Below are 57671 nucleotides of genomic sequence, written 5' to 3' on the forward strand. Positions count from 1 at the left end.
TTTCATGAAAATCGATTTTTGGCGGTTTTCTGCCGTTTTTGGGGCGAATTTTTATGGAAATGGAGAAATCAGCCCCTGCTCGCGTTCCCGGCCCGGACGGAAATCCGCCGATCCTCACCCGGCAGGGCAAGGCCGGCAACGAACGCCCCCTGTTCACCGGGGAGCCGCCGGGCAGATTCAGCAATGAATGTCCGGTTCGCGATGCCGCCGGCACGAGCGCGGTCATCAACCACGGCGAGCGGGACGATCGTGAATGCCGGCCTTCAGACCATTCTTTCGGAGTGGTGGTCCGGCTTGTCCCAGGTCCGGGCTTGCGCGAGAAGTGCGATAACCTCTTCATCCCCGGTCTGCCGGAAATCACTGTAGTGCAGACCGACGGCATGGAACGGGGCGGGCGTCGCGAGGCACACGACCTGGTCGCATAAGGTCTGCAGCACCGTCAGCACGTCCGCCGGTGCCAGGGGAACCGCGAGCACGACCCGTGCCGCCCCGGTCTTCGCAATTCCCTGCAGCGCCGCGCGAACAGTGCCGCCGGTCGCGATCCCGTCATCAACGACGATCACGGTGCGTCCTGTGAGCGTGACAGGCGCCCCGGTCCGGTAGAGCGCACGGCGGCGCTCGATTTCGGCCAGCTCGCGGGCAATCTGCATATCGATATAATCGCGGGATGCGCCGACCGCCCGGGCCATGGCTTCGTCGATCACCACTTGCGGCGAGGCGCCGTCGACCAGGGCGCCGATCCCGTATTCCTCATGACCCGGCGCACCGATCTTGCGGACCATCAGAATATCCAGCGGTGCCCCCAGCGCCTTCGCGACCTCGAAACCCACCGGTACGCCGCCGCGCGGCAAGGCCAGCACGACCGGATCACGGAAATCGAGCCCGCTCACGGCCTTGGCCAGCTTCCGCCCGGCATCGCGGCGGTCGGCAAACAGAACCTCGCCGGTCATCATGTCTCTCCCAGATGGTGGCGGAACCACGCGCTGGCGAGCGCAACGACCTGATCCAGCGTGCCCGGTTCCTCGAACAAGTGGCCCGCCCCCGGCACGATCGCCATCTCACGCGCGCAATGCATGGCATGGTAGGCGGCGGTGTTGAGTTCGATGACAGGACCATCCCGTTCACCGACGATCAGCAATGTCGGCGCGGTTACACGGCCCAGCGCATCGGCGCCGGCCAGATCGGGACGCCCGCCGCGCGAAACCACGGCGGCAATACGGGGATCGTCCGCCGCAGCTCGCAGCGCTGCGCCGCCGCCGGTGCTGGCACCGAAATAGCAGGGGCGCAGATCGCGGGTTTCCGGTTGCTCCGCCGCCCAGTCGGCCGCAAGGCGCAAGCGCGTGGCCAGCAGGGCGATATCGAAGACATTGCGGCGGTCCTGCTCCTCGCCGGGTGTCAGCAGATCGAGCAGCAGCGTCGCCATCCCGTCCTCGCGCAGGCACGCCGCGACATGGTTGTTGCGCGGGCTCAGCCGTCCGCTGCCGCTGCCATGGGCGAAGATCACCAGCCCCTTCGCCCCCTGCGGTATTCCCAGCAGCGCCGCCAGGCCAAGGCCGCCACCGATCCGCACCTCCCGCGGTGCGCCGGAGAGCGGGCCCGCGCTCATAGCCCGAACGGCCAGGTTTCGGGCGCACCGTGGGGCCGCTCGTGCCCCAGCGGAGTCACTGCCCGGGTTTCCTCGAACCACACGAAGGCGTCGAACTGGTCGGCCAGGACGGCCTCGAAGTAGTGGCTCGCCCGCTCGGTCTCGGGCCGGTAAACCACGCCGATCGCGCGTTCGAGCAGCGTCTGCGAAAGCATTTCGCCAAGCACTTTGCGCCGGGGTCCACGCCAGTCGGTCAGGCTGCGAGCCAGGCCCGTGCGGCGGAAGGCGGCTTCCCAACTGTCCTCACGCGCCGGGCGGACCTGCATCACCCGCATGTCCGCGCCCCAGTCCGATGCGGCGGCCACAGTGCCCCGGTCCGTGCCGAAACCGATCAGCACGGCTTCCTCGCCAAAGGCCGCGCGGGCCAGTTCGCCGATGTTGAATTCGCCATGCCAGCCCATCGCCGTGGCCGAGGCATTGCCGACATGCGAATTGTGCGCCCAGATCACGGCGCGCGCATCCTCGCGGTGAGCCATGAGGCGCAGCAGGGTATCGAACATGTGCCGGTCGCGCAGGTTCCAGCTCGCCACCGAGCCCCGGTACATCGCGCGGTAGTATTGCTCCGCCCCGCGCACGATCCGCGCATTCTGTTCGGCATCGAAGAAGGCCTCGCCGTCTTCCCCGATATATTCCATGCGCCGTGCCAGCAGCCCTTCGAGCTGGGCCACGACCGAATCCTCGCAGCCGTGAAGCGTGCCGCGTTCCACGGCCCGGCCATAATGCTGCGGCTCGTCCTGCCAGGGCATGAGGCAGGCATAGCGTTGCCGGGCCTCGGCGGCGGCGCCCGGATCGTGGGCATCGAGGTAGGCAATCACGGCATGGATCGATTCGCCCAGCGAATAGACGTCGAGCCCGTGCATACTGGCGCGCCGGTCTTCGGGGAGCGTTGCATTGTGCCCGCGCAGCCAGTCAGCCAGAGCCAGCACTTCCTCGTTGCGCCACATCCAGGTGGGAAAGCGCAGGAACGGTTCGCCCCGGCGCGGCCGGGTGGCGCGGTGCCGGACATAGGCGTCGATGCGCGCAATATCCGGCCAGTCCCCCTCGACCGCGACGATGTTGAAGCCGTGCCGCTCGACCAGCCGCCGCGTGATCGCCGCGCGCGCCGCGTAGAACTCATGCGTGCCGTGTGTCGCTTCGCCCAGCAGCACCACGCGGGCGTCGCCGAAGCGTTCAAAGGCATCGGCGAAATCGGGCGCATCGGGACTGGGCAGGCGCTCCGCCGCGGCACGCATGCCGTGGAGAAGGTCCGTCTCGTTTACGGCCATCCGGCTCTGCATCGTCATGGGATGCTCCGCTCGGTTAAGGTACGCCTTATGTACTCCAGACCTTTGCCTCCCGCAATGGCCGCCATGGCGCGAAGGGCCATCCCCACTGACGGTGCGAAGGGTCTTTGCTACATCCCGCGCTGGTCCCGACAGGCAGAAGGGCCCCGGCAGGCAGAAGGAAGCCCCGATTGAAGCATACCCCCGTTCGTGCCAGACTGGCGCCACTGCTCGCGGCCCTGCTCTTGCTGCAAAGTCCCGCGCCGGTCCTTGCCCGGGACGGCGGATGGCCCGCCCGCGCGCGGACCGCCGCGAAATACCTCGACCGGCATTGGGGCGCGCCCGGCGGATGGCACGGGATCGAGCCCTGGCAGCGCTTCGTCGCGGTCGATGCGCTGATCGACTATCGCAGGCGCAGCGGCGACCGGCGATGGGACCGCAAGATTGCCGATGCCGTGCGCAACCGTGCCGGCCTTTCCGCCAACGACGACGATCTGTGGGCCGTCATCGCCAGCGTTCATGCCTGGCAGGTCTCCCGTGATCCCGAACTGCTGGCCTATGCCGCCACCACATACCGCCGGATCGTGACGACGTACTGGGACGATCATTGCGGCGGCGGGCTGTGGTGGGACCGCCGCCGCACCTACAAGAACGCGATCACCAACGAACTGCTGATCTACGCCTCGACGCAGATGTTCCTCGCGACCGGACAGGAGAGCTACCGGGACTGGGCCTTGCGCGGCTGGTCATGGTTCGCGCAGTCGTCGATGATCGGGCCGGACGGGCTGGTCAACGACGGCCTCGACGCGGATTGCCGCAACAACGGGCAGCCGCGCTTCACGTACAACCAGGGCGTGCTGATCGGCGGCCTGACCGATCTGGCCGCGATCACCGGCGATGCCCAATACCGCGATCTTGCGGTAAAAACGGCGATCGCAGCCACGCGCGGCCTGTCGACGCCGGAAGGCATCCTGCACGAGCCGGTCGCCGCGATCGGTTCGGACGGCCTCATGTTCAAGGGCATTTTCGCCTATCATCTCGGGCATCTGCTGGACGTCATGCCGGAAGGAGCGGACCGCAGCGAAATCATGGCATGGGTCCGCCGCAACGCCAGCGCGGTCTGGACCCTGAGCGCTTCGGGCAAGCAGCCGGTCGGCAGCGACTGGGCAAACAGCACCGTGCAAGTGGGCGCGGCGGCTCAGGTGTCGGGGCTCGCCATGCTGCTTATTGCCGCGGATTGACCGGCCATTCGCCAGCCCGGTGCGTCCTGTGAATGCGAACGCCTCCCTGGCGCGGCAGGGAGGCGTTCTCGCGAACAGTCATTATCACGAGAGGAATGAGGAATGACTATCCGCGCAGCCGGGCCAGAGCGTCCAGGACTGCCTCGGGCGCATGATCCACAGGGATTCGGGCAAACAGGAACTGGCCGGTTCCGGCACCGGGTATCGGGGCATCCGCGAACAGGGCATCGCTCACGTCGCGCCCGGCCGCGTCCGCCCGTGTGCCGATCACGGCGTCGAACAGGCCATCCGCGGCCTGTCCGCCATCGAGACTGACGACGGCCCAGCGATAATGGCGAGCCGCGTTGACGAGCGGCATGTAGCGATCCGCTGGCCCCGGCACTTCGTGTTCGCGCAGCAACAGGCCGCCGACCGGGCGCGCGGCGACACAGCGCACGAAGTCAGCCATATACATGGCGGCATCCTCGACATTGTCAGGATCGGCCGCGTCCGGTTCGCGACCGGCAAGCCGCTGTGCCTCGTCCAGCCAGGCGGCCGGCGAAGGCATGGCCAGCACCATCGGGATCTGCCCCTGCAGATTCGCCGCGACCGCCTCGGCCACTTCGTCGAGCAGCTTGCGCGGTCCCTCCTCCTCCAGCATGCGGCGGAGCGGATAAGTCGCACGCTTCTTGGCCGCCATATCCGTGGCCAGATCAGGGTGTCGACTTATCCAGGAGCGGAACATGTCGCCGACATCGACGATCGCGACATCGGACCGCAGCAGGCCCCGGGCCTGCGAGAAAAAGGACAGATAGCCGGGGGCCCCTTTTTCCCACGGGTCGCCTTCCTGCCCCAGCAGGAGCCGCCGGGCATAGCCCGACGACTCCAGCCAGACCCTGAGCGATCCGGCGCTTCCCGTGGCGGGAAGGTCGTCGATCAGGGAAGCGCTCACTGCCTTTCGTCCAGCGCCGCGCCGGCCGCGACCAGCCGCGCTTCCAGTTCGGCGATGCGCACGTCCTTGGGGTTCAGCATGTAGTTGGGCCGCGGTTCGTCCCCGCGGCGCGTGATGTCCGGCGCCCCCATGTAGAGCGTGCCGACATCGTCGCCCCAGCAGCCGAAATACTGGATATGCTCGGGCGGCGTGGTGCGGTTCCACTTCTTGACGAAATCGGCATAGGGCGTGGACCGCGCAATGCGGGCCTTGCGCTCTGCCGCCCGAGCCGCCTCGGTCGCATCGAAATCGATCGCCAGGGTCGTGTGGTCGAACACGACCTTGTAGAGCCGCGCCGCGACGTCCGGCGAGATCAGCCCTTCCTCGATATCCCGGACCACGCCCTCGGGGTCGCGCTCCAGCAGATCGCCATAGCCCGCGCCTGCGCCCTGCGAGATCATGAACAGATCACCGCGCTTCGAAATCTCGAAACCCATGCCCATGTGATGGGTGGTGTAGCGCGCGCCCTCGAAAGGCTGCTCGTTCATGATCTCCTCGATCGAGTGGCGAAACTTCTCCGGCTCGTCCATCAGCACATCGTAGACGTCGACGCCCTGCACCTTCGAGAGCGGATAGGTACCGCAGGCATAGCCGCCGAACAGCCCCTGCAGCGGCGGGATCTTCGCGCCCTGCGCCGTGGTCATGAAGCCCCACTGCTCGCTGTCCTTGGTGGCGACCATCATCGTATAGCCCTGGCCGCCGCGATATTTGCCCGGCGCGATGGCGTCGCGCGTCATCTTCTTCGAAACGAGCTGGAGGAAAGGCACCTCCTCCTCGTTGAGTTCCTGTTCGCCGATGTCCGCCATGGTGGCGAAGATCGGCGCCAGGGCATGTTCGCCATCCCGGTTGGCCGTCGCGCCCGCACCCATGCCGTTGAGGTCGGCGCACAGATTGCCCAGCGTTTCGCCATGCTGGCTGACGCCGCCCCAGATGAAGGTGTTGATCATGTTGAAGGTCGGCGCGTGGACCTTGGTGAACTTCTCCGGGCAGGAATAGAGGAACTTCGCCACCGCATGCTGGCCCGCGGTGAAGCCGGTGAAGATCGACATCAGCGACTGCGAGTTGGGCGCGTCGTAGGAGCAGTTGACGATCGAATGCGGGTCGGTGATCACCTCGATCGGCGCGAACGCCGCCTGCCCGCGCGGCAGGTCCGGCCAGACGTAACAGAGGAACACCTGCGCCAGCATGCCCTTCAGGCCCGCGACGATGGTGTTGGTCGCGCGGTTGGTGAATTCCGGGCTGGAACCGCGGAAGTCGAAAATCAGCCGGTCGCCGGTCTTGGTCAGCTTGCAGTTGATCTTCACCACGCAATTCTCGCGCAGCGTCGAATCCTGGATGATGTAGGTGCGCACGGTCATGTCCGGCCATTGCGATACGCGGCGCTTCACCTCGGCGCGCACATTCTCCATCGTCAGCCGCAGGGTGGAGACCAGCGCGTCCGGCCCGTCGGACTTCAGCGTTTCTTCCAGCCGCTGCTTGATGCGCAGGCAGGCGAACAGCTTCACCTTCATGTCCTCATATTGCAGCTTCGGCTCGCGCACCGAATTCTGCAGGAAGGTCAGCAGGTCGCGCTTGATCTGATAATTCTCGACCACCTTGAAGGGTGACATCTTCAGCCCCTCGTCGCTGGGGCTTTCGGCCATGGACGGCATGCCGCCCGGTTCGATCGCGCCATTTTCGCCCTCGTGCACGGTCGAGGCGACCCAGCAGATCAGTTCTCCCTCGTGGAAGATCGGCAGGATCATCGACTGGTCGGTATTGTGGACGTTGCCGTAGCGGCTGTCGTTGTGGATGAAGCCGTCGCCTTCCTTCACGCCGACCGTCGGGTCGTTCAGCCAGTTCTTGATGATGAACTTGATCGGATGGTGGACCAGCGCCGAGAAGATGAGCACGCCGCCGGCCGACGCGATGGCGAGGTCGCCCGAAGCGGAATAGACGCCGGTGATGACGTCGCCCCATTTGGCACCCGGCGCGGCGCCCATCTGTTCGACCATTTCATAGCCTTCGTCGCAGCCCGCCTGGATGCGGTCGCGGATCTTGGCGACGACATGGGAGTCGCTCACCTTGGCGATGGCAGCGTCTTCTTGCGCGCTGCGCGGCATCAGGTCGTGGTTCTGCATGATCTCGGGATCGGGGCCGAGGAACAGAGTGGTGTCGTCGAGGAACTTGCGGATCAGTTCCATTTCCTCGGCACTGGGCGTCTTGCCCTTGGTGGTCAGCATATCCATGGCAATCTTCTCCTGATAAGTGGCTGTCTTTCCCGGCGCGGGGTGGCCCCGCGCCGGGACGCTGCTGTTCAGTGGCGGGTGACCGGCGGTTCGTTGCGCAGGAACCAGGACGCTCCCTGCCTGGCGGTCACGAACGTCCAGCCCGGGTTGACCAGGAAGGTCGTGACTTCCGACGCGACGATGGCCGGGCCTTCGATTTCCACGCCGGGTTCCAGGTCGCGTCGCGCCCAGACCGGTGTTTCGAACGGCGCGTCATAGCCGACGAAGTGGCAGACGCGGTGCGATGCGGCTGCGGGAGGTGCCTTGCGCTCGGGCTTGGGCACGGGCTTGATGTCCTCGAACTGCACGGTTTCGTGCCGGGCATAGGAGGCGACGCGGATGGTATTGATGCGGATGCCCGCTTCCGGCGCCTGCGAGCCCTCGCCAAAGCGCTTGCCATAGTCGCTGGAGAACTGGGAGATGATCGCCAGCACGTCGCCCGGCCCCTGCACTTCATGCGCGGGAATGACCGCCGTAGTCTGGACCAGCTGGTTGCCGTAGCGCATGTCCAGTTCCAGATCGTGACAGATGTCCTCGGCCGGAACGCCCTGGCGCAACAGGTCCTGCCGGCCTTTTTCCTTCAGATCCGCGACGATGCCGTTGAATCGCTCATAGTCGTCGAAGATGTGGCGGGTGTTGCTGTCGTAGAGCACCATGTAGAGCGACCGCTCGTGGATGTGCAGCTGATGCATGTTGCCCGCGCCCACCGCCGAGAAGACGGAGGAGAGCGGCGGCGCCAGGATCCGGTCGATGCTGAGATTCTGGGCAATGCCGCAGCAATGCAGCGGACCGTTGCCGCCATAGGCCAGCATGGTGAAGTCCTTGGGATCGTATCCGCGCGCGCGCAGCTCCGTGAACAGGCCATTGGCCATGTTGTCGTCCACCTTCTCGCGGATCAGCTTCGCGGCCTCGACCACCGAGACGTCCAGATCGTCGCACAGGGAATCCTCGATCGCGGCCTTGGCCCGGCGTGGATTGAGCGGAATGGAGCCGCCCGCATAGTTCGCCGGGTCGAGATAGCCGAGCAGCAGGTCGGCATCGGTCACGGTCGGGCGCATGCCGCCGCGGTCGTAACAGGCCGGCCCCGGATCGGAGCCCGCGCTTTCCGGCCCGCACTTCACGGTCTTGTACATGCGGTCATAGGATGCGACGGAACCGCCGCCGGCGCCCAGCGTGACTAGGTGGACCATCGGCACCGACACCAGCCAGCGGTCGATGACCGGGTTGAAGTCGTAATGCTTGATGCCGCCCTCGACCACGATGCCGATGTCGTAGCTGGTGCCGCCCATGTCGGTGGCGACGACATTGCCCAGCCCCGCCTGCAGGGCGAGATGCTCCGACGCGCCGATGCCGGACACCGGACCTGAGTGAATGGTCTGGAGCGCATCGGTCGAGTTCAGCTGCGCCATGCCACCGGAATTGTGGATGACCAGCATCGGCTTGTCATAGCGATGCGCACGCAGATTCTGCTCCAGCGCCGACAGGGCGTGGTACATCGTCGAATGCAGATAGCCGTCGACGATGGCGGAGGTCGCACGGACATATTCGCCCTTACGCCCGGCCACCTGATGCGACAGGATCACCGGGATCGCGCCGAGCAGATGGGACGGATATTCCTCCAGCACGATTTCCTCGATCCGCTGCTCATGCGTGGGATTGACCACCGCATTGACCAGCGCGACGACGATGATCTGCGCGCCGCGGTCGACCAGTTCACGCAGCTGATGGCGCACGTCGTCCTCGTCGAGTGGCATCACCATCCCGCCCTGGAAGTCGAGCCGCTCGCGCACGCCGCGGATCATATGGGCTTCGACCAGCGGATCGGGCCGCTGGGCATTGGGCATGTCCTGCTGGCCCAGATTGTCCAGCCCCTCGCCATAGCCGCGCGCGCGGCTCAGCGGCACGGTCGCCTCGTAACCGGCCGTGACCAGCATGCCGATCTTCGGCCCCTTGTGCTCGATCAGCGCGTTGGTGCCCAGCGTGGTCGCATAGCGCACGCTGTCGACCGCGGTCAGAATGTCTTCCAGCTCCAGCTGGAGGACGTTGCAGGCCTTGCCCAGCGCTTCGTTGAAGCCCATCGCCAGATTGTGGTGCGTGGTCAGCGCCTTGGTCTCGATATACTGGTCGCCCCACACGACGAAGCAGTCCGTGAAGGTGCCGCCGATGTCTACGGATACACGTTTCATGCTCTCTCCTGATGCTTGATCGGGGAACGCGTCGCTCTCATCGGCGCGCGTCCCGGTTGTTCTGTTTCCCTGCGGAGCCGGGCGGCTCCGGGCAGGCTGCGGTCAATGTGCGTGGGAGCGGCCCGGCACCACTGCGGGGCCGGCATCAGGCATCTGATCGGCGCCGCGCGCCGCCCATTGTGCCTTCAGCGCGGGCAGATCGACCTGCATGTCCCACAGGGGCGGATGGCCCGGAATCGCATATTCGGTTTCCACCTGGGTGCCGCAGCCCGGGCAGCAGAATTCCAGGATGCGAACCCATTCGGGGTCCGGGCTGAACGTGTAGCGATAGCGCTCCGGATCGATGATCGGCGGATGGATCTCGCGCGGGTCGCGGTCATGGACCAGCAGCCCTTCCTTGTAATTGCCGTCCGCCGGCGCGATCACATGATCGCAGACGCGGCATTCCCATTTGCCGCTGTCGAGATCGATCCGCAGATATTCGGTCATCGGTACTTTCATGGCTTACTCTCCCTGATCCAGAATGATGTCGCCCGCGTCGGACACGACGAAGGTCCAGCCCGCCGGCACACGGCTGGTGAAATAGTCCTCCTCAAGGATTGCCGGTCCCGTTGCCCAGTCGCCCGGTGCCATCGCCGCGAGGTGATAGACCGGCAGATCGATCCGGCCCTTGCCGGGCACCAGCACGTTGCGGGTTGCGGCCGGCTTGGCTTCCGTCTTGCGCGTAAAGGCGACATGGCGCGCGTCACCCTGGCGCAGGCTCTTGACGGCGATCAGTTCGAGTTCAACGGTGGTGGCCGAAGCGAGTGATGCGGGAAATTCCGCCATGTCGCCGATCGGTTCCACCATTTCACCCGTCGGGGTTTCCGCGACCAGCCGCGCCGAAACCGCATAGCTGCCCTCGCCAAAGCCTTCCGCGAACATGTCACGGGCCGCCTTCTGCTTCAGCGCCGCGAGGACCGCCTGCATCGCGTCGGTATCATGCTCGTCAAGCTCGACGACATAACGCTGGGAAATGTCGCACGAACCGATGCCATAGGCGGAGAACACCGCTGCCATCGCCGGAATGGCGACGCGCCCGATGCCCGCCTTTTCGGCAATGCCGCAGGCGCTGAGCGGACCGGCACCGCCGAATGCCAGCATGACGGTATCCGGCGCGATGCTTGTGAAATGATGCAATTCGGCCGCGACCTTGGCCTCGAAGGCATCGATCATCGCGATGACGGCAGTGTCCACATCCACCCCGAGCGGATCGGCGATATTGGTGCGCACCGCTGCCTCGGCACGGGCAACGTCCAGTCCCATGCCGCCACCGAAATAGGACGAGGGATCGAACAGGCCGGCCAGCAGGCTCGCGTCTGTTATCGTCGCTTCCTTGCCGCCCCGGCCGAAGCAGGCCGGGCCAGGAAGCGCGCCGACACTGTCGGGCCCGATGGTGATCGCGCCGTCCTTGACACGGAAGATGGAACTGCCGCCGGCGCCCGCGCTCTCGATCTCGCACAGCGGGAAGGAAACGCTGATTCCCTCGACATGGCCGCGCCGCATTTCCGCGACCTGCCCCTCGGTGCACTGACCGATATCCGTGGTGGTACCGCCGACATCGATCGAAACCGCATCCCGAAAACCGTAGAGCCCGGCAAAGGCCTTCACGCCCTCCATGCCGCCGCGGGGCCCCGAACTGTACGTCTTGATCGCGACGGTCTTGGCGACGCGCGAGGCATCGCCGTCATTGCGGAAGATCAGCAGCGGATTCTTGGTGCGATAGGCACGCAGGCGGTTTTCGGCATTGTAGAGGAACGCTTCCATGGACGGGTGCAGGAAGGAATTGATGAGCGCGGACCAGGCACGGCGGTCGGGATTGGCATCGACGGTCAGGTCGGATGCATAGAGAACCGGCACCGCGCCCAGCAGGTGGCGCGGATACTTGCGCAGAACGATCGCCTTGATCTTCTCCTCGGCCTTGTGAAAATCAGCGTCGGCGAAGCAGACGACCAGACGGTTCGCACCGATGGTCGCCAGCTTGTTGATCACCTTGACGATTTCGACTTCGGCATCGGCGGTGTCGAGCACCGCCGGTTCGATGAAGCCGACGCGGTCGCCGACAAGCGCATCAAAGACTTCGGGGTCGTGCGCGCGCAGCGCGGCCGGCAAGGCTGCCGCGCCGCTGTTGAGGATCAGACCCAGCTTGGGGCCCTTGCGCTCGCAAATGGCATTGGTGCCTTGCGTCGTGGAATAGCGGATGAGGTCGACTTCCTCCAGCAGCCGCTTCACGTCGGCGGCGCCGTAGACAACCTCGGATGCCTTTTGCAGACCTTCGAAAAAGCATTTCGACAGGTCATAGGGTGTGGTGAGAACCTTTGTCTTGGACACCCCCTCGTCCGACATGATGCACACGTCGGTCAGCGTCCCGCCATTATCGATGTTGATTTGGAATGCCATTATGCATTTCTCCTCTCGTCCTTGTTGCGCAGTCAGTTCTGCCTTGGCGGCACTGTGCCGCGCCGGGCCTCCGGTTTCCGCGCCGGACGAAGTGAGCGTCCGCGACCGGTCCGGTGATCCTGCGAAGAGGAGAAGCAGCTTTGATGCCAAAAGCGCTTGCTCGTCCAAGAAATCAAACATCCATCTGAAATAAAAAGGTAATTATTTCAGAGGTGCGCAAAATGTCCCTGACCGGCATCGTCCACCGTTCGGATTCCGCACGGCGTTCGGACGCTTCCGTCCTGCCCGGCGGATTGAACACTTGAGCAGTCGGGATTTCGGGCAGCAGCAGCCATTCCCACCGCCATGGGCGTCGCGACGATGCGGCCAGCTCTCTCGCCAATCCGGTGGATGCGCATCGCGTCCCGCGAATGGAGGAACGAGCTGGGCGCGTGCAGACGAAGAGCCGAGCCAAGCCGGTCACGCCTACTGCTCCACAACCCGGCATATGGGCTGTTCTACGCCGGCAATGCTCGATCACAGCAAGGGGGAATGACGGCTTTCATCGGCGCCTGCCGGGAGGTCCCCGGATCAGGCCGATCCGTCACCGACAGAAAATCACTCCGCCTTCCGACGTAACGACAAGGCGAAGCAGGTCTCCGGCTATCCGCGCACCCGCGCGATCTCATTCTTGAGGTCGAGCCGCTCAAGCCTCGCATAGAGCGTGCTCTTGGCAATCCCCAGATCCCGCGCGGCCGTGGTCAGGTTGCCGCCATGACGGCGGACCGCAGTCAGGATCGTGTCGCGCTCGGCATGCTCCAGCGGACTGAAGGCAACGCTACCGGACCCGTCCGAAACCAGTGATGCCAGCGGCGCGAGGCAGGTCAGGTCTGGCGGCAGGTCGGCCAGATTCAGCCGCACGCCATCGCTTTCGAGCAGTGCAGCTTCCAGCACGTTGCGCAATTCGCGAATGTTGCCCGGCCAGTTGTGGCTGCGCAATATCGCCAGCACGTCCGCACCGATTTCCGGCACCGGACATTCATAACGCACGGCGATCCGATCGAGGAGGCTGCGCGCCAGCGCCGGAATGTCCAGCGCCCGGTCGCGCAGCGACGGCAGTTCCAGCGTCGTCACCGCGATCCGGTAGAAGAGATCCGCCCGAAACCGGCCCTCCTGCACTTCCGCTTTCAGGTTGCGGTTGGTCGCCGCGATGAGCCGCAGCGCGACCTTGCGTGGCTGGTTCTCGCCGATCCGGTACACTTCGCCTGTTTCCAGCACGCGCAGCAGATGCGGCTGCAGGTCCAGCGGCATCTCGCCGATCTCATCCAGAAACAGCGTGCCGCCGTTTGCGGCCTCGATCTTGCCGACCATCCCGCCGCGCCGGGCACCGGTGAACGCGCCTTCGGCATAGCCGAACAATTCGCTGGTCAGCAGCTCGCGCGAGAAGCCGCCGCAGTTGATCGCAACGAACGGGCGCGCACCACGCGGCCCCGCCTCGTGCAGCGCCTGCGCGAAGACATCCTTGCCGACCCCGGTTTCGCCCAGCAGCAGCACGGGAGCCGGGCTTCGCGCCAGCAGGCGGGCGCGGCGAACCGCTTCGCGATAAGCAGGCGCTTCTCCAACGAAACGATCGAAGGGATCGGCCGCATCCGGCGTAACGGCGCGCGGCACGCTGTGCAGCGCGGCGCGGCGCACGGCGGCATTGCGATCCGGCAGGACCAGCACCGCGCCAAGCGCCTCGCCATCGATCTTGACGGGTTCGATCCAATCGCGATCGATCCAGTCCGGCACGTTCTCGGGGACGATCCGTCCCTTCTTCCATGGCAGGATCAGGTCACGGATCCGGGCGCCGTCATGAGCGCGCTCCTTGGCCATTTCGGTCATCACTGTCGCGGCCCGGTCATTGGCGCGAATGGCACGCCCCGAACGGTCGAAGATAATGACGCCGTCGCGATCGGCCGTATTCAGCCTTTCCAGGCAATGGTCGAGCAATTGGTAGCGCAGCTTCGTCTCGCGCTGGGCGAGCCGGTTCTCGATGCGCCCGGCAGCGGTGATGGCCAGCGCCAGGCTGTGGCGGCTGTAGCTGTCATTCAAACCGGATATGTCGATGGCGCCCAGAATCGCACCGCAGGCCGGGTCACGGATTACCGTTGCCGAACAGGACCAGCGCTTGATTTCCGAACAATAATGTTCGGCAGAATGAATCTGGATGGGCTGGCCGATTTCAAGCGCCGTGCCGATCGCATTGGTTCCGCAGGCCAGTTCGCTCCAGTTTGCCCCTGCCCGCAGGTGAATCTGCTCTGCGGGATCCTGCAGCATATGGTCACCCTCGACCCGCAGCACGACGCCGGACGCATCGGTCAGGACCATCACGGTCCGCGTCTCGAACAGAAAATCGCGGGCCGACGCCATGATCTTGGCACTGGCCGTCATCAGTTCTTCATTGCCGGCAAGCAGGTCGTGCAGGGCATCGCCATCGGCATGCTGCGGAGCGCAACCGCGGCGCGGATCGACTTCGCCATGGCAGCGTTTCCAGGAATCATCGATCAGCCGGCGCAGCGCGTCCGTACCGGGATCCTGACCGGCCATGAACCGTTCCCAGGACGACATGATCTGGCAGTCGTTCTCGGGATAGGAGAATCTCTGCCGCAGAGTGCTATAAGGCATAGCTGTACTTCCTCTCCGTCAGGGGAGCGCAGCGAGGTCTACACCATAAGCAGCCGGTCGATCCGTTCAGGCAGTCTTGTACCGGCTACGCGCCACCCATCTTCCGGATAAAGTATCAGCGCGCCAAAAAATCGCGAGTCCCTATCGCCCCGGAAGTCGCGCAAAATTGCCAAAATCGACGTTCCAGCCGGACAGGAGCGGCCTTGCGTACGATTTTCGAACGCCCAGCGGCCCGTTCTCGAACGCCTGACGCCCCGGACCAGGCGGGCCGGCCTCGCAACGGGCATGGCCACAGTCAGATCGATGCCCCCGCATGCCGCAGAAAAGCGTCACTTCCCGGGCCGGATGCCCCAGGAACCGGACGCGATCCCGTTTGGCAAGAAACCTGCTTCTCCTGTTTCATAATCAGGAGAGGAAGAAATCGATGGAAACACCGAACAGACCACCGAACAGACTGCGGCCAAGCCAGAATTGTTCCGAAGCGGGAACGAACCGGATCCCCGTCAGCATCCTGACCGGCTTTCTCGGTGCCGGCAAAACAACGCTGCTCAACGCCCTCGTCTCCCTCCCCGATTCGGACGGAACCGCCGTGTTCATCAACGAGCTTGGCGCTGTCGGCATCGACCACCATCTGGTCGAGAAGATCGACGACGCCCTTGTCATTCTCGATTCCGGCTGCCTGTGCTGCACGGTCCAGGGGGACCTGATGCAGGCCCTGATGCGTCTGCACGATCGGATCGCACGCCGGGAGATCAAACCTGTCCGCCGCGTCCTGATCGAGACCACCGGCATGGCCGATCCGGCCCCGGTAGTGCGCGCATTGACCGAAGACCGCCTGGTATCCGCCCGCTTTCGCTGCGACGGCCTGCTGACCGTCGTCGATACCGAGCGCGCACGAACGCAGCTGGCACATCATCGCGAGGCGATGGTCCAGGTGGCCATGGCGGACCGGCTGATCCTGTCCAAATGCGATCTTGCCGGACGGGCCGAACGCGCCGCGCTGGAACGCGATCTGGCGGCGATCAATCCCTCCGCGCCGCGCATCGAGGCGCGCCGGGGCAATGTGTCCTGGGACGCGCTGTTCGGAGCAGGCGTCTATGCTGCGGAAACAGGCACGCCGAACTGGACACGCTGGTTGCAGGCGGCACCACCGGCCAGCACACGTACCGGTGACGAGCCCCATGGCCATGAGCATCATCACGCGCACCCGTCGCCGCATGGCAGCCGCATCCGCAGCTTCGTCGTCACGCTTGACCCCGCGCCGGGCTGGCGCGGCCTGACGGTCGTGCTGGGCGACATATTGACCGACTGGTCCGGCCGGCTGCTGCGGGTCAAGGGACTGGTCGATGTGGCGGGGCTGCCCGGTCCGGTGGTCGTGCAATGCGTCGATGCGACAGCCTACAGCCCGGTCAACCTGCCGGAATGGCCGCGGGACGGCGCGCTCGCCGATCAGCACGGCCGCCTGGTCTTCATCGGCGAGGGTCTGACGGATGCCGACGAGACGGCGATCCGCGACCGGCTCGCCGCCTGCCCGGGGGATCGCGAAGCGTTGCGCCGGGCCGCCGCCCGTCTTGGCATGCCAACGCGCAACTGGCTTTCGGAACGCATGCCACTGGCTCCGGCACCCGGCCTTCAATCGCCGGCTTTCCTGATCCAGCCGCGCTACTTGCGCGACGCACGGGCACAGGCGGGCTGAGTCCATGCCCGCTTTCGCTGACGTCGGCGCCTGACCGCCATGGTCAGCCAACGCCTCCATCAGGCGCCAGTCCAGCGCGTCACGCAGCTGATGACTCGCGCCATCGCCATGCTGCCCATGGACAATGCCGCGCTGGCAGGATTGCTGGTCGAGGAAGCCGCAGACAATCCCTGTCTGAAAGTCGAGCTGCCGTTGCCCCGGCCGGACCCACCGGCCTTTCGACGCTTTTCGCACCGCCCGAACACGGCCGCCGCCACCCCGATCGAGGACCTTCCGGACCAGGCGGACGGGCTCTATGCCCATGTCATGGGCCAGATCGGCCTGATGATCCGCGATCCGGCCGAAATGCCGGTCGCCATGGTACTGATAGAGGCGCTGGAGCCAAGTGGCTGGCTCGGCATCGACCTCTCCGAGGCGGCCGGACAGGCGGGCTGTTCGCTGGCCATCGCCCAGCGCACGCTTGCACATCTGCAACAGATGGAGCCGACAGGCCTGTTTGCGCGCTCACTCGCCGAATGCCTTGCACTGCAGCTGGCGGACGCGGGCGCGCTGAGCGTCCCCATGCAACGGCTGCTGGAACATCTGCCAGCTCTGGCACGCGGCGAATTGCCGTTTCTCATGACCCATTGCGATGTCGACGCGGCCCAGTTGGGAGCGATGGTGGCTCGATTGCGCCGGCTGGATCCCAAGCCGGGCGCGCATTTCGACAGCGCTCCGGACCTGCGCCGCGCCCCCGACCTGATCGCGGCGCGCGATACAGACGGACGCTGGCATGTCGAACTCAACGACGCGACCGCGCCCGGGATTTCCGTGGATGCCCTGGCAAGGCCAGATCACCCGGCCGCGCTGGCCACTGCGCGCTGGCTGCGGCGAACCGTGTCCCGGCGCAATCGCCTGATGCTGGAAGTGACATCACATGTGCTGACCGTCCAGCACGCCTTTCTGGACCATGGTCCCGCTGCACTGGTGCCGCTGACTTGCGCAGAGGTCGGCGCTGCGCTCGGCTATCACGAAACGACGATCGGCCGGATCCGGACCGGGTTGCTGATCCAGACGCCACGCGCGGTTCTGCCTCTGCATGCCTTTTTCGGCCGGGGCGGCGTTCGCAACAGCGCGGGCGGGCGCGTCCCCCGCGCAGCCCTGACCCAGATGATCGCCGCTTTGATCGCAGAAGCCGCTGACGGAGCTGCGTTGACCGACAGCGCCATTGCCGAAGCACTGGCGCGCCGCGGCATTCGTGTTGCCCGGCGGACCGTTGCCAATCACCGCCGCCAGGCGGGCTTTCCCGCTGCGGCCCGCCGCACCGGAAAGCAAGAACAACACAAGTGAACCTGCCCGTCGCGGCAAAGTGCATGCAACGCCACATGACGCGCTGGCGGAACGGATGCGCGCCGGAGGCAGCGATGCCGCCCGCCCCGCCACGGAATGCACGGCATGAGCAAGCGGATCAGGCCGCTCGCCCTACCCCAGGGTCAGCGCGTCCCGGCTCCGTGCCATGCCGTAATGCAGCGCCATGACCCGCAGGCAGGACGAGAAATTGGTGAGATCGGCATCAGCGCGGCGCATTTCATCATGCAACACCGTCACCAGCCGTCCCAGGCTCTTGCCCTCTGCCTGCGCCATCTGTTCCAGGACATTCCAGAACCCCTTTTCCAGCCGGACCGAGGTGGAATGTCCGTTGATACGCAGCTTGCGCGTGGCAGTGCTGTAACTTTCCGGCGACGAAAAACTGAACAGACGGCACATCGATCTTCTCCCTTCCACCCGTCATCGGAATTGTGACGCTTATGGCGGCCGGTGGTCGCGACCGGCCCGGGAACGACAAAAGCAAGGGACGTGCCATTATTTCCGATCATCGAGACGCACCAACGCCCGCCCCGGCTCCGCCGGGACGGGCACATGGCCGCGCGCCCGCTCGACGAACGGTCAGAAGACGTAGAGCGCGCGCATCAAAAAGCCGAAATCCTGCCGGAAACCACCGGTCGCATCGAACTGGTGGTTGACTTCACCCAGCAGCTGGAACTTGGGCGTCAGGAACTTCGACGCGACGAAACGCACTTCGTTGAAATTCGTACGGTTACCCGTATCGATTCCGTCCAGCCGCTGCTTGCCGCCGCGCAAGCCCTGATAACCGATCGAAGTTGAAACGCCGCCCGGCCAGGCGTGATTCAAAAAGGCTTGTATCTGGACGGTCTCCGCCTGGGTCAGGCGCTGCGTGCCACCCGCGCCGGCGTCGTTGTTCGCTCCATAGAAGATCATGTCCGCCGATACGTCGACGGACCAGCCCTTGCCGATCCCCTGCGACAACCCCAGCTGCGGGTTATAGACCATGCGGTTGCCCCCCAGATTGAGCGGCTCGTTCTTGTCGTATTTGCCGGTCGGCACAGTGAGATAGACTGTGAACGCAAGATAGCGCTGCCGCTTCGCATCGTTGATCGGCCAGGCGACCGCCGCAAGGATGGTATCGCCAAGCCCCGCGCTGCGGCGCAACCGCGTTCCCGCGACCCGGGCATGATCCAGCGATCCGAAGGGCTGCAGCACTTCAACCAGCGCCAGCGTGTCGCCGACATTGAAATAATGGGCAAGACGGGCAATGCCGAGATTCAGGTCAAGATTGGTCCCGTCTTCAAGATCCGGCCCGGAAACCGGCGTGATCTTGTCATGGTGACCGTAAAGTCCGTAGGCCAGAAAAACGGTCGTGCCCGGAGGGACCGCAACAACTTCATGGGGCTCCAGTTCGGTCGCCTGTGCAACCCCGCATAGCCCTGTCACATTCATCGCCCCCGCGAGAGCTGCCGCGAAATATCGCGCAATTCGCATTGCAAATCCTCCTGCCCATATGTTCTCGGCAAGTCCGTAACATCACCCCCAATCATTCCTCAAATATTATTGCTTATATTTTGAGTTTTATGGGCTGATGTGGAGAAAATGGCACATATATTCACAACATATTACTTCATATGAAGGCATATTTTACTACCGATGGAATTAATAATTCTGATGCGATGCATTGGGAATCACATCGACCCCCAACCTCATGGGGGCAGAACAAACGGCGCATGGGGGCGAGCCGGCTCATCGCACAGACGTTTGCGGCGAGATTCGCATGGCGGGCGGCGATCCTGCGGAGGCGCTTCAGCTGAGAGAAAGAGTGTTCACTTGGACCAACACCCTTCTTCGCACGTCAAATACGCGAAAGAGGTTTCCGACCGCTCATTTCCGGCGGCTCGAAAGAGCGAATCGGCACCCAAAACCGCCACGTCGCGATGGAGCCGACTTTCTCCGGAAAGCTCTTAAAAGGGGGGGAGACGCCACCTCCGAAAGGGGGGTGGCGCACCCGACAGGATTCGAACCTGTGGCCTCTGCCTTCGGAGCAATTTAACCTGCCCTACGATGGTTTTCGACGGGTTTCGCTCCGATGCGCTATGCTACTGTAATCGCTAAACAAATTGAAATTCTGGCTCACTCGACGTACTCTCGGACACGCTCCGACTTGCGTCCGGCTGCTTACGTGGTGCTTACGCGAGAATGGGAGTTTGGACGGGAGAATTCCCATGGCTAAGCTCACAAAGCGCCTCGTCGACGCCGCCGAGTCCCGGGAGAAAGACTATGTCATCTGGGATGACGAGCTACCAGGCTTCGGCCTGCGCGTCTTTGCATCTGGCAAGCGGAGCTACGTCCTTCAATACCGAGCGCTGGGCCGCTCGCGCCGATACACTATCGGCTTGCATGGCGTCTGGACCGCCGAGAGTGCGCGGCAGGAGGCGAAGGTCCAGTTGGGCCGCGTCGCTCAGGGGGACAATCCTGCCGAGGAACGCCAGCTCGACCACAAGGCCATCACCGTCAAGGAGCTCTGCACGCTCTACCTCAATGATCTCAACGCAGGACTCATCCTGGGGAAAGGCGGGCGGCCCAAGAAGCCGACGACCGTCGTAACGGATACCGGGCGCATCGAACGGCACATCATCCCGCTCCTCGGGACGCGCCGCGTGAGGGATCTAACCAAGGCCGACATCAACAAGGTCCTGAAGGACATCATGGCCGGCAAGACGCGAGTCTCTGTCAAGACGAAGAAGCTGCGCGGCAAAGCCATTGTCCGCGGCGGCGCCGGCACGGCCACACGGACTGTCGGGCTGCTCGGTGGCATCCTCACCTACGCCGTTGAAGCCGGCATCATCGCGATCAATCCGGCCCACGGCCTGCGGAAGCCGAAAGACAATGTCCGCACGCGCCGGCTCACGGAGGCGGAGTATCGGACACTGGGTGAAATGCTGCGCGCAGCCGACAAGGAGGAGAAGTTCGCAACGACGGTGGAGATCATTCGTCAGATTGCGCTGACCGGCTGCCGCCGCAGCGAGATGATCGGCCTCATGTGGGCCGAAGCGGACACCGATGGGAGCTGCCTGCGGCTAATCGACAGTAAGGAGGGGACCTCGATCCGTCCGATCGGCCTGCCCGTTGTCGAGTTTCTCGAAGCGCGTCGGAAGACAGCCTCCGGCACCTATGTCTTCCCCGGCTACGGCGACGACAACGCGTTCGGCAGTTTCCCCAACCATTGGGAGCAGATCTTCAAGGACTCACCGCTCTCGGACGTCACGCCCCACGTCTTGCGGCACAGCTTCGCGAGCGTCGGCAACGATCTGGGCTTCACGGAGGTGACGATCGCCGCGTTGGTCGGCCATGCCAAAGGCTCCGTCACCAGCAAATACATTCACGCGCTCGACACGGCCCTCATCATGGCGGCGGACACGATCGCCGGCTACGTCGGCGGCCTGCTAGATGGGAAGGAATTCAAGCAGACAGCCTACGCGCTCGACCGCGCCTCCCGGAAAGCGGCGCTTGCGCGCTTCCTCCGGAAGGCCGCCGGCGATGATGAGCAGGAAAGCCGCCAGACGACGCGTATCGCTGCCTAACTTCGACTCACTACAAGCCCGCTCACTGTAAACGAGCCTGTTGGCTAATGTGTATCCATTGGCTACACTGACCCGCATGATGAAGGATTCGGGTCTACGCATCCGGGTGCAGCGCGATCTTCGCGACAAATTCCTTGAGGTGTGCCGGACACAGGACAAGCCCGCCGCCCAGGTCATTCGGGAATTCATGCGCGACTACGTTGAGCACCACGGCCTGTCGGTCGGACACGCTGACAGGCGTCCGCCTTCGGCAGTAGCCGATCCAAAGGGCGACGCCTAATGCGCATCACCCGTCTCGGCATCTCAAACTTTCGTTCGATCAAGGCCCTCGACCTCGATCTGAATGAAACGACCGTCCTCATCGGCCCGAACAATGCCGGAAAGACCGCTATCCTCGACGCAGTGCGGATCGTTCTCACGCGACGCTGGGGACAGCACGGCACCGGCTTTACCGAATACGATGTTCACCTCGCTGACGAAGATGCTGACCCCAAAGCGCCGCCGGGTGTCTCGATAGAAATCCGCGTCGAAGAACAACAAGCGGGGGAATGGCCCGAGGCACTTCAGCAGGACCTCGACGAGATCGTCCAGACCGATCCCGCTACTGGCAAGACTTTCATCATCCTCCGCGCAAGCTGCGTTTGGAATGAGGCTGCGGGCAGCTTCGAACCATCGTGGATCTTTCTCAACGCTGGGCGCGCGCCACTTGTCGGCGGCTCAGCTCGGCGCATGAACCTCGAACGTTTCTGGCAGTACCTTCCAGTTTTCTACCTGGGCGCATTGAGAGACGCGGACGACGAGTTTTCCCCGCGCTCTCAATTTTGGGGCCGACTGCTCAAGGCCATGGAGATTCCGCCCGCGTTGGAAACCAAGGTCCAGCGCGTCCTCGATCTTCTAAACAAGAAGTTGCTGCAAGCCGATCCCCGGCTCGCGCAGATCGCGGAAACGCTCTCCGGCGCCACGCGCGTCGCAGCGCGTGACCGGGACGGCAAGGTTGATTTGCGCCTCGTCCCCCTCAAGTCGTGGGACTTGCTTTCCAAGGCCGAAATCATTCTGCGCAACGAACCCGACTGGCCTTGGCTTCCGCTGCAACGCCACGGTCAGGGCGTGCAGAGCCTGTCCGTCATCTTCTTGTTCCAGGCCTTCGTCGAACATCTCCTCGCAGAACTCTACGAGGCCGACAGCGCCCCCGTGCTAGCGCTTGAAGAACCAGAAACGCACCTACATCCGCAAGCCGCGCGGACCCTCTGGACCCATATCAAAGCGCTGCCCGGCCAGAAGATCATCACCACGCACTCTCCTTATTTCGTGCAGCACGTTCCGTTTCGCGACCTTCGCCTCGTTCGCCTGACTGAGAGCGGAACCGATGTTTATTCGCTGCCGTCGAACTTCTCCGCACGCATCCCGCATGTAGCGGCGCTCGATGCCGTTGTTGGCGGAAGTGGCGGGTTGCTCGAATACGATCGTGCGGCCGAGATGCTGACCGTTCACGGCAAGCTTGACGAGCAGCGCTACCGGGATGTGCTGACTTGCTACGGCACTCACGCCGACAGGGCCGTTATCCACGGTGTCTTGCGTGACCTGCGCGATCGCGCGTTGCTCTTTATCGGCGACGAGGAATTGAGGGCGCTGGAAACCTTCGCGCGCCGGATTCGTGGCGAAATTTTCTTCGCTCGACGCTGGTTCATCGTCGAGGGGCAGGCCGAGTATTTGCTGGTTCACGCCATAGCGCGGGAACTCGGATACGATCTCGACGAGCATGGCGTCGCGGTGATCGACGCCCAGAACAACGGTAACCCCGCCATCTTCTCCGCGCTCGCACGGGCTCTTGCCATACCGTGGCTCGCAGTGTTCGACGGCGACGGCGCCGGGCATGGCTATTGCCAAAGCATCGAGGCGCGCGACTTCGAGGCGGCGTTCGTCGCGACGCGGTGCCGGACGCTCGCCGCTGGGGACCTTGAAGCGCAGTTGGTCGCCGACGGCCTTGAGGCAGAACTCAAAACCGCGCTGACGAACCTCAGCGTCGCCGGCGCTGCGGCGGCCGACCAAGCTGCGTTGCTAGGTTATTTGCGAGGACACAAGACGGCCTATGCGGCGGAGCTTGCGACCATGCTCCGCGGAAACGTCGCGCTTGCCGGGCGGATGCCCCAAGCCTTTCGCGATGCGATTGCAGACCTTCGGGGGCTGGCATGACTGACAATCCGCTTGAGCAGTCTCTCGCCAAACTGACGGACATCCAGCGTGAAGCAGTAGCGTGGGACAATGGCGCGATGCTGGTTCTCGCCGGCCCTGGTTCAGGCAAGACTCAGGTGCTCACCTGCCGCATCGCCCGTTTGCTTGACGAAGGTCGCGACAGGTCCTTCCGCATTCTCGCCTTGACCTTCACGAACAAGGCTGCCGACGAGATGAAGGAGCGCGTCACCAACTTCGTCCCCGGCCTTGAAGAGCGCGCCAACATAGGCACCTTCCACAGCTTCTGCGGACAGGTTCTGCGTCAACACGGCATCCACCTCGGCATCAAGCCGGACTTCGCCATCTACTCACAGGACGATGATCGTAACGCCGTTCTGGAAGACGCGCTGAAACGCGCGGGCATGGATCCCCTGGCCGTCCGCTATCTCAGCCTGATCGACCGCATGAAGACCATGCTGGTAGAACCAAAGGACGCGGAGTCACGCCTGACGCGAACGACCGACGCCCATGCAATTGCGCTGACCTATCAAGCTTACGAAGACGAACTGCGACGCCTCAACGTGCTCGATTTCAACTCGCTGATATTCGAGGCGCATCGGCTGTTTTCCAATTTTCCTGCCATCGCGGTTCGCTACCGCCGCTCCTATCCTTATTGGCTGCTCGACGAGTTTCAGGACACCAATGACGCCCAATACCGGCTCATTCGCGCGATGGCGGGACAGGACTTCAAGAACGTCTTCGCCGTCGCTGATGACGACCAGATCATCTACCAATGGAACGGTGCCAGCTTCCGTCAGCTTCAGCGTTTTCGCGCCGACTTTGCGCCGCAACTGATCCAGCTTCCAACGAACTACCGTTGCCCGCCTGCCATCGTGACGGCGGCCAATCGGCTCGTGGCCTACAACGTCCAGAGGACGGAGGCGAAGAAGCCTCTTGTCGCCGGCAAGACAGAACTCAAGCTCCCCGCACACGAACATATCCAGCTTCGCGCATTTGATTCCGACGAGACGGAAGCGGAGGAAATCGCGAAGGAAATTGCAGTGCGCGGGAAGAGCCAATGGGGACAGACCACGGTCCTGGCACGAACCCGCGCCTTGCTGGAGCGCATGCAGAAAGCGCTTCAGGTCCAACAGGTGCCCGCCGTCATCGCACAACGTCGGGACGATTTCCTGTCCGCCGAAATCCGGTGGCTGGTCGCTTGTTTAGTCGAGACCGTGCGGCCGTTGGATCGCCGAAACTTGGCCGTCTTAGCCGACGCCTTCAATAGGTTTGCCGAGATTCAAGTGTCGGTGGGTCAGGTCTTGTCGGACGCGGAAGCAAGCGGCGTCGCCTATCTCAGAGTATGGGCCGAAGCGGCTAAGCGAGAGGTCGGAGACGGGTCGCCGCGATTGACGCTAATCGAAGCCGCCAGTCGCCTCGAACCGGCGTCGGCGAAGAAGATCGCCGACGACATTCTCGCGGAGTTTGCAAGCCAGGCCACTGGAAGTGACCCCGACCCGGACCTCGCTGAGGATCTTGCCGCGTGGCGCGAGATTTCTAACGATATTGGCAAACATTTCGGGCGCAACATCACGCTCGACGAGTTCCTGCAACAACTTCAACTGCGGTCGAAGGAGCCATCGCCGCAACCTAACACCGTCACTCTGATGACCGTGCATGGGGCCAAGGGTCGCGAGTTCGACTTCGTTTATCTGATCGGGCTGGCCGAAGACATTCTGCCGTCGTTCCAGAGCCGTCAGAAAGGTGACGGCAGTCCGGAGATGGAAGAGGAACGGCGAAATTGTTTCGTCGCCATTACACGAGCCAAAGAATCTCTCATTCTGAGCCGCGCAAGTACCTATAGAGGCTGGGGAAAGCAGCCTTCACGATTTCTCGTGGAGATGGGGTTGGCTCAGGGGTAGTGAGACGCCCAACGTGAGTAGATCGTGGTGGAGTACGGTGTTCGTTCTGTTAATGCAGGGACCATGACGAGTAGAGTTGCGGAAAAATCCGGGTGATAGGGCGGGGGCGAAGACGTTGAACAGTTTCTATGAGCGGCCGATTCTGAACTCGCCCTATCGCGCGCCGGAATTGCATCATCCGCTCGATCAAAACGGTCAACCCCTCGAAGGGGAGCCGAGGCAGGGGCGCCGCCCATCGCGCTTCATTGTTCCCGTTCCGGCCTCGCGGAAGAAAGCGTCAACCTTGCAGGCCTCCCTCGACCTGGAGACCTACACTGAAAACGCGCTCATCAACGAGATACGCGGGTACGTCGATCTGTGGCGGAGCCTGCGCAATCCCGCCGACTGGGGCGTGACCGCAGTCTCCCAGCGGCTCCTGGAGCATTGGCGCCGGCCTCAAGAATGGTGGGCCGGCCCGCGCCCCTTCTTCTGCCAGCTCGAAGCCGTCGAAACGATCATCTGGCTGACTGAGGTCGCACCCAGGCGCGCGGCCTCGAAGGGCCTCCTGGATCAGATCGCCAATGCCAACGAGGAGGCCAATCCGGAACTCTTCCGCCTAGCCATGAAGATGGCCACGGGCAGTGGCAAGACGACCGTCATGGCCATGCTGATCGCCTGGCAGGCGGTGAACGCCGCTCGCAAGGAATCGAAGGACTTCTCCCGCGCCTTCCTGATCGTCGCACCCGGCATCACGATCAAGGATCGACTCCGTGTGCTCCAGCCAAGCGAGCCGGACAACTATTATGAGACGCGCGAGATCGTGCCGCCGGAGATGTTACCCGACATTCGGCGCGCGGAGATCGTGATCACCAACTACCACGCCTTTCAGCACCGCGAGACGCTGGCCTTGCCCAAGGTCGCGCGCAGCTTCCTCCAAGGCAACGACCCCGAGCCGCTCAAGACGACGGAAACCGACGCTGAGATGCTGGAGCGGGCGTGCGGCAAGCTGCTCCGCTACGACCGTGTCAACGTCCTCAACGACGAAGCGCACCACTGCTATCGGCACAAGGGCGGCGCTGACGCCGAGGGCGCGCTGACCGGCGACGACAAGAAGGAAGCGGCCGAGAACGAGGAGGCCGCGCGGCTCTGGATCAACGGCATCGAGGCGCTGGATCGCAAGCTGTCGAAGGGTGTGCGCGCGGCTTATGACCTCTCAGCCACGCCTTTCTTTCTGCGCGGCTCCGGCTACGAGGAAGGCACGCTCTTCCCCTGGGTCGTGTCCGATTTCAGCCTGATGGACGCGATCGAGAGCGGCATCGTGAAGCTGCCGCGCGTGCCGGTGAGCGACAACCTCGTGCAGACCGACACTGTCGTCTATCGCGACCTTTGGAAGCACATCGGCAAGGATCTGCCGAAGACGGCCGCGGGCGCCGCCAAGCTCAGCCCCTTCGACCTGCCCAACACGCTGAAGACCGCGTTGAACGCCCTCTACAGCCACTATGAAGGCGAGTACGAGCGCTGGCAGCGCGCTGGGATCGGCGTGCCGCCCGTCTTCATCGTTGTGTGCCAGAACACCGCGATCTCCAAGCTGGTGTTCGAATGGATCGCCGGCTTCGAGCGCGGCGACGCCGAGGAAGGCGAACGCGTGGCCTTTCATGCCGGCCATCTGGAGCTGTTCCGCAACTATGACGAACAGGGCGCGCGCCTCCCTCGTCCGCGTACGCTGCTGATCGACTCCCGCCAGATTGAGGCCGGCGACGCCCTCGACAAGGGTTTCCGCGACGCCGCCGGTCCCGAGATCGAGCAGTTCAAGCGCGAGCTGGCGGCACGCGAGGGCGCAGGCGCCGCGCAAGGCGAAGCCAGCGAGAGCGCGCTGCTGCGCGAGGTGATGAACACCGTTGGCCGCCCCGGTCGCCTTGGCGAGCAGATACGCTGCGTCGTCTCGGTTTCCATGCTGACCGAAGGCTGGGACACGAACACCGTGACGCACATCCTCGGCGTCCGCGCGTTCGGCACCCAACTTCTGTGCGAGCAGGTGGTCGGGCGCGGCCTGCGCCGCCAGTCCTATGACCTGAACCCCGAAACCGGCCTGTTCGACGTCGAATATGCCGACATCATGGGGATTCCGTTCGACTTCGCTTCCTCGCCGCAGGTCGCCAAGCCGACCAAGCCGAAGCCGGTCACGCGCGTCCACGCGATCAAGGAACGTGAAGCGTTGGAGATCATTTTCCCGCGCGTCAGCGGCTATCGCCGCGATCTGCCGTCCGAGAAGCTCGAAGCCGTATTCACTGAAGACAGCCGTCTGGAGATTACGCCGGCCGATATCGGCCCTACCTCGGTCGTCATGGAGGGGATAGTCGGCGCCGGCGTGACGATCACGCCCCAGGTGCTGGAGCGGCTGCGCCCCTCAGAGATCAGCTTCAACCTCGCGAAGCATCTGCTCTACACGAGCTTTCGCGACGAGGACGGTTTCCCGAAGCAGCACCTCTTCCCGCAGATCCAGCGTCTCGCGCGCCGCTGGCTCGACGAAGGTTATCTCGTCACGAAAGGCGTTCCGGTCGGCGCGATCCTCTATCAGGACCAGCTCGCCCGCGCGGCCGAGAAGATCGACATCGCCTGCACCCGCGCCAGCGAAGGGCGCATCGTAGCCGTGCTCGATCCCTACAATCCCAAGGGCTCGACGCGACACGTCAATTTCATCACCTCGAAGCCCTGCTGGAGGACCGGCGCGCAGCCGCCCAAGAGCCACATCAGCCATGTTGTGCTTGACTCTAGCTGGGAGGAACAACTCGCCCTGACGCTGGAAACCCATCCTCGCGTGCTGGCCTACGCCAAGAACCAGGCGCTGGGGTTCGAGGTCCCCTATCTCGATAGCGGCATTACTCGGCGCTACCTGGCCGACTTCCTGGTCCGGCTCGACGATGGCGCCGACGAGCCGCTCAACCTTGTTCTTGAGGTGAAGGGCATCAAGGACGAGGCCGACAAGGCCAAGGCCCAGACGACGCGCGAACTCTGGGTCCCTGGTGTCAACGCGCTCGGCGGCTTTGGCCGCTGGGCATTCGCCGAATTTCGCGACTGGGCCGTGATGGACGAGGACTTCGCCGCACTGGTCGATCAACTGCTCAAGAAAGTTCCCGCCTGATGGCCCGTTCTCCCCGATTCTCCAATGGCAAGTCCTCCAAGCAGGTCGATGCCCTCAAGCACGACGAGGCCACCCGCCGGAACATCCCGACCGCGGAGATGGAAAGCTTCTTCCGTCGTGAAGAGGACGCGGCGCCGCGGCCGCCCAAACACTATCCGCGCACCCGCCCGCTAGCCGAGGGCGAAACGCGCACGCCCGAGGAGCCGCGCCGGCCCGAACTAATCTGGAACGGCGCCAAGATCACCATCACCGATGAGCAGATGAAGGAGTTGGCGGAAACCGGCACGCTGACGCTTTCCGACGCGCAGCTCATCTGGCGCGGCAAAGACCGGCAGGACTGGACCGACCTCGTCGTTAATGTGCCGCCGCTCTACATCCAGGAGAAGATCCACCCCAAGGCTATCATCGACGACCTGAAGCGTCGTACGGCCGCGAAGCGCGAGGCCGAGGCCGCCATTCCCGACCTGTTCGCCGATTTCAACGGCATCACGCCCGAGCAGCGCGCTGAGTTTTACCAGCACGACCAGCACTGGTCGAACCGCATGATCCTGGGCGACAGCCTTCAGGTGATGGCAAGCTTGTCCGAACGCGAGAGCCTGAAGGGTAAGGTGCAGTGCATCTTTTTCGACCCGCCCTACGGCATTAGGTTCAACTCAAACTGGCAGGTTTCCACTCAAAGCCCCAAAGTTCAAGATGGTAAGCAGGCTGACATTAGCCGCGAGCCTGAGCAGGTGAAGGCCTTCCGCGATACTTGGAAGGACGGCATCCACAGCTACCTGACCTATTTGCGCGATCGGCTAACAGCAATGCGCGATCTGCTGACTGAAAGTGGCTCGATCTTCGTGCAGATCGGCGATGAGAATGTTCATCGCGTGCGGGCGGTATTGGATGAGGTGTTTGGGGAGGAAAATTGCGTTACCTGCGTTACAGTTACCAAGACCGCAAGCCAAACAGCCGAACTTATCCCGGCTGTTGCAGATTTCATTCTCTGGTTTGCTAAGGACAAACGGCTGACTAAGTTTCGTCGGCCGCTACGCAACAAGTCATTAGCGGAAGATGCCTCTGGTGTTTATCGTTGTGTCTTCAACGAAAGTTTCGAGGTTGTGCGTCTCTCTGACGAGGCCCTCACCGATTACGTGAAGGCCCACGGCGACGAAGGCATATTCCGCATCGATAATCTTACGTCTCAACGTCCGCCCGGCAGTTTTCCCGTGATGTTGAACGGCAAAACTTATGGTTCCGGACGAGGATTCTGGAAGACCGGCGAAATCGGTATGGAACGGCTCAAGAAGGCCCGTCGCTTAAACGCTGCCAAGAACTCTCTTACCTATATCCGATATCTTAACGACTATAGAGCTGCGGCAGTTGGCAATGTCTGGACTGATACAGGCACCGGCAGTTTCACCGACGAAAAAATTTACGTCGTGCAGTCAGGAGCCAAGATGATCGCTCGCTGCCTGCTGATGGCCACCGACCCCGGCGACCTCGTGCTCGATCCCACCTGTGGTTCCGGTACGACCGCGTATGTTGCCGAGCAATGGGGCCGGCGCTGGATTACGATTGACACCAGCCGGGTCGCGTTGGCGCTGGCCCGCACACGCCTGATGGCGGCTCGCTATCCTTGGTATCTGCTCGCTGACAGCCGTGAGGGTCGTGCCAAGGAAGCGGAACTGGCCCAGCGCGTGCCCGTTGATGCGCCAATCCACAACGACCTCCGCCAAGGCTTCGTCTACGAACGCGTGCCGCACATTACCTTGAAATCGATCGCCAACAATTCCCTAATCGACGACATCTGGGAAAAGTCGCAGGCGGTACTGGAGCAGTTGCGCGCCGCGCTCAATACCGCCTTCGGCAAATCCTATGAGGAATGGCAGATTCCGCGCGACCTGCCCGCCGGCGCGTCTGCCTCTGCGAAGGAAGCGCACGCGAAATGGTGGGAAGCGCGGATCGCCCGCCAGAAGGAGATCGACGCCTCGATCGCTGCGCGAGCTGACGTCGAATATCTCTACGACAAGCCCTACGTCGACAATGCACGCGTCCGGGTCGCAGGACCGTTCACGGTCGAGAGCCTGTCGCCGCATCGCGTGCTGCCGGCGAGCGAGCAGGAACTGATCGACGACATTGAGGCGGTGGAGGGCCGACGCTCGCCTGCGGACGCGGACCTTGCGGGGCAAGACTTCACGGCGATCGTCATCGACTATCTCAAGGCCGAGGGCGTCAAACAGCAGGCAAAGGGCGACCGCATCACCTTCGAGAGCCTGGCGCCCTGGCCGGGCAATTTCGTCGGCGCGAGCGGCACGTTCATTGAGGGCGAGAACGGTCCCGAGCGGCGCGCTGCGATCCTGATCGGCCCGGAATACGGCACCGTTGGTCGGCAGGACCTTGTCGCCGCCGCCCGCGAAGCGGTGGATGCCCGCTTCGACGTGCTGATCGCCTGCGCCTTCAACTTTGACGCCCATTCCTCGGAATTGGGAAACCTCGGCAGCCTCAAGATCCTCAAGGCCCGGATCAACCCCGACATGCACATGTCGGAGGAACTGAAGAACACCGGGCGCGGCAACATGTTCGTTGTGTTTGGCGAGCCCGATGTCGAAATTCTCGATGATGGCGGCCCGGAAATCCGCGTGAAAGTGAACGGCGTCGACGTGTTCGATCCCAACACCGGCGACATACGGTCGAACGACACGGCGGGGATTGCCGCTTGGTTCATCGACACCGACTACAACGAGGAGAGCTTCTTCGTCCGCCACGCCTACTTCCTCGGCGCCAACGATCCCTACAAGAGTCTGAAGACCGCCCTTCAGGCCGAGATCGACGAGGACGCTTGGGCCACGCTCTACTCGGACACCTCGCGTCCGTTCGAGCGGCCGGAAAGCGGTCGCATCGCGGTAAAGGTCATCAACCACTTCGGAGACGAAGTGATGAAGGTGTTCGGGGTGTAGTCCGTGAACTTCCTGATCGCAGACACCTTCACGGCTTCCTTCAACCGTCTGTCCGGCTTGGACCAAAAGGCAGTGAAGGCGAGTGTCTTCGATCTCCAGATGGACCCGGCCGGCAATGGTCTCCAGTTGCACCGGATCGACAAGAGCAAGGACCCCAATTTCTGGTCGGCGCGCGTCAATCGCGACATCCGCCTGATCGTCCACAAGACCAGCGAGAGCCTGCTGGTCGCCTATGTCGGCCACCACGATGACGCCTATGCCTGGGCGGAACGCCGCCGTATCGAGGCGCATCCGCGCACCGGCGCCGTCCAGATCGTCGAGGTGCGTGAGCGTGTGGAGGAAGTTGCCCCGCCGGCCACCCTCGATTTCGTCTTCCCCGAGCCCGCTAAGGGTGCGGAGAAGGTGACGGCCCAGCCGGCGCTGTTCGCCTCCCTGGACGACGATGCTCTGCTCTCGATCGGCGTGCCCGCCGACTGGCTGGCCGACGTTCGGGCTGCCACTGAAGACGGCTTCTTCGCGCTGACGTCTCACCTCCCGGCTGAGGCCTCCGAAGCGCTGCTCGAATATGCCGCCACCGGCAGATTGATCGCACCCGCTCCCGTCCCGGCCGTCGTCGATCCCTTCACACATCCCGATGCATTGCGGCGCATCAGGATTATCGCCGACCAAGAGGAGCTGGAGCAGGCGCTCGCCTTTCCCTGGGAGAAATGGGGCGTCTTCCTCCACCCGTCCCAACGGACACTGGTCGAGCGTTCCTTCTCCGGGCCGGCGCGCGTAGCCGGTTCCGCGGGCACAGGCAAGACCATCGTGGCGATCCATCGCGCCGTCCGGCTCGCCCGCGAGAATCCGAACGCGAAGGTCCTGCTAACGAGTTTCTCTGAGCCGCTGGCAGCGGAACTGGCGAAGAAGGTGCTGGTTCTCGCGCCCGAGACCGGCGGCGTCGTGCCCCGGATCACCATGGCGTCGTTCCAGGGCATCGTCGAGCAGATGTTCCAGCTCGAACACGGCGTGCGCCCCCGCATCGCCAGTGACGCCGTGTTGCGCGAGCGCCTTCGCGCCGCGACCGCCTCCGCCGGCCTCAAAGGCTTCTCCGAACGCTTCCTCCTGTCGGAGTGGACCAACGTCATCGACGCCTGGGGCCTGACTTCGTTCGACGACTATTCGACCGTCCAGCGTATGGGGCGTAAGAGCCGGCTCGGTCCCAATCAGCGCGCTCGGCTGTGGCCGGTCTTCCAGGCCGTGCGCGATGCACTGACAGCCGAGCGCTACACGACTTGGGCGGACGTCTTCACCGGCCTGTCCGACGCGCTGGCGACGCGTGAGAATAAGCCCTTCGACCACGTCGTCATCGATGAGGCCCAGGACCTCGCGCCCGCCGAGCTTCGGTTTTTCGCCGCCCTGGCGCCCAAAAAGCCGGATGGTCTGTTCTTGTCGGGCGATGTCGGCCAGCGCATTTTCCAGCATCCCTTTTCCTGGGCGAGCCTCGGCGTCGACGTGCGGGGCCGCTCGCACACGCTCAAGGTCTGCTACCGCACCTCGCAGCAGATCCGCCGTGCCGCCGACCGGTTGCTGCCCACCGTGTTGCGCGACACCGATGGGCTGGAGGACGAGCGGCGCGGCATCATCTCGGTCTTCGATGGTCCGGCGCCCGAAGTGCAATCCCTCGCCGACGTTGCCGCGGAAGCTGCCGCGGTCCGCCAGACCGTCGAGACTTGGCTTGCAGATGGGATCGCGTCCCACGAGATCGGCCTGTTCGTCCGAACGCCGCATCTCGTCACGCGCGCCCGCGCCGCCATCGCCGGGCTCACTGGCGAGGGCGGGATGACAACCGCGCCTATGAGCCTCGCTAAGGGGCTGGAATTCCGCGCAGTCGTGGTGATGGCTTGCGACGAAGGCGTTCTGCCGCTCGACGAGCGCGTCGCCGACGCCGCCGACGAAGCGGAACTCGACGACATCTACGAAACCGAACGCCGCCTGCTTTATGTCGCCTGTACGCGGGCGCGCGAGCATCTGTTGCTGACTGGCGTCACGCCGACCTCCGAATACCTGGCGGATTTCATCTCTTAGCCTCTTCGGGTGACAGTTGGGCGTACCTTGCTCCCGCCGGCCCCCGCCGCCGGCAATCGGCACGACAGCCGATAGTCCCGACTGTGCAGCGCCGCCTACTGCAATTCCGCCGTGCTCAAATCGCTCCGCGTGATCGAAACCGCCCGACTCATCGTCCGCTCCCGGAGATCTGCTCGAGGCAAACGGATCAGACAAACCCCAAGTCGGGAATCCGATAAGTCAGCAATTTAGGTCGCTGGTATTACGCCGCTATCGCCCGCAGCGCTTTGTCTATTGAGAACTTACCGGTCGTCCCATCTTCAAAGGTCACGCCAAAGCAGCGAGTGGTGTAGCCCGGGCCACGATCGTGAGTGGGATAGAAGGACGCGGGAGGTGACTGCAGATCCCAGCCGGTCTTCGCGCAGTAATCTTCATAAGCTGCCCGAACGTCGGCTAGCTCATCCCCGCCAAATTCCTGCTTCAGCTCACGGCCATTTAGTATCTTCGAGAAGTATTCTTTGGCGGCTGTAACGGTTGCAAAGGCCCGCCCTGTTCTGAGAGACACTGACTTCGCCAAAGTTACCTCCTCAACACGTGCGCTTGTAAGATTAAATACGCGGCGTAATCCGCGCGGCCGTTCGAATATCGGCAATCTGCGTACCGAGGGCCTGCAGGTTTTGACGCATATCGTTGAACACCGGTTGTACGGCATCGGGATCGCTAATCGTGACGATAGCCGTGAAAGGCACACCTTCCTCGGGCATAACCTCGCCGGCTCGGGTCAGGTAGTCGACGAACAAGCGCCAGTTCGAAGATGGGCCGACACCTTGCGGGAACGTTTTGGCTAGAACCTTGACAGGACTCCATTTCAGATCGTGTTCGATCAATTCCGCTTCCACCGCTGGCGCTTCGCGTTTCGTGGGGAGATAGAGCGGCTCAAGTCGCCCCTTCCATCCACCGCCCGCTTGCTCCTGCTGCAAAGTAGCGTTGATGTTTACACGGACGAATTCCGAACCGAATCGCGCATCAAGCGGTGGCGTGGAGACGAGGGTGATCTTCGCTCGCCCTCGGCACTTCCCGCCTGGACCGACCAGCGACGCGGGCCATAGAAACCGGAAATTGATTTGTTGGTCGCGTCGAATGCGGGATGCGAAGACGAGCGTGATCGCATGGTCGCCGGTCTCCAGAATCCGATCAGCGGATGGCGGCATGCCGAAGCCGACCATGTGTCGTGCAATGGGTGCGAGCGCCGTAGCCTGCAATGGCACGGGCATCTCCGCGTGATGCACAAGCAAACCGATCAGGGTCTCGCGCGAGACCTCTCCCTCGATCGCGTGGTCGAGCACAGCAGCAGTTTTTGCGGCAAGTGGCGAAGCGTAGCTCGTGCCGCATCCATCGATGATTGTTCCATCGGGCAGGATCGAGAACAACCCGTGCCCGAGCACTGAATGCTGGGAACTTGCTCCCCCGACATGTGCGAGGTCAGGCTTCACACCGGCACGGAGGCCGGGCCCCCGCCGACTGAAACGAGTCGGTGCAAAGGGCACGCAGCCATCATGCCCAGGCGGATTGAGAGCGGCCACAGCGACATTGCGTGCGCTCTCGGCAGGAGTCAGCAAACCGTCGTTGCGGGCGTTGACCAGGCTAGCGAGCGCAGCCGTGGGGTCTGCGGGCCACTCGGCGCGAAGATCCTGAGCCTGGATATTGCCGGCCGAAATGAACACCACGGCGTTGTTGGCCTCCGCAATCTGATCCAGCCGCGCAGCGTGGGGGCTGTATCGGTCCGGTGCGGCAGGCTGAAGGATATTGAGGCTCATGTTGAATACCCGCACTCCGTGGCGGGCGCGGGCATCCGAGATGGCTGACTCCATCTCGTCGAAAAACTGCGGTAAACCGTCCGGATAGTAGGAGGCGAAGGCCCCCGCCTTGCGTTCGTTCGGGAAAACGGCAAGGTCGACCAACTCTGCGCCGTCGGGCTCCGGACAGATTTCCGAGCCATTCAACGCACCGCCAACCGCAGCCAAACCACCGATAAACGTGCCATGAGCGAGATCAACGTCTTCGTCGGCCAGGATGTCCCAGCGATCGATCACCCAGTCCGACAACGCCTTACTGATTCCGCCATCGATGACGCCCAGACGAGGATGGGTGCGTCGGCTGTCGCGGACTGGAATGGTCACGTCGGTTGGCCGAACGCGCGTGGTTGGCGCGGACGGACTGGCCGCCCGAACAACGATGCCAGGCAAGTCGATCCGCCGAACGAGTGGATGGCTATCAAGAAAGGCGAGAAGCCGAGCGTGGCGATTGACGTCGGGATTAAACAAAGCCAGTTCGCGGTGACGCTCGCCGACCGGTGCCTCATTCAATCGCAGGACGGGTTGATTGGTTGATTGGTCGAGTCGGACCGATAGGATCGGCTGCTTGTTCCGATGACTTGGCAACCGCTCAACGGAAAGGCCCCGTTCCAAGGCATTGAAGCCCGCCACGAAACTCTCGACGAGGCGACGATGACCAGCGTCGAGGCGATCCCAGTCGGACCGTGGCGGTGGGCTCTCGAACAACTCAACCTGATAGCCGCTTCCGGTCATCGGGTTTGAAAGCCACGCGACGGCCTCCTCGGCTGAAAAGCTACGGCGGTCAGCCGGCCCATAAAGCTCAATGCGGTCGATCGCACCCGTCTCGCTCTTCCGCGCGGACGGATATGGCTCATCTTTTTGCTTCTGTTCGTTGAACCGCATCTCGGTGTGGGTTTCAGCCAGTGCCATCTCGGCCGCCACTTGCCGGAGGGTGCCGGGTCTGGCTTCGACGATCATGACGCCGAGGTCGCCGCCGCCGACGACTGGTGTCCGATTGTCGCGAAAGAGGCTTGCGACAGGCCGGTGACTTTTAGCCCATGCTTCGCGGCGTAAAATGACCTTCACATAGCCGACGTCTCCCTGCGACTGTGCGCTGAGCACGCCGGAGATCGTGTCGAGTTGGCCCAACAGTGCGTTCTTATGGGCCACAAACTCAGCATCGCGGTGAGCAAAGAAGTCTTTTCGCCCACCACCGCCACCAGCCTCGCGGCCCTCTTCGTAATTCTCTGGATTGAGGACGATCTGAATCGGGCTAGCCATTCGCCACCTCGCCTTCACCGGACTTGGTTGCTCGGCCGAGCTGACGGCTCACTGTCGACTTGTCTTTGCCGGCGATCTCGCCAATGTCGGCCATGGAGAAGCCAAGGATCGGATCGTCCCGCATGGCCCGAAACAAGTTGCTCGAATCGTCAAACAACAGCGCGCGGCGCTCACTTTGAACACGGGCCGCATTCAAGGTCGCAAACTGGCGCAAGGTATCGAGTAATCCCCGCCTGTCCTCCTCTCGAACGGTAGTGGCCTTCTTATACGTGCGCACCAGAGACTCGATCTCCGCCCCCGTCGATCCCTCGGTGAACCACGAAATCAACCTCAAATGACTTTCCGGAGCCTTCACCGGCGGCATGAAATGCGCGGCGATCGCCTTTCGCATCTCGAAGTCCGGCTTGGGAATTTCGAGCTGAACCTCAAAACGCCGCCAGACGGCCGTGTCTAGCAGCTTGGGATGATTGGTGATCCCGATCGTGAAGCCAACATCCCGGCGTGCATCTAGGTTCTGCAGGAGCGCATTCACGACGCGCTTTATCTCTCCCACTTCTTGCGGATCATCGCGGACTTTGGCGATTGCGTCGAATTCGTCCAACAAGAGAATGCAACGATGGCGGTTCGCGAATGTGAACAGATTTCCGATATTACGCGCTGTGGTGCCCAGGAAGGATGACACTAGGCCGTCCAGTTTCACCAGCACGACCGGCAAATCGAGCTGCTGAGCCATCCACAACGCCAACCGCGTCTTGCCGGTACCCGGCGCTCCGTAGATGAGGCAGGTCTTCGATGGTCGAATATCGATCTCGGACAGGGCGTCGAAATTGGCCCATTCCTCAATAATGGTCCCGATGGCTTGGCTGACCGTCGCGTTGAACAGCGGCGCAGCCGGTTGAATGTCAGTCGGGAAAATCACGTCTGCGAGCGGCGCAGCCGTCTCTCTATCGACAGGAACGGGCGTGTTGCGGGTCAAAACCTCGCCCGGAATCTGAGCCTTCGAACGCTCAATGCGGCTCGGCGAAAGCTCCTTTGTCCGATCCGCCGTTGTCAGGATGCTCGTAAGCGCGGCCGCCTGCTTTGACTCCCCGTCCTTGGTCAAAGCGTCGCGCAAACGCTCGATTTGCTTGCGCAAGGCCGGCGACGCGTCGGCTATCGCCGCGCGGCAAAGCGCTTGCACTATTGTGAAATGATCCATGCTCGTCCTTTGCGCTCGTTGCACCAAAGCGCCATATGGATGCATATATATCAGATAGCGGTGCGATGCAAGGTCATATCGTTGCGCGTCATGGCGCATATGGTGCATGGGCAGCGTTGCGGTAAAATCGCAGCCCCAGGCGGCGCTCACATTCTGAAATCCCGACCTACAAATCTCCGGCTCCACGCTTTTGAGGGGAATGCCTTCCCCCTGGCCGGCGCCTTGGTCGCCGACGCACCCCCTTCTGCGGGGAGATCCCCCAGGCTGTGCCAAAACTCAGCGGCACGATGGTTCTACGGATGGCGCGAGATTCCGGCTCAACTCACCCTGCGGGCGTCAGACGCTCCGCACCGAAGGGGTTCACCGCGTGAAGAATGTTGAAGGCTAAGACCGAGAGTGCGGCTTCTGCTTTCACTGCTCTGAGCCCTCGTGTGAGGAAACGTCCACCTCCGGACATTCGCTTTATTGTGCCGAACGGATGCTCGACGGTACATCGCCGCGTGACCATCAGACTTGGGTCGGCGTAAATCCGAGCCTCCATACGATCGAGAGCGCTCTGATCGACAAGCCGATGGATTGTTCGCTGCGCCCCAGGCGTGCATCGGCTTTTTAGGCGACACTCGCCACAGGCCGACGTGCGGTACCGGATCGCGCGATTGCGCGTGTGCTTCCCAGACGGCTTCATGATCTCGCCGGCTGGACATCTGATCGTGTCCGAAGGCTCGTCGTAGCTGAACTGCACTGGCCTAAAGAAGTCGGCACTCATGGCGCCTCGTTTAATTGGCGCCGCGACCTCGACGTTGTCGTGCTCGCACTTCGCGATCGCTTGGGCGTTGGAATATCCGCCGTCGGCCAAAACCTTGAGCGCGTCGGTTTCCAGGACTTCCATTGTTGCAATCGACATCGGGTGGAGAAGCTGGCTGTCGTTTGCCTCGCGGGCCACGTCGTGGTGGATGATCAGGCCGCTATCGACGTCAACGACGCTTTGCATGTTGTAGCAGGGCATCTTGGGAGAGTGCCCGTAGCCCATGGGCTTGGCATCGGGCTCCCCGAAGACCATCACTCTTTCGTCTTGATCCGTTAGATATTGCTTTCGTCTAGCGAGACGATCCTTTCTGCGATTCAGTGAGGCAATAGCGTCGGTAAAAGCCTGTCGATGTTTCGGCTGATCGTCGAAGCCTTGCCCGACCGCTTCATCCATGATGTCGAGCCGATCGAGGTAGTAGGTGATCTCTTTCTCCGTGTGGGCCAGATCACGGGCGAGCCGGTCGGCACCGGCGATGTTCTTGGGGCTGGCGACGGCGCGCATCTTCGTTCCATCCACGGCAACCAGGCGACCGCTGATCAATCCCGCCTCGCGACAGAAGCGAATGAACGCGGCGCTCGCAGCTATGATGGCTTCGGGATTGTCGTGCCGGAACGCAGCGATGGTTCGATAGTCGGGCGCGACCTGACGCAACAGCCACATGGCTTCAAGATCGCGGACACATGCCCGCTCCAAGAAGCGGGACGAGCGGATCTGGTTGAGATAGCCCCAGATATAGAGGCGAAGCATATCGCCTGGGTGGTAGCCTGGGCGGCCGGTAGCGGCGGCAACGGTGCGACCGAAGCCTAACTGCGTCAGGTCAAGACCCGCGACAAAGGCATCGACAACACGCACGAGTGCGTCGGACCCGACATAGTCATCTATGCAAGGCGGGAGCAGACTTACCTGGTCGCGACCTGTCCCCTCAATAAAGGTCACGATCACCTCGTCTTTGCTGCGATTGAGACGCCGATTCTACAAGACCTCGACTGATTTACACAGTTCTTTCATCGCCGTAGGGCCACAAGATCGATTAGTGATGGTGCCCCTCGGGCTCTTCCATTCGGAAAGAAAGGCGTTCCTGCCGCACGCCATCCGACAGTTGAAGATCGGCATCGAATTCGTGCGGTTCCTCGGGCGCGTTCTCGCTCTGAAAAACATGGTGATCGCCAGCAGTCGGCAACAACGGCAGGCGCTCGACGGCCCGCCCGTCCCGACTGATGCAGACGACAGCCGTCAGCGCTTCAGCGTGAGCTGACACCGTCAGCCTCATACGCTCGCCGGTCGGCGTATCGACGATCGCGAGAAGGCCCTGTGCCAGCGGCGAGTCGACCCTGAACGGCTCGGGCGCATGATGATGACTGTGCGCCCCGCCTTCTGCCACAACGACGCCGGACGTATCGAACTGGACGGTCGCTAGGCCGAGCGGTGGCAGATGTTCCCGCAGTTCATCTTGCAGAGCTACCGTAATCCGGTTCGCTTCCGCGACAGTCAGCGTATCATCAACGGCAATCGTCAGGTCGGCATTGAGCTTGTGGCCGAGCCATCGAGCCTTCACTTCGACCAGCCGGCCGATGCCGGGCACATGCTCCGCCGCATGGCGGATCTCCTCCACCACGCCAGGGCTGACGCCATCGAGGCTCCGCGTGATGACCGCCTTCGCCGATTGCCAGACAATGCCGAAAATGGCGATGGTGATGAGTAGGCCGATGATCGGATCGGCCAAGGGGAAGCCCGCCCACACGCCGGCAGCGCCGAGCACCACAGCCAGGCTCGTCAGCCCGTCCGTGCGAGCGTGGTAGCCATCTGCGATCAGCGCAGCACTGTTCATGGCGCGGCCGACGCGGATACGGAACACGGCGACGACTTCGTTGCCGATGAAGCCAATGAAGCCCGCGATGGCGACGGCAACAAGCTGGGTGATCGGCTGGGGATGGATCAGGCGGCTGATCGCCTCGTAGCCGGCAACGATGGCACTGAACAGGATGATGAGAACGACCAGCATCCCGGCTAGATCCTCGACCCGGCCGAGACCGTAGTTGAAGGTGGCGGACGGCTTCCGCCGCACCAGCACGAACGCGATCCAGAGCGGGATGGCGGTCGTGGCGTCGCCAATATTGTGGATCGTATCCGCCAGCAGCGCCACGCTGCCGGACGTGACCACCACCACCAACTGCAGCACCGCCGTGATGCCGAGAATGATGAAGGACCACTTGATGGCCCAGATGCCCCTTTCTGACGAGGACAGGCTCGGATCGATCACACCATGCGTGTGGCCGTGGCCGCCAGTGCCACCATGCGAATGCCCGCCTTCGCCGTGTGAATGACCGGAGCTCCGATCCTGGGCGCCAAAGCCGAGCCAATCCTTAATCGTCGCGTACATGGCCGACCTCAGAGGTATTTGGACAAGGATTTGAACTCACGGAGCGCCTGCTCAGCGCTCCCGCCGCCTTCGCCCACCGCGTCACCGATACAGTGCTCCATGTGGTCCTGGATCAGCGTGCGCTTGGCATTGTGGATGACGCTCTCCACTGCCTGAAGCTGTTGCGCCAACTCGAGGCATGACCGGCCTTCGGCGAACATGGACAGAAGCGAACCAAGCTGGCCCTGGGCCTGCTTTAGCCGCTTGATGAGGTCGGGATGGGAGGCGTGCTGCATGGCCATACCCTACCCCCTAGGGGGTAGGGAGTCAAAGCTGGAGTTTTAGCACAGCCTGCCCCGCAACGCCCCTTTTAGAGTGAGAGGACGGACCGGCTTCGCCGTGACGGGTTGAGGGTTGGAGGAGAGGCCTCCGGCGCCCGTCATGGAGACTAGCCATGACCCATGTGGAGATTCTGGACGCCGCTCGCGACCGCGCTGGCGGCTACAAGGTGGATGTGAACCGCGGCGAGCGGATCGGTCGCGTATCGTCGGAATGGTTCTCGCGGCCGGCGGACGAGCGTTACCTGTCCCTGTCGGACCTCTACGCCGCCGTCCGTGGCCGGACCGAGCGGAGCCGCACCCGAACCGTCGAGAGCGCGGCGATCCGGGTCGAGGCGAGCCGCGACGATGCCGAACGCCTGGCGCTGATGCTGCCCGGCTCCGACGTGCCGATCGCGCCAACCCATTGGAGCTTCGGTCAGCTTGCCGGCCTGATCGGAGCGCCAGCGGCCTATCTGCGGCAGCTTCCGGCACCGCTAGCCGGTATCAATCTGCAATACGGCTTGACGTCCCATCGCGCCGAGCAGGTGAAGACGCTCGAGATCGAAGATGGTCGCGTCGAGCTGCGCGCCGTCACCGGCCCTGACTATGGCCGCATCTTCGACCACGAACTGGTCGCGGCCGTGCAGCGGATCGCCGGCAACGGCACGGGCGATACCCGCTGGAAGGTGCCCGGCGTGCTCGACTGGTCGACGGGCATCTACAACCCGCGCGTCGACATCACACAGGACACGACGACGCTCTACGCCTCCGATCGGGACGTCTTCCTCTTCCTGGTCGACGACCTCAATCCGATCGAGGCCGGTCGGCTGCCCGATGGATCGCCGGATCTCTACTTCCGCGGCTTCTACTGCTGGAACTCCGAGGTCGGCGCCAAGACGCTCGGCATGGCGAGCTTCTATCTCCGCGCCGTCTGCCAGAACCGCAATCTCTGGGGCGTCGAGGATTTCGAGGAGATCACCATCCGCCACTCGAAACACGCCGCCTCGCGCTTCGCGCATGAGGCTGCGCCGGCGTTGACCCGCTTCGCCAATTCCTCGCCGATGCCCTTCGTCAACGGCATCAAGGCGGCCCGAGAGAAGACCGTGGCCCGCACCGACGATGACCGCAGCGAGTTTCTGCGCAAGCGCGGCTTCTCGAAGACCGAGACGGCGAAGATCATCGAGACCGTCTTGGCCGAGGAAGGGCGCAAACCTGAGAGCGTCTTCGACTTCGTGCAGGGCATCACCGCCGTCGCCCGCGACAAGACCCACCAGGACGCCCGGCTCGACCTGGAGGCGCGCGCGAAGAAGCTGCTCGACCGGGCAGCCTGACTCCCGGAAAGCCGGAGATGCGGAAAAGCGTATCTCCGGCTTCGTGCTTTTCCGTCTTTCCTGATCGTCGGTTTCGTGGCGCTGCCCTTCAGAGGAAGAGGGCGGCGCTGCGCTTCGTGACGAGTTGATGCCGAGAGAGAGGCTTTCGGCGCTCGTCGCGGAGTACATCCCGATGGCTACCACTGTTCAGAAGATCACCCTCTCGCCCTCGCGCGACATCCCTTTCAACAAGCTCTTGCTCTCCCAGTCGAACGTCCGGCGCGTGAAGGCCGGCGTCTCGGTCGAGGAGCTGGCCGACGACATCGCCCGCCGCGGCCTGCTGCAGGGCCTGAGTGTGCGGGCGGTCGTCGATCAGGACGGCGTCGAGACCGGCATGTTCGAGATCCCGGCCGGTGGCCGGCGCTACCGGGCGCTGGAGCTGCTCGTCAAGCAGAAGCGCCTGGCCAAAACCGCCCCGGTGCCCTGCATCGTCCGCGACAGCGGCATCGCCGAGGAGGACTCGCTCGCCGAGAACGTCCAGCGCGCGCCGCTGCACCCGCTCGATCAGTTCCGCGCCTTCCTGGCGCTACGCGAGAAGGGCCAGTCCGAGGAGGAGATCGCCGCCGCGTTCTTCGTCTCGGTCAATGTGGTGAAGCAGCGCCTGAAGCTCGCGTCAGTCTCGCCGGCGCTGCTCGACGTCTATGCCGAGGACGGCATGACGCTCGACCAGCTCATGGCCTTCACCGTCTCCGGTGACCATGAGCGCCAGGAACAGGTGTTCGAGCGGCTGAAGGCCTCGTACGACAAGCAGCCCTACACAATCCGGCGCATGCTGACCGAGGGTGCGGTCCGCGCCTCCGACAAGCGGGCGCAGTTCGTCGGCCTCGACGCTTATGTGGCGGCGGGCGGCACGGTGCTGCGCGACCTGTTCCAGGGCGACGACGGCGGCTGGCTGCAGGATGTCCCGCTGGTCGACCAGATGGTGGCCGACAAGCTCAAGGCGGAATCGGAAGCGGTGGCCGCCGAGGGCTGGAAGTGGATCGAGGTTGCGCCCGATTTCGCCTACGGCCATGCCTTTGGTCTCCGCCAGCTTCGGGGCGAGACCATCGCGCTGACCGCCGAGGAACAGGCGACCCGGGACGCGCTCCAGGCAGAGTTCGACCGGCTGTCCGAGGAATACCAGGACGCCGACGAACTGCCGGACGAGGTGGATGAACGCCTGTCGGAGCTGGAAACGGCGCTGGAGGGCTTCGAGACCCGGCCCGTGGTGTTCGACACCGCCGAGGTCGCCCGCGCCGGCGCCTTCGTCAGCATCAGCGTCGAGGGCCAGCTTCGCGTCGAGCGCGGCTACATCCGGCCGGAGGATGAGTTGGCGGCCGAGCCCGAGTCCGACGTGTCCGCGGATGACGAGGACGAACGAGCTATCGCCGCCAGCTCCGTTGGCGCCGAGGCCACCGTGACGACCGAGGCCGTAGCTGAACCGGAGGAGGACGAGGGTCTGTCGCCCATCTCCGACCGGCTGATGACCGAGCTGACCTCTCATCGCACGCTGGCCCTTCGGCACGCGCTCGGCGAACGGCCCGACGTTGCCTTCCTCGCCGCTCTGCACGTCCTCACGCTGAAGACGTTCTACCACTACGGCTCGGATAGCTGCCTCGAACTCGATTTGAAGAGCGTCAACTTCGGCACGCAGGCGCCGGGGCTGAACGACAGCGCGTCGGCCGAGGCGATCCGGGCTCGGCACGAGAGCTGGGCGAAGGCGCTTCCCAAGGAGTCGGCCGACCTCTGGGACGCGCTGCAGGAGTGGGACGGCGACAGCCAGGCCGGCCTGTTCGCTCACATCGTCAGCCTCTCGGTGAACGCCGTGTGCGAACCCTGGAATCGGCGCCCCCGGGCGTTCGCCCACGCCGATCGCCTCGCGCAGGCGGTCGACCTCGACATGGCCGCCGCCGGGTGGAAGCCGACCGTGGATAACTTCCTCGGCCGAGTGACGAAGGCCCGCATCCTGCAAGCGGTGGCTCAGGCGAAAGACCAGCGCGCCGCCGACCGGATCGAGCATCTGAAGAAGGGCGACATGGCCGCCGAGGCGGAAACGCTGCTGGCCGACACCGGCTGGCTCCCCGAGCCGCTTCGCACGCCGGGCCGCGCCTCTGGCGACGAGCAGACATCGGAATCTGCGAACGAGGAAACTCCAGAGCAGTCCAGCGAAAAACTGCCGGAAGACGAAGACGAGCCGGCCGCTCAGAATGAGGACACCGGCGAGCCGATGATCGCAGCCGAATAGCTGCCCTGCGCAACGAGGCCCGCCGGAGACGGCGGGCCTTTTCTTTTCGAGGACCATCATGGCCGATACTGTGCGTGATCTTGCACAACGCCTTGGGCAGCAAGCCGAGGCCGTGTGCCGCCATTACCTCTCCTCCGGCCGACGGGAGGGTGGCTATTGGCTTGTGGGCGATGTCCGCAACACGCCTGGCCGCTCGATGTTCGTCCGTCTCAAAGAGTCGGTGAAGGGGCCCGCCGGCAAATGGATCGACGCCGCCACCAGCGAGCATGGCGACCTGCTCGATGTGATCCGCGAGAGCTGCGGCCTGGTCGACTTCAAGGACGTCGCCAGTGAGGCGCGTTCCTTCCTCAGTCTGCCGCATCCCGAACCGGAGCCGGATCGTCCCCGATCACGCGCACCCAGCGCCCCGACCGGATCGCCGGAAGCGTCTCGGCGACTGTTCTCTATGTCGCAGCCGATTTCTCATACTCTCGTAGAAACGTATCTCCGGAGTCGCGGCATTACGGCTTTGCACGGAACCGGAGCGCTCCGCTTCCACCCACGCTGCTACTACCGGCCCGACGACGATAGCCCGACCGAGACCTGGCCGGCGATGATCGCATCCGTCACCGACCTCGCCGGCCATCTGACTGGAGCACATCGCACCTGGCTCAATCCGGGTGGCTTCACCGAGGCGACGCTCGGCAAGGCGCCGATCGACACGCCGCGGCGGGCGATGGGCGACCTTCTCGGTCACGCCGTGCGTTTTGGCGTGGCGGGCGAGGTCATGGCGGCCGGCGAGGGCATCGAGACGATGCTGTCGCTCCGCTGCGTCTTGCCGACCATGCCGATGGTTGCAGCCCTCTCGGCGGCGCATCTCTCCGCCATCCTGTTCCCGGACACGCTGCGGCGACTCTACATTGCCCGTGACGACGATCCCGCTGGCGACGGCGCGATGGCGACGTTGATCGACCGGGCGCAGGAGGACGGGATCGAAGCGATCGTGATCTCGCCACGGCTCGGTGACTTCAACGAGGATCTCCGCCTGCTTGGGATCGACGCGCTTCGGGCCGCGAGCCGGGTCCAGATCGCGGCGCAGGACGTCGCTCGCTTCATGGAGCTGGCGGCATAGCCGGAACGGGATGAAGGGCGGGTCGGCACCGTCGTCACCGTAGGGCGGCGGTCATGCTTTCCCTCAGCGTCGGAGAGGACCACGCCCACGGCCTTCTGAGAGGGCGATCGGGCAGCAAGCGGCCCGGACCGGCAACCTTGTGGGCCGACTATTTTCCGTCGGCGGCGGAGCCGCCTTTACATCGCGAGACAAAATAGTCGGCCCCCTTCGGTCCTCCGCCGAGGCTTCGGCCCTCCGCTGCGCTGCGGGTGCAAGTCCGTTCCGCCCGCCGCCTTCGTCGCCATGAAGGCCGCGATGGGCGCGGCCGATCCGACAAGGAAAGCGCGATGACCACCGACCACGACGACGATTTCGAGCCGCACCACACCTCATCCCCAACCGACCAGGTCCTCCACGAACTCCAGCTCTATGGCTACCGTCCCTTCCAGGACGAGCCCGATCCCAGGCCGCTTCCGGAAGCGCACACCCTCGCCGGCAGCATCTCCGACATCTTCGACGCCCTCGTGGTGGCGCTGGCCGACACCCGCCTCGAACCCGACCTCGAGAACCTGCTCTGGTCGACGGTGAACGTCTTCCACCGCGCCATCGACCGGATCGAGCGCGAACTCGACGACAACGAACTGGCACAGCAGCGTTCGCAACGGGAACAGGACGGCAGCGAGGTCAAATCCGTCGAGCTGGAACGACTGACGGCGGAGGGCCAGACGCTCATCGAACGCCGCAACGCCTTCGAGCTGATGCGCGACCAGGCCGCCGACCAGTTCGAGCACCACACCCATTCAGCCTGGCGGCCGCGCAACGGGTCAAAGGTCAACCATCGCAACCTGACCTCGGCGATGATCGACAGCCGCGACTTCCTGGCTGCGAAGAAGCGCGCCGACAACCAGGTGCTCCTGCCAGCGGGACCGAAGGTGGCGCTCACCGGCGGGCTCGACTTCAACGATCACCGCCTAGTCTGGGCCAAGCTCGACCAGGTCCACGCCAAGCATCCGGACATGGTGCTGCTGCACGGCGGATCGCCGAAGGGCGCGGAGTTAATCGCCGCCAAATGGGCCGACATTCGCAAGGTGCCGCAGATCGCCTTCAAACCCGATTGGACGAAGCACGCCAAAGCTGCACCGTTCAAGCGCAACGACACATTGCTGGAGACCCTGCCGATCGGCGTCCTGCACTTCCCTGGCACCGGCATCCAGGACAACCTCGCCGACAAGGCGAAGAAGCTCGGCATCCCGGTCTGGAAGTTCGGCGGCGCGTGAGCGCCGCCTTTTCTCAATACGTATTGACGTCGAACCGCAAAGGCGGATCACCGGCTTTCCGCAAGATCGCCTTTCAGTCCGGTTCACCCGTCACCGCGATCCGGGCCGCGCGAGCATAGTGCGCCAACTCCGTATCATTCTCGATCAGGCCGTCGAGCAGCGCCTTCATATCGCTCTGATCGGACGCCGATTGAAACGGCCCCGGCTGCCGCTCGATCGCCAGTACCGCAATGGCGAGTGCCTTCTTCACCAGGTGCAGGTCGCGTCCCGCGAATTCCGCCATGCCGCATGCCTCAACCATCATGTCGACTCGTAAGCACACCTTAGCCGATCGGCCAGCGCACCGTGAGGACAACGAGGTTCCATGCATCGCCCGTGACGGCCTTTGAGTGGCGGCTCCTGCCGGCGGGCGCCACCCCGCGTCTGTCAGCGCTGATCCTTGGTCCGGCCGAGGGCCTGACGCCATCAACCCGTAAAGGGTCGGCTTACGCGAAGCGTGCCGCCGCTGCGTCTTCGCCTTCGCGGTGATTGCGGCCCTCGGCCGAACACATCGGGCGCCTGTCGCGCGGGGATGGTCCCCGCCTCAGCACAGGAGCCGGATCAATGTCTCAAGCCCTCGCATTCGCTAACGGCTGGAACCTCGCCATCACTCTCATGGTCTGCGTCGTCGTCTTTCATGCTGACGCTGGCAACTTCGGCGTCATGCTGGCCGCCGAATATGACGGCGATCCCGCCGCCGTCATCCACGAATTCGACCCCTTCCAGCGATGAAGGGGCGCATCCCCACGCAAGCTGGACCGCACAGGGCCAGCGGGATTTCCGCTCCCGCTGGCGCCTGTTTGCGGCTATACTCACGGTCGCGCCGTGGTGGTGGTGGAAGGCGCGACCGTCAGACCTTTATCTCACGGAGTACACCGCCATGATCATCTTCGGACCACTCCTCGTCATCGTCGGCGTCGGCTTTATCTGCTGGCTGCTGTTCACCCTCGCTGTCTTTGCGCTGCCGTTTTTCGCCGGTCTGACGATCGGCATCTGGGCCTTTCACACGGGGGCCGGCGTGCTCGGCGGCATTGCCGTTGGTCTTGTAGCCGGCGGCGTCACCTTTGGCCTTGGCCAACTTGCGCTCGCCGTTGTGCCATGGGCGTGGGCTCGGCTCCTGATCATCCTTCTCTATGTCGCGCCCGCCACCGTCGCTGGCTACAGCGCCACGCATGGAATCGCCCAGATGGCGATGCCTTCACCCACTTGGCAGACGATCTTCGCCGTCATCGGCGCGGTCGCTGTCAGCGTCACGGCGTTCGTCCGCTTCATCGGAATGGCCGCGCCCGGACCAGCCGGACAGGGCTTGGCGCGGGGCTGACACCGTCACGTCGACGGCGCGGAGCGGGGCTGGATCAAGCGTTCCGTATGCCCGCCGTCCTCGTCGTCGAACACGGCGTGAGGGCGGTCTCGCGTCGATGCTCCCCCGATCATCGCAGAGCCCCAGGCGTCGCGGCGGGTCGTTGAGGCACACGGCCGAGGTGGCGAGGTTTCACCGATACGGCCAACAAAGAGCGTGAAGGAGGCGTGCAGCCGGAGCATGGTCTCCGAAGCAGGAGATCCGTTGGTGGCCAGGACAGGTCCCGCATCGCCGTCGAATATACTGGCCGGTCTCCACGGCGGCTCGAAAGTCGCCACGTTCTCCTTGATGTCAGCTCTGTCAGGCCGAGCGCACCGAACGGCCTCTTCGATGGATTGATCTGGCCGAAGGCCGGCTAAAGCCTCGACCGCCTATGGCGCAACAGCGGCGTCAAAACTTTCTTCCCCTGCCGGCTGCGCCGTCATTCCTCGCGAGACAAGAAAGCCCCTCCTTTGCTGTCGAGCCCCTTCGGGGTGCGCCGTCGATCGCCTCCGGCCCTTCGATCACCATCGAGGCCGCAATGGTGCGGGCTCGGAAACAGAGATCAAGGAGAACTACCATGGCGACCATCGGCACCTTCAAGAAGTCCGGCAACGAATTCACCGGCGAAATCGTCACCCTCTCGGTCCAGGCCAAGAACGTCCGGATCGTCCCCGAAACCACCCGCTCCGGCGACAACAGCCCCAGCCATCGCGTCTATGTCGGCCGGGTCGAGATCGGCGCCGCCTGGTCCAAGCGCTCCAACGAGGGCCGCGACTATCTGGGCCTCAAGCTCGACGATCCGAGCTTCACCGCCCCGATCTTCGCCAACCTCTTCGACGACGAAGAGGGCGAGGGCTACAGCCTGATCTGGTCCCGCCCCAACGGCCGCCGGAGCGACTGACCCCGCCTCCAATGCCCCGTCCGGCTGGTCCGGGCGGGGCATCGCCTTGTGCCCCAAAGGCGACCCGCCAACCTTGAACGGGCGGAATACCTAGTTTACTAGGTGGCAGTATATTAGGTGGCACGGCGATCTCACCGCATGAGCTTGCGGGAGATCGTCGCCACGAATCTGCGAAGACTGAGACATGCCAAAAGCATGTCACAGGAGGAGCTTGCCGATCGTGCTGGCATCAATCGCAACTATGTTGGCATGCTGGAGCGCGAACAGCACTCCGCGACCGTCGACATGCTGGAGAAGCTCGCCGAGGTCCTTGAAGCGGACCCTGTCGAATTCTTCCGGCGCGAGACGTGAACCGCAGTCGTCACAGAAACTAAGGCTCGACTGCCGCCCTTTTTCGAGCCTTCACGGGCACGGCGCGGACCAGTTCAGTCGCTTCCACCTCCAGCGCCTCCGCGATCCGGCCGAGCACCGTCACGCTCGCCGAGACATCGGCGCGTTCGATCCCTCCGACGTACCGGGCGCTCAACCCAGCACTCTCGGCCAATTCCTCCTGCGTCATCTTTTTCGCATGACGCAACCGACGCAGATTGACCGCCATGACCTCCTTGAGATCCATGGCGATGATGGAGCCGATATAGGAACTATCGTTCCAGGAATGATCGTTCCGATTCGTACATGGCTTTGCTATTCATCGACGCTGCGGAGGGCTCAGTTTGCCATTTCCGAGCGCAACGTGATGCGCCCCATGCATCGCGGCGTAAGTATTCGCGGCGCAAATCTTGCAAAAATTCGCGGTAAATGAATGGCTAACACATTGCTTTGATCTCTAGGGGGTAGATCGCAATGACTCAGGCGCCTTTCCAGGACCGGCCGCCGCTCACCGACCGCTTAAACGCCTATGACGAGCAACATCTGGCGGTCTATCTTCGATTGCTCATGGCCGACGAAGAGGGCGCTGACTGGCGCGAAGTCGTCCAGGTGATCTTCGGCCTCAATCCGGCCCAGGAACCCGCCCGTGCCAAAACGGTTCATGACAGCCATCTGGCGCGGGCCCGCTGGATGACTGAGACGGGCTATCGGCACTTGCTTGAACCCCGGATGCAGTGAACCAACACCCCCCACTCCCACGGCTCGCAGCCACACGCGATGCAACCTTAAGGACTACTTTTGCCGGCGAATTTTCCGGATCGTGGCGACCCTCCTTGAGAGAGGACAAACGAGAGGAAACGCCATGCCCACGGAGTATTGGCGCTCGCCGGAGACGATTGATCGCCTGAACCGCCTCGAACGTCCCGGCTTTGCCGCCGAATTTCTGCGTCGCAACCCTGATTACCGCCGCGATTTCGTCCGCACCCAGCGCCAGATCGCGCGCGCTTCCGTCGACGCCGAGACTGCCCGCGTCAGTCTCGCTCGGCGATGGGGGTTGCGCTTTCGCCCATGACCCCGCGTCTCCAGTCGGACTCGAACCCGTCATGTGGCTGCCGGAAGTTTCGCCGGCCACGCTGATCCTGGAACCGGCGCCAACCGGGTTCGAGGCCGCTTCATCCCTCGATCCCAGCGCCTTCGGTCCGGCGCTCGTCGAGCGCGCTGACGCCGATGGACGTGAACTGGTGATCGTCGACGGCTCGGACGAACTCCATATCCGTTTGCAAGACGACCAAGCCACGCGACGGCCGGCCGTGCTTCTGCCGCTCGACAGTATGTTCGAGCTTCGGCTCGACGTCGCGCTACGCTTCGCCCGCCGACTCGGCGGCCAGCGCATCAACTTTCTCCCGACCGCCCTGCGGCTCACGTCTTTCCAGAAACGGCGACTGATTCAACTCCTCCACGCCTTCGACGTTCACGATGCCGGCGGTGGCCCGCGCGACATCGCGGCGGAAGTACTCAGCTCCGACCACGCCCAGCTTCCCTCTGTCGAGTGGAAGGATTCCCACGCGCGGCGCAAAGCCAACCGCCTGATCCACGATTCGATCGCCCTAGTCGAAAGGGGCTATCTGAAGCTCCTGCGCGGTCTCTGACGCGCGCCTCCATCCATTTCCACGCATTGCTATCACCACACCGGCCATGAGCCACTGGCGTCGTCCGCGACGTTTCCGTTCGCCCCGTCGCAAACGGGGGGACACACGCCAACGAAAATATTCGTCCACCCCCAACGCCTGAACTCTCCGCCACCGTCACCCCGACATGCCGCGACTTGGCCGCGGCGCTTCGAGGCAAGACGGAGGCACATCATGCCCGACAGGGCCGCGCAACTCGCCACGCGTTACGTCCGCACACATGAAGCGGCGCGCATCCTCGGCATCTCGCCGCGGACGCTGGAGAAATACCGCTGCCACGGTAGCGGCCCGACCTTCCGCAAGCTCGGCGGGCGTGTCGTCTACGCGATCGACGACCTCGAAGCTTGGGCCGACCAGGCCGCGTGCAGCTCGACATCCGATCCCCGATACGTCGAGGCCCGCGCCGCCGGCCACGCGCATCGCTGAAGCGGCGCTCGTCGATGTCATCGCGCCGCCTCATCACAGCCAGCGAACGGAGCAAGCTCGATCCGTTCATCGTCGCCACCGGCGACGCAAGTCCGCGCGACCAGCGCGACTTGATGGAGCGGCCGTTCTTCTCGCTCGCCAAAGCCAGGCGCACGGCGCCGATCCTATACGAAGCCGCCGGTGTTCGGGTCGAGGTCTACGCTGTGCCCGAGCATGGCATGGCGACCATCTGGGACGCCGATGTGCTGATCTGGGCGGCGAGCCAGATCGTCGAGGCCGAGAACCTCGGCTTCAAGACCTCGCGTTTCCTTCGCTTCACGCCCTACCAGCTCCTGACCGCGATCGGTCGGCAGACAGGCGCACGCGACTACAAGCTCCTGAAGGGCACGCTCGCCCGCCTGCAATCGACCGTCATCCGCACCACCATCCGCAACGGCGAACATTGGCGCCGTCACCAGTTCTCCTGGATCAATGAGTGGGAGGAATGCACGACGCGCGACGGTCGCGTCGAGGGCATGGAGTTCGTGCTCCCCGACTGGTTCTACCGCGGCGTCATCGACCGCTCGCTCGTGCTCGCCATCGACCCGGCCTACTTCCGGCTGACTGGCGGCATCGAGCGCTGGCTCTATCGCGTCGCGCGCAAACACGCCGGTCGCCAGCCCAAAGGCTGGTTGTTCGAGATCGCGCATCTCCACGAGAAGTCCGGCAGCCTGGTGCGCGTCTCCGATTTCGCGCTCCAGATCCGCCGCATCGCCGCGCGCCAGCCGCTGCCCGGCTATCGCCTGCACATCGAGTGGCAGGGCCGCCGCGAGCTGCTGCGCATCCTGCCGGCCCACTTATCCACAGTCCCTGCGGATGGCGCTGTGGAAACGCTCGGGACTTCACACGCAAACGGTATCGAGACTCCGCACGCAGCCCTATCGGGACTTCGCACGCACGAACCGGAGCTAACGCTGTGGCCGGAAACCGCGATTCCGAGCCTTAACTTAGAGTCTAACTCAGAATCTAACTCTTGTAGTGGGCCTGCCCGATCTGCGGATAAGCGCGCCACCCCGGCTGAGCAGACCTCCGAACCATCAGCACGACAGCCTTCGCTGCCCTTCGGCCGCAAGCCGGGAGGGAAGAGATGATCGTCGCTCTGCTCAACCAGAAAGGCGGCGTCGGCAAGACCACGCTTGCGCTTCATCTCGCCGGCGAGCTGGCGCTGCACGGCAAGCGCGTCACGCTGATCGATGCGGACCCCCAAGGCTCGGCACTCGATTGGTCGCAGCAGCGAGCGCGGGAGAACGTCTCGCGGCTGTTCGGCGTCGTTGGCCTCGCGCGCGACACGCTCCACCGCGAGGCGCCGGAGATCGCGCGCACCGCTGATCACGTCGTCATTGATGGGCCACCGCGCGTCGCGGGACTGATGCGCTCGGCGCTGCTCGCCGCCGATCTCGTGCTGATCCCGGTGCAACCATCACCCTTCGATGGTTGGGCCTCGGCCGAGATGCTGGGCCTGCTCCGCGAGGCCCGCATCTATCGCCCGCAGCTCGTCGCGCGCTTCGTCTTGAACCGCTGCGGCGCGCGCACGGTCATCGCCCGCGAAACGGCCGAGACGCTCGCCGATCACGACCCGCCGGTTCTCTCCACCACCGTCGGTCAGCGTGTCGTCTTCGCTGACGCCGCGCAATCCGGCCGGCTCGTGTTCGAGCTGGCCGAGCAGAGCGCAGCGGCGCGCGAGATCGCAGCGCTCGCCGCTGAAGTCGCGAGGATCATGCCATGAGCGCGGGTGGCGCCCGACGCGGCTTCGCCGCCCGGCCCGGCGACGCCGAGAGCTGGATCAAGGCGCCCAACGCATCGCGCCGTCGCGGCGATGAGCCCTCCGCCTTCACCGCGCGCCTGACGATCGACGTCACGCCGGCGCTGCGCGGCCGCATCAAGGTCGCCGCGTTCCAGCGCGGGATCACCGTTGCCGACATGCTGCGCGACCTCTTCGCGCGCGAATTCCCAACCGATCCCGGAGAGAGTTCATGAACGACAACGAGCCGTCGCCGCCGCGCGTCGTGCCGTCATCGCATCGGCGCACAGTCGCACTCACCCATGTCGAACTGACCTGGATCGAGAAGAAGATCGAGCACTGGCTACGCTTCGGCCGACGTGCCGAGGAGAAGATCCTCGATCGCCGTCGCAGCATCTCGAGTTTCAAGCCCGGCAGCATCTTCGCGTTCGTGCGCTGGGCGTCGAACGACTACGGCACCGTCATCTCGCGCATGGACATCGTGCGCGCGGTCGAGCCCGGCGCACGTTTCCAGACGCTGCCCTTCGTGCGCCCCGGCGGCGAAATCCTGCTGCGCGTCGATAGCTGGCCGAAGGTCGAACGCGTGCTGCAGGCGATCGACTCCGTCGAGGCGCTCGACATCGATCCCGCCGACGCCGCGCCGGAATACTGGCGCCACCTCAACAACCGTCTCGCCGCCGGCCATGAGCCGCGCCCTTACACGCGCGATCAGCACGCCGCCTGGCTCAAGCGTCGGAGCGTCACACCATGACCCGCTTCGGCTACGTCATGACGACGTATTTCGCCATGCTCGTCTTCATCGGCTTGGCCTTCGGCCATCCGGCGCCGCGCCTTATCTGGAACGCCACGGCGAGCACGCCGACCGGGCTTTATGTGCTCCGGCCGGCCGGACAGCTTCACGCACTTGAGCTCGTCGCCGTGCGCGCTCCCGAACCGATTGCCAGCTATCTGGCCGATGGCGGCTTCCTGCCCAAGGGCGTGCCGCTGCTGAAGCATGTGATGGCGCTGCCGGGGCAGACTGTGTGCCGCACAGGCGACGCCATCACCGTCGATCGCGTCTCCGTTGGCGCGGCGCGTGAGCGCGATCACCTCGGCCGTCCGCTGCCGCGTTGGAGCGGTTGTCACACGCTCGGCCCCAGCGAAGTCTTCCTCATGAACCCGACCGTCCCAGACAGCCTGGATGGACGCTATTTCGGCCCGCTTCCCACCACCGCGATTGTCGCCCGCGCGGTCCCCTTGTGGACCGACGAGGCCGGTGACGGCCGCTTCATGTGGCGCGCCACCACCGATTGACCCGCTTCTTAACCCGCCAACAATGGAGGTTTCCCATGGCGCAGATTGGTCAGTTCACCCGCGACAAGACCGGGTTCACCGGACGTATCCAGACGCTCTTCTTCTACCGTGATCTCTCCCTCGTTCCGGCCGAATCCTCCGATGCCGAGAACGCGCCCGACTACCGCATTCACATAGGCGGCGGCGACGGCCCGGAGATCGGCGCGGGCTGGAAGCGCACCGGCGAGAAGGCTGGCGAGTACGTTTCACTCGTCATCGATGATCCCGCGCTCGCCCAGCCGATCCGCGCCAATCTCTTCCAGTCGGGCGACGACAAGTCCGTCTGGGTGCTGAACTGGAACCGTCCACCGAAGCGCGGCGATCGGAGTTGATCGCATGCAGCGCGCGCTTCTTCTGCTCGCCAGCATGACGGCGCTCAGCATGCCCACCGTCGCCGTCCATGCTCAGGCGGCGCCCATCGCGCTGCAGGCTTCGGGCGATTCCTACGCCGCTCTCGTGGCCGAAGCCGCGCAACGCTTCGCCATCCCAGCGGCGTGGATTCGGGCGATCATGCGCGTCGAGAGCCGTGATGATCGCCGTGCCGTCTCACCGAAAGGTGCGATGGGGTTGATGCAGCTCATGCCCGAGACATGGGCAGCGCTGCGCGCTCGATACGGCCTCGGCCGCGACGCGTTCGATCCGCATGACAATATCCTGGCGGGCGCGGCTTTCCTGCGCGAGATGTATGACCGCTACGGCTCGCCGGGGTTCCTCGCGGCGTATAATGCGGGGCCCGGGCGATACGAGGACTATCGCGACCGGCATCGTCCGTTGCCGCCGGAAACCGTCGCTTACGTCGCGGCGCTTGTCCCTTTTGTCGGGGACGGCGCGACCGATGGGCCTGTCCTCGTGGCGGCCTCCGATCCGTCGTCCTGGACACAAGCGCCGCTCTTCATCATGCGATCGGCAAGCGCTGAACCGGCCGATCACGCGACATCCAAACAGCCGACGAGCGATGCGCCGGCCGTCGTCGCTTTGCGCGACCTGTCGGCCATCGCCCCGCAATCCGACGGCCTGTTCGTCCACGTTTCCGCAGCGGGGCCAAAGCCGTGATCGCGCTATTTCCCTGCCGCCCTTCGGCAGTTTTGTCTCGGTCAACTCTCGCTTTCCCGAGCGGCGCGACGGCTTCCAATGAATCAACAGACTGCATCGCAGGTCTCGGGCACGTTTTCGCAGGCGAGCGCGGCGCGGCGTGCTCCCGGGAAGAAGGAAGGGCGATCAGGGGAGAAGTGCAGGAACCGACCGACAGAGGGCGAGATAAAAGGCCGCAAGGTGCGGCTCGGTCGGTCGGTTGTTTTTATTGGGATTTTTCAGCGATCCGGCAATGTGCGGCCCTGGGGCGCAAGGTGCGCTTGACCCGCAACGCTTTGCCGGACCTGACTTTTCCGCACATTGCCGAGGCTGGCGATGGCTGAAGAGAATGACTTCCAGCCCCGACCAGGCCGCATCCGCTCTTCGCGGAGCCAACGGGTCAAGCCCTTCATCGCCCAGGCGCTCGCCGCCGCCCAGCGTGCCGGCGGCGGCGTGTCGCGGCAGGGCATGCTCAGAACTGGGAAGCGCTCGACCTTCGGCCGCGGCCGGGTCGCTAGCGTGCAGGCGAACCGTCTGCTCACCGGCCGCTCGCGTCTGGTGACGATCAAAACCCGCGTCGTCCGTCATACGGCGAGATCAGCGCCGCTCTCGGCCCACCTTGGCTATCTCCGGCGCGAGGGCGTCACCCGGGACGGGGAGAAGGCGAGGCTGTTCGGACCGGAGACGGAGGATGCCGATCCCAAGGCCTTCGCCGAGCGCTCTCAGGATGATCGCCACCATTTCCGATTCATCGTCTCACCCGAGGATGCCGCCGAGCTGTCCGACCTCAGGGGTTACGCCCGTGAGTTGGTCGGGCAGATAGAGAAGGATCTGGGGACCAAGCTCGATTGGGTGGGCGTCGATCACTGGAACACCCAGCATCCCCACGTCCACATCATCGTGCGCGGCGTCGCCGACGACGGCCAGGACCTCGTCATCTCGCGCGACTACGTCAAGGAGGGCATGCGTGCCCGTGCCCAGGATCTGGTCACCCAGGAACTTGGGCCGCGCACAGATCTCGACATCCGCCGCGCGCTCGAGCGCCAGGTCGATGCCGAGCGCTGGACTCAGCTCGACCGGCAGCTCGTCCGGGATGCCGATCAGCACTGCGTCATCGACGTCGCGCCGGACGCGGGACGCCAGCCTGATCCACTCGAAGCGCTCAAGGTCGGGCGATTGCGGCGTCTGGAGAGTCTCGGTCTCGCGCACCAGCTCGGGCCGGGCCAATGGACGATGGACGCGGCCGCCGAGACGATCTTGCGCGAGCTCGGCGAGCGCGGCGACATCATCAAGCGCATCCACCGCAGCCTGACCGAGCGCGGCATTGAGCGGGCCGCCGCAAGCTACGTCCTCGCTGGCGAGAGCCTGGACGTTCCGGTCATCGGCCGCCTGGTCGATCGCGGTCTCGACGATGAGCTGAAGGGTACGGCCTACGCTGTCGTCGACGGTGTCGACGGGCGGACCCACCACATCAAGCTTGCCGATCTCGACGC

50 protein-coding genes (1 of these 50 running past the window's edge) are annotated in these 57671 nt (G+C 64.0%); 30 read left to right on the forward strand and 20 right to left on the reverse strand.

What is annotated here, in order from left to right; translation table 11 throughout:
- From NN5_RS26560 to NN5_RS03205, 4 genes are all read right to left on the reverse strand, one after another.
- On the reverse strand, positions 1-226 hold a 226-nt coding region (locus NN5_RS26560; protein WP_217998568.1), incomplete at its 3' end, for a hypothetical protein.
- Between the two features lie 37 nt (positions 227-263).
- Positions 264-950 carry a phosphoribosyltransferase gene (locus tag NN5_RS03195; RefSeq protein ID WP_067732620.1) on the reverse strand — a complete coding sequence of 229 codons (687 nt, stop codon included), beginning with the start codon at positions 948-950 and terminating at the stop codon, positions 264-266.
- Entirely contained in the window at positions 950-1606 is a 657-nt protein-coding gene (locus NN5_RS03200; protein ID WP_067732621.1) for a dienelactone hydrolase family protein, read from the reverse strand. Before NN5_RS03200 ends, NN5_RS03195 begins: the two co-directional genes overlap by 1 nt.
- Complete coding sequence (locus tag NN5_RS03205; RefSeq protein ID WP_067732622.1) at positions 1603-2928, reverse strand: erythromycin esterase family protein; 1326 nt, start codon at positions 2926-2928, stop codon at positions 1603-1605. Before NN5_RS03205 ends, NN5_RS03200 begins: the two co-directional genes overlap by 4 nt.
- A gap of 170 nt (positions 2929-3098) precedes the next feature.
- Between NN5_RS03205 and NN5_RS03210 the strand changes: the two genes are divergently transcribed.
- Positions 3099-4148, forward strand: a complete 1050-nt coding sequence (locus tag NN5_RS03210) for a glycoside hydrolase family 76 protein (RefSeq protein WP_245656196.1) — start codon at positions 3099-3101, stop codon at positions 4146-4148.
- Between the two features lie 106 nt (positions 4149-4254).
- Here NN5_RS03210 and NN5_RS03215 read toward each other — a convergent pair whose 3' ends face one another.
- The 6 genes from NN5_RS03215 to NN5_RS03240 all read right to left on the reverse strand — a co-directional run bounded on the left by NN5_RS03215 (position 4255) and on the right by NN5_RS03240 (position 14656).
- A complete protein-coding gene (locus NN5_RS03215) occupies positions 4255-5079 on the reverse strand; it encodes a hypothetical protein (protein ID WP_067732623.1) in 825 nt (274 codons plus the stop codon).
- Complete coding sequence (locus tag NN5_RS03220; protein WP_067732624.1) at positions 5076-7346, reverse strand: hydantoinase B/oxoprolinase family protein; 2271 nt, start codon at positions 7344-7346, stop codon at positions 5076-5078. Before NN5_RS03220 ends, NN5_RS03215 begins: the two co-directional genes overlap by 4 nt.
- Positions 7347-7414: 68 nt before the next feature.
- Positions 7415-9571 (reverse strand): hydantoinase/oxoprolinase family protein, encoded by a 2157-nt coding sequence (locus NN5_RS03225; protein ID WP_067732625.1) that lies wholly within the window; start codon positions 9569-9571, stop codon positions 7415-7417.
- Positions 9572-9673: 102 nt separating this feature from the next.
- A complete protein-coding gene (locus NN5_RS03230; RefSeq protein ID WP_174523872.1) occupies positions 9674-10072 on the reverse strand; it encodes an acetone carboxylase subunit gamma in 399 nt (132 codons plus the stop codon).
- Positions 10073-10075: 3 nt separating this feature from the next.
- The gene (locus NN5_RS03235; RefSeq protein ID WP_067732627.1) at positions 10076-12010 is read right to left on the reverse strand and encodes a hydantoinase/oxoprolinase family protein; all 1935 of its coding nucleotides are present in this window, start codon (positions 12008-12010) and stop codon (positions 10076-10078) included.
- A 642-nt stretch (positions 12011-12652) separates the two neighbouring features.
- Entirely contained in the window at positions 12653-14656 is a 2004-nt protein-coding gene (locus NN5_RS03240; protein ID WP_067732628.1) for a sigma-54-dependent Fis family transcriptional regulator, read from the reverse strand.
- A gap of 424 nt (positions 14657-15080) precedes the next feature.
- On the opposite strand from NN5_RS03240, the gene NN5_RS03245 reads away from it, so the two are divergent.
- A complete protein-coding gene (locus NN5_RS03245; RefSeq protein WP_084384710.1) occupies positions 15081-16352 on the forward strand; it encodes a CobW family GTP-binding protein in 1272 nt (423 codons plus the stop codon).
- Between the two features lie 39 nt (positions 16353-16391).
- Positions 16392-17681 carry an RNA polymerase factor sigma-54 gene (locus NN5_RS03250; protein WP_067732629.1) on the forward strand — a complete coding sequence of 430 codons (1290 nt, stop codon included), beginning with the start codon at positions 16392-16394 and terminating at the stop codon, positions 17679-17681.
- Between the two features lie 132 nt (positions 17682-17813).
- On the opposite strand, the gene NN5_RS03255 is transcribed toward NN5_RS03250, so the two are convergent.
- Together NN5_RS03255 and NN5_RS03260 are read right to left on the reverse strand one after the other, a co-directional pair.
- Entirely contained in the window at positions 17814-18098 is a 285-nt protein-coding gene (locus NN5_RS03255) for a ribbon-helix-helix domain-containing protein (protein WP_067732630.1), read from the reverse strand.
- A gap of 180 nt (positions 18099-18278) precedes the next feature.
- On the reverse strand, positions 18279-19172 hold the full coding sequence (locus NN5_RS03260; protein ID WP_067732631.1) for a transporter: 894 nt from the start codon (positions 19170-19172) through the stop codon (positions 18279-18281).
- A 734-nt stretch (positions 19173-19906) separates the two neighbouring features.
- On the opposite strand from NN5_RS03260, the gene NN5_RS03265 reads away from it, so the two are divergent.
- The 7 genes from NN5_RS03265 to NN5_RS03295 all read left to right on the forward strand — a co-directional run bounded on the left by NN5_RS03265 (position 19907) and on the right by NN5_RS03295 (position 33489).
- Positions 19907-21265 carry a tyrosine-type recombinase/integrase gene (locus NN5_RS03265; RefSeq protein WP_067732632.1) on the forward strand — a complete coding sequence of 453 codons (1359 nt, stop codon included), beginning with the start codon at positions 19907-19909 and terminating at the stop codon, positions 21263-21265.
- A gap of 76 nt (positions 21266-21341) precedes the next feature.
- Complete coding sequence (locus NN5_RS03270) at positions 21342-21545, forward strand: ribbon-helix-helix protein (protein ID WP_217998570.1); 204 nt, start codon at positions 21342-21344, stop codon at positions 21543-21545.
- A complete protein-coding gene (locus NN5_RS03275; RefSeq protein ID WP_067732633.1) occupies positions 21545-23458 on the forward strand; it encodes an ATP-dependent nuclease in 1914 nt (637 codons plus the stop codon). Before NN5_RS03270 ends, NN5_RS03275 begins: the two co-directional genes overlap by 1 nt.
- Positions 23455-25359, forward strand: coding sequence for an ATP-dependent helicase (locus NN5_RS03280; protein WP_067732634.1), 1905 nt, complete (start codon positions 23455-23457; stop codon positions 25357-25359). Before NN5_RS03275 ends, NN5_RS03280 begins: the two co-directional genes overlap by 4 nt.
- A gap of 115 nt (positions 25360-25474) precedes the next feature.
- Positions 25475-28480 (forward strand): BPTD_3080 family restriction endonuclease, encoded by a 3006-nt coding sequence (locus tag NN5_RS03285; protein ID WP_067732635.1) that lies wholly within the window; start codon positions 25475-25477, stop codon positions 28478-28480.
- A complete protein-coding gene (locus NN5_RS03290; protein WP_067732636.1) occupies positions 28480-31422 on the forward strand; it encodes a site-specific DNA-methyltransferase in 2943 nt (980 codons plus the stop codon). Before NN5_RS03285 ends, NN5_RS03290 begins: the two co-directional genes overlap by 1 nt.
- 3 nt (positions 31423-31425) lie before the next feature.
- The gene (locus tag NN5_RS03295) at positions 31426-33489 is read left to right on the forward strand and encodes a UvrD-helicase domain-containing protein (RefSeq protein ID WP_067732637.1); all 2064 of its coding nucleotides are present in this window, start codon (positions 31426-31428) and stop codon (positions 33487-33489) included.
- Positions 33490-33730: 241 nt separating this feature from the next.
- On the opposite strand, the gene NN5_RS03300 is transcribed toward NN5_RS03295, so the two are convergent.
- The 6 genes from NN5_RS03300 to NN5_RS03325 all read right to left on the reverse strand — a co-directional run bounded on the left by NN5_RS03300 (position 33731) and on the right by NN5_RS03325 (position 41251).
- The gene (locus NN5_RS03300; protein WP_067732638.1) at positions 33731-34045 is read right to left on the reverse strand and encodes a hypothetical protein; all 315 of its coding nucleotides are present in this window, start codon (positions 34043-34045) and stop codon (positions 33731-33733) included.
- A gap of 31 nt (positions 34046-34076) precedes the next feature.
- Complete coding sequence (locus NN5_RS03305; RefSeq protein ID WP_067732639.1) at positions 34077-36584, reverse strand: S8 family peptidase; 2508 nt, start codon at positions 36582-36584, stop codon at positions 34077-34079.
- A complete protein-coding gene (locus NN5_RS03310; protein ID WP_245656198.1) occupies positions 36577-37932 on the reverse strand; it encodes an AAA family ATPase in 1356 nt (451 codons plus the stop codon). The genes NN5_RS03305 and NN5_RS03310 overlap by 8 nt, the downstream gene beginning before the upstream one ends.
- A gap of 172 nt (positions 37933-38104) precedes the next feature.
- Positions 38105-39532, reverse strand: a complete 1428-nt coding sequence (locus NN5_RS03315) for an IS1182 family transposase (protein ID WP_217998572.1) — start codon at positions 39530-39532, stop codon at positions 38105-38107.
- 88 nt (positions 39533-39620) lie between these two features.
- The gene (locus tag NN5_RS03320; RefSeq protein ID WP_067732641.1) at positions 39621-40970 is read right to left on the reverse strand and encodes a cation diffusion facilitator family transporter; all 1350 of its coding nucleotides are present in this window, start codon (positions 40968-40970) and stop codon (positions 39621-39623) included.
- Between the two features lie 8 nt (positions 40971-40978).
- Positions 40979-41251, reverse strand: a complete 273-nt coding sequence (locus tag NN5_RS03325) for a metal-sensing transcriptional repressor (protein ID WP_217998574.1) — start codon at positions 41249-41251, stop codon at positions 40979-40981.
- Between the two features lie 152 nt (positions 41252-41403).
- On the opposite strand from NN5_RS03325, the gene NN5_RS03330 reads away from it, so the two are divergent.
- The 4 genes from NN5_RS03330 to NN5_RS03345 all read left to right on the forward strand — a co-directional run bounded on the left by NN5_RS03330 (position 41404) and on the right by NN5_RS03345 (position 47230).
- On the forward strand, positions 41404-42600 hold the full coding sequence (locus NN5_RS03330; RefSeq protein WP_067732642.1) for a hypothetical protein: 1197 nt from the start codon (positions 41404-41406) through the stop codon (positions 42598-42600).
- Between the two features lie 172 nt (positions 42601-42772).
- A complete protein-coding gene (locus NN5_RS03335; RefSeq protein WP_067732643.1) occupies positions 42773-44863 on the forward strand; it encodes a ParB/RepB/Spo0J family partition protein in 2091 nt (696 codons plus the stop codon).
- A 58-nt stretch (positions 44864-44921) separates the two neighbouring features.
- On the forward strand, positions 44922-45974 hold the full coding sequence (locus NN5_RS03340; RefSeq protein WP_067732644.1) for a DUF7146 domain-containing protein: 1053 nt from the start codon (positions 44922-44924) through the stop codon (positions 45972-45974).
- Positions 45975-46300: 326 nt separating this feature from the next.
- Positions 46301-47230, forward strand: coding sequence for a DUF2493 domain-containing protein (locus NN5_RS03345; RefSeq protein ID WP_067732645.1), 930 nt, complete (start codon positions 46301-46303; stop codon positions 47228-47230).
- A gap of 73 nt (positions 47231-47303) precedes the next feature.
- Here the strand turns inward: NN5_RS03345 and NN5_RS03350 are convergent, their stop codons facing one another.
- Positions 47304-47534 (reverse strand): hypothetical protein, encoded by a 231-nt coding sequence (locus NN5_RS03350; RefSeq protein WP_245656202.1) that lies wholly within the window; start codon positions 47532-47534, stop codon positions 47304-47306.
- A 299-nt stretch (positions 47535-47833) separates the two neighbouring features.
- On the opposite strand from NN5_RS03350, the gene NN5_RS26230 reads away from it, so the two are divergent.
- The 4 genes from NN5_RS26230 to NN5_RS03370 all read left to right on the forward strand — a co-directional run bounded on the left by NN5_RS26230 (position 47834) and on the right by NN5_RS03370 (position 49863).
- Positions 47834-48001 carry a hypothetical protein gene (locus NN5_RS26230; RefSeq protein WP_169800938.1) on the forward strand — a complete coding sequence of 56 codons (168 nt, stop codon included), beginning with the start codon at positions 47834-47836 and terminating at the stop codon, positions 47999-48001.
- A gap of 148 nt (positions 48002-48149) precedes the next feature.
- A complete protein-coding gene (locus tag NN5_RS03355; RefSeq protein ID WP_067732647.1) occupies positions 48150-48590 on the forward strand; it encodes a hypothetical protein in 441 nt (146 codons plus the stop codon).
- Between the two features lie 598 nt (positions 48591-49188).
- Complete coding sequence (locus tag NN5_RS03365) at positions 49189-49512, forward strand: DUF736 domain-containing protein (RefSeq protein WP_067732648.1); 324 nt, start codon at positions 49189-49191, stop codon at positions 49510-49512.
- Positions 49513-49650: 138 nt separating this feature from the next.
- The gene (locus NN5_RS03370; RefSeq protein WP_067732649.1) at positions 49651-49863 is read left to right on the forward strand and encodes a helix-turn-helix domain-containing protein; all 213 of its coding nucleotides are present in this window, start codon (positions 49651-49653) and stop codon (positions 49861-49863) included.
- A 19-nt stretch (positions 49864-49882) separates the two neighbouring features.
- Here the strand turns inward: NN5_RS03370 and NN5_RS03375 are convergent, their stop codons facing one another.
- Positions 49883-50128 carry a helix-turn-helix domain-containing protein gene (locus NN5_RS03375; RefSeq protein WP_067732650.1) on the reverse strand — a complete coding sequence of 82 codons (246 nt, stop codon included), beginning with the start codon at positions 50126-50128 and terminating at the stop codon, positions 49883-49885.
- A gap of 227 nt (positions 50129-50355) precedes the next feature.
- Here NN5_RS03375 and NN5_RS03380 point away from each other — a divergent pair, with 227 nt between their 5' ends.
- The 12 genes from NN5_RS03380 to NN5_RS03435 form a co-directional block, all read left to right on the forward strand.
- Entirely contained in the window at positions 50356-50619 is a 264-nt protein-coding gene (locus NN5_RS03380) for a DNA -binding domain-containing protein (protein ID WP_067732651.1), read from the forward strand.
- A 124-nt stretch (positions 50620-50743) separates the two neighbouring features.
- Complete coding sequence (locus NN5_RS03385; protein WP_067732652.1) at positions 50744-50953, forward strand: transcriptional regulator domain-containing protein; 210 nt, start codon at positions 50744-50746, stop codon at positions 50951-50953.
- A gap of 31 nt (positions 50954-50984) precedes the next feature.
- Positions 50985-51530: a DUF2285 domain-containing protein gene (locus tag NN5_RS03390; RefSeq protein WP_084384711.1), complete on the forward strand. Its 546-nt coding sequence runs from the start codon at positions 50985-50987 to the stop codon at positions 51528-51530.
- 213 nt (positions 51531-51743) lie between these two features.
- Positions 51744-51995, forward strand: a complete 252-nt coding sequence (locus tag NN5_RS03395) for a helix-turn-helix transcriptional regulator (protein WP_002718036.1) — start codon at positions 51744-51746, stop codon at positions 51993-51995.
- Positions 51996-52009: 14 nt separating this feature from the next.
- Positions 52010-53125, forward strand: coding sequence for a replication initiator protein A (locus tag NN5_RS03400; RefSeq protein ID WP_067732653.1), 1116 nt, complete (start codon positions 52010-52012; stop codon positions 53123-53125).
- Positions 53122-53760, forward strand: coding sequence for a ParA family partition ATPase (gene parA, locus NN5_RS03405; RefSeq protein ID WP_067732654.1), 639 nt, complete (start codon positions 53122-53124; stop codon positions 53758-53760). Before NN5_RS03400 ends, parA begins: the two co-directional genes overlap by 4 nt.
- On the forward strand, positions 53757-54011 hold the full coding sequence (locus NN5_RS03410) for a hypothetical protein (protein WP_067732655.1): 255 nt from the start codon (positions 53757-53759) through the stop codon (positions 54009-54011). The genes parA and NN5_RS03410 overlap by 4 nt, the downstream gene beginning before the upstream one ends.
- Positions 54008-54526: a DUF2840 domain-containing protein gene (locus tag NN5_RS03415; RefSeq protein ID WP_067732656.1), complete on the forward strand. Its 519-nt coding sequence runs from the start codon at positions 54008-54010 to the stop codon at positions 54524-54526. Before NN5_RS03410 ends, NN5_RS03415 begins: the two co-directional genes overlap by 4 nt.
- On the forward strand, positions 54523-55068 hold the full coding sequence (locus tag NN5_RS03420) for a S26 family signal peptidase (RefSeq protein WP_067732657.1): 546 nt from the start codon (positions 54523-54525) through the stop codon (positions 55066-55068). Before NN5_RS03415 ends, NN5_RS03420 begins: the two co-directional genes overlap by 4 nt.
- A gap of 35 nt (positions 55069-55103) precedes the next feature.
- Entirely contained in the window at positions 55104-55439 is a 336-nt protein-coding gene (locus NN5_RS03425; RefSeq protein WP_067732658.1) for a DUF736 domain-containing protein, read from the forward strand.
- A 4-nt stretch (positions 55440-55443) separates the two neighbouring features.
- Positions 55444-56160 (forward strand): lytic transglycosylase domain-containing protein, encoded by a 717-nt coding sequence (locus NN5_RS03430; protein WP_067732659.1) that lies wholly within the window; start codon positions 55444-55446, stop codon positions 56158-56160.
- Positions 56161-56514: 354 nt separating this feature from the next.
- Positions 56515-57671: the 5' portion of a relaxase/mobilization nuclease domain-containing protein gene (locus tag NN5_RS03435; protein WP_067732660.1), read on the forward strand. 583 nt of this gene lie beyond the right edge of the window; 1157 of the gene's 1740 nt are visible here — the first part of the coding sequence; the start codon lies at positions 56515-56517; the stop codon falls past the right edge of the window.

This window comes from Novosphingobium naphthalenivorans NBRC 102051, from assembly GCF_001590985.1.
GTDB lineage: Bacteria > Pseudomonadota > Alphaproteobacteria > Sphingomonadales > Sphingomonadaceae > Novosphingobium > Novosphingobium naphthalenivorans.

Bases quoted from the DNA above. Each gene is read 5' to 3' on its own strand.
- NN5_RS26230 (WP_169800938.1), top strand. From the start codon at position 47,834: ATGTCTCAAGCCCTCGCATTCGCTAACGGCTGGAACCTCGCCATCACT.
- NN5_RS03305 (WP_067732639.1), bottom strand. From the start codon at position 36,584: ATGGCTAGCCCGATTCAGATCGTCCTCAATCCAGAGAATTACGAAGAG.
- NN5_RS03245 (WP_084384710.1), top strand. From the start codon at position 15,081: ATGGAAACACCGAACAGACCACCGAACAGACTGCGGCCAAGCCAGAAT.
- NN5_RS03375 (WP_067732650.1), bottom strand. From the start codon at position 50,128: ATGGATCTCAAGGAGGTCATGGCGGTCAATCTGCGTCGGTTGCGTCAT.
- NN5_RS03225 (WP_067732625.1), bottom strand. From the start codon at position 9,571: ATGAAACGTGTATCCGTAGACATCGGCGGCACCTTCACGGACTGCTTC.
- NN5_RS03320 (WP_067732641.1), bottom strand. From the start codon at position 40,970: ATGTACGCGACGATTAAGGATTGGCTCGGCTTTGGCGCCCAGGATCGG.
- NN5_RS03410 (WP_067732655.1), top strand. From the start codon at position 53,757: ATGAGCGCGGGTGGCGCCCGACGCGGCTTCGCCGCCCGGCCCGGCGAC.
- NN5_RS03355 (WP_067732647.1), top strand. From the start codon at position 48,150: ATGATCATCTTCGGACCACTCCTCGTCATCGTCGGCGTCGGCTTTATC.
- NN5_RS03220 (WP_067732624.1), bottom strand. From the start codon at position 7,346: ATGGATATGCTGACCACCAAGGGCAAGACGCCCAGTGCCGAGGAAATG.
- NN5_RS03250 (WP_067732629.1), top strand. From the start codon at position 16,392: ATGGTCAGCCAACGCCTCCATCAGGCGCCAGTCCAGCGCGTCACGCAG.
- NN5_RS03365 (WP_067732648.1), top strand. From the start codon at position 49,189: ATGGCGACCATCGGCACCTTCAAGAAGTCCGGCAACGAATTCACCGGC.
- NN5_RS03275 (WP_067732633.1), top strand. From the start codon at position 21,545: ATGCGCATCACCCGTCTCGGCATCTCAAACTTTCGTTCGATCAAGGCC.
- NN5_RS03400 (WP_067732653.1), top strand. From the start codon at position 52,010: ATGTCATCGCGCCGCCTCATCACAGCCAGCGAACGGAGCAAGCTCGAT.
- NN5_RS03290 (WP_067732636.1), top strand. From the start codon at position 28,480: ATGGCCCGTTCTCCCCGATTCTCCAATGGCAAGTCCTCCAAGCAGGTC.
- NN5_RS03330 (WP_067732642.1), top strand. From the start codon at position 41,404: ATGACCCATGTGGAGATTCTGGACGCCGCTCGCGACCGCGCTGGCGGC.
- NN5_RS03380 (WP_067732651.1), top strand. From the start codon at position 50,356: ATGACTCAGGCGCCTTTCCAGGACCGGCCGCCGCTCACCGACCGCTTA.
- NN5_RS03195 (WP_067732620.1), bottom strand. From the start codon at position 950: ATGACCGGCGAGGTTCTGTTTGCCGACCGCCGCGATGCCGGGCGGAAG.
- NN5_RS03420 (WP_067732657.1), top strand. From the start codon at position 54,523: ATGACCCGCTTCGGCTACGTCATGACGACGTATTTCGCCATGCTCGTC.
- NN5_RS03425 (WP_067732658.1), top strand. From the start codon at position 55,104: ATGGCGCAGATTGGTCAGTTCACCCGCGACAAGACCGGGTTCACCGGA.
- NN5_RS03235 (WP_067732627.1), bottom strand. From the start codon at position 12,010: ATGGCATTCCAAATCAACATCGATAATGGCGGGACGCTGACCGACGTG.
- NN5_RS03260 (WP_067732631.1), bottom strand. From the start codon at position 19,172: ATGCGAATTGCGCGATATTTCGCGGCAGCTCTCGCGGGGGCGATGAAT.
- NN5_RS03200 (WP_067732621.1), bottom strand. From the start codon at position 1,606: ATGAGCGCGGGCCCGCTCTCCGGCGCACCGCGGGAGGTGCGGATCGGT.
- NN5_RS03345 (WP_067732645.1), top strand. From the start codon at position 46,301: ATGACCACCGACCACGACGACGATTTCGAGCCGCACCACACCTCATCC.
- NN5_RS03350 (WP_245656202.1), bottom strand. From the start codon at position 47,534: ATGATGGTTGAGGCATGCGGCATGGCGGAATTCGCGGGACGCGACCTG.
- NN5_RS03390 (WP_084384711.1), top strand. From the start codon at position 50,985: ATGTGGCTGCCGGAAGTTTCGCCGGCCACGCTGATCCTGGAACCGGCG.
- NN5_RS03415 (WP_067732656.1), top strand. From the start codon at position 54,008: ATGAACGACAACGAGCCGTCGCCGCCGCGCGTCGTGCCGTCATCGCAT.
- NN5_RS03255 (WP_067732630.1), bottom strand. From the start codon at position 18,098: ATGTGCCGTCTGTTCAGTTTTTCGTCGCCGGAAAGTTACAGCACTGCC.
- NN5_RS03240 (WP_067732628.1), bottom strand. From the start codon at position 14,656: ATGCCTTATAGCACTCTGCGGCAGAGATTCTCCTATCCCGAGAACGAC.
- NN5_RS03370 (WP_067732649.1), top strand. From the start codon at position 49,651: ATGAGCTTGCGGGAGATCGTCGCCACGAATCTGCGAAGACTGAGACAT.
- NN5_RS03230 (WP_174523872.1), bottom strand. From the start codon at position 10,072: ATGAAAGTACCGATGACCGAATATCTGCGGATCGATCTCGACAGCGGC.
- NN5_RS03205 (WP_067732622.1), bottom strand. From the start codon at position 2,928: ATGACGATGCAGAGCCGGATGGCCGTAAACGAGACGGACCTTCTCCAC.
- NN5_RS03325 (WP_217998574.1), bottom strand. From the start codon at position 41,251: ATGGCCATGCAGCACGCCTCCCATCCCGACCTCATCAAGCGGCTAAAG.
- NN5_RS03335 (WP_067732643.1), top strand. From the start codon at position 42,773: ATGGCTACCACTGTTCAGAAGATCACCCTCTCGCCCTCGCGCGACATC.
- NN5_RS03270 (WP_217998570.1), top strand. From the start codon at position 21,342: ATGATGAAGGATTCGGGTCTACGCATCCGGGTGCAGCGCGATCTTCGC.
- NN5_RS03340 (WP_067732644.1), top strand. From the start codon at position 44,922: ATGGCCGATACTGTGCGTGATCTTGCACAACGCCTTGGGCAGCAAGCC.
- NN5_RS03280 (WP_067732634.1), top strand. From the start codon at position 23,455: ATGACTGACAATCCGCTTGAGCAGTCTCTCGCCAAACTGACGGACATC.
- NN5_RS03430 (WP_067732659.1), top strand. From the start codon at position 55,444: ATGCAGCGCGCGCTTCTTCTGCTCGCCAGCATGACGGCGCTCAGCATG.
- NN5_RS03265 (WP_067732632.1), top strand. From the start codon at position 19,907: ATGGCTAAGCTCACAAAGCGCCTCGTCGACGCCGCCGAGTCCCGGGAG.
- parA (WP_067732654.1), top strand. From the start codon at position 53,122: ATGATCGTCGCTCTGCTCAACCAGAAAGGCGGCGTCGGCAAGACCACG.
- NN5_RS03395 (WP_002718036.1), top strand. From the start codon at position 51,744: ATGCCCGACAGGGCCGCGCAACTCGCCACGCGTTACGTCCGCACACAT.
- NN5_RS03385 (WP_067732652.1), top strand. From the start codon at position 50,744: ATGCCCACGGAGTATTGGCGCTCGCCGGAGACGATTGATCGCCTGAAC.